This window comes from Desulfovirgula thermocuniculi DSM 16036, from assembly GCF_000429345.1.
Lineage (GTDB): Bacteria > Bacillota > Desulfotomaculia > Desulfotomaculales > Desulfovirgulaceae > Desulfovirgula > Desulfovirgula thermocuniculi.
Genome location: NZ_AUBR01000012.1, coordinates 1 through 57,331, shown reverse-complemented (window position 1 = coordinate 57,331; position 57,331 = coordinate 1). Strand labels below are relative to the sequence as shown.

At 65.0% G+C, this 57,331-nt stretch carries 56 protein-coding genes (1 of these 56 cut by a window edge); 12 read left to right on the top strand and 44 right to left on the bottom strand.

Going from position 1 to position 57,331, the window contains the following annotated elements; all coding sequences use genetic code 11:
• The 8 genes from G454_RS0104880 to G454_RS0104845 all read left to right on the top strand — a co-directional run.
• On the top strand, positions 1-690 hold the 3' portion of the coding sequence (locus G454_RS0104880; RefSeq protein WP_027717698.1) for a branched-chain amino acid ABC transporter permease. Its footprint begins 171 nt before the window's first position; the window shows 690 of its 861 coding nt (coding positions 172-861); the start codon falls outside the window, past its left edge; its stop codon occupies positions 688-690.
• A 19-nt stretch (positions 691-709) separates the two neighbouring features.
• Positions 710-1,573: a branched-chain amino acid ABC transporter permease gene (locus tag G454_RS0104875; RefSeq protein WP_027717697.1), complete on the top strand. Its 864-nt coding sequence runs from the start codon at positions 710-712 to the stop codon at positions 1,571-1,573.
• A gap of 69 nt (positions 1,574-1,642) precedes the next feature.
• Positions 1,643-2,362 carry an ATP-binding cassette domain-containing protein gene (locus G454_RS17805; protein WP_051275907.1) on the top strand — a complete coding sequence of 240 codons (720 nt, stop codon included), beginning with the start codon at positions 1,643-1,645 and terminating at the stop codon, positions 2,360-2,362.
• Between the two features lies 1 nt (position 2,363).
• Positions 2,364-3,068, top strand: coding sequence for an ABC transporter ATP-binding protein (locus tag G454_RS0104865; protein ID WP_027717696.1), 705 nt, complete (start codon positions 2,364-2,366; stop codon positions 3,066-3,068).
• A gap of 78 nt (positions 3,069-3,146) precedes the next feature.
• Positions 3,147-4,835: an acetate--CoA ligase gene (locus G454_RS0104860; RefSeq protein ID WP_211229959.1), complete on the top strand. Its 1,689-nt coding sequence runs from the start codon at positions 3,147-3,149 to the stop codon at positions 4,833-4,835.
• Positions 4,836-4,899: 64 nt separating this feature from the next.
• Complete coding sequence (locus G454_RS0104855) at positions 4,900-5,751, top strand: peptidase U32 family protein (RefSeq protein ID WP_027717694.1); 852 nt, start codon at positions 4,900-4,902, stop codon at positions 5,749-5,751.
• Complete coding sequence (locus G454_RS0104850) at positions 5,733-6,656, top strand: peptidase U32 family protein (protein ID WP_051275903.1); 924 nt, start codon at positions 5,733-5,735, stop codon at positions 6,654-6,656. Before G454_RS0104855 ends, G454_RS0104850 begins: the two co-directional genes overlap by 19 nt.
• Before the next feature lie 15 nt (positions 6,657-6,671).
• Positions 6,672-7,616 carry a peptidase U32 family protein gene (locus tag G454_RS0104845; protein WP_027717692.1) on the top strand — a complete coding sequence of 315 codons (945 nt, stop codon included), beginning with the start codon at positions 6,672-6,674 and terminating at the stop codon, positions 7,614-7,616.
• 58 nt (positions 7,617-7,674) lie between these two features.
• Here the strand turns inward: G454_RS0104845 and G454_RS0104840 are convergent, their stop codons facing one another.
• The 24 genes from G454_RS0104840 to G454_RS17775 all read right to left on the bottom strand — a co-directional run bounded on the left by G454_RS0104840 (position 7,675) and on the right by G454_RS17775 (position 35,291).
• A complete protein-coding gene (locus G454_RS0104840; RefSeq protein WP_027717691.1) occupies positions 7,675-8,226 on the bottom strand; it encodes an HD domain-containing protein in 552 nt (183 codons plus the stop codon).
• A gap of 3 nt (positions 8,227-8,229) precedes the next feature.
• A complete protein-coding gene (locus G454_RS0104835) occupies positions 8,230-8,625 on the bottom strand; it encodes a PaaI family thioesterase (RefSeq protein WP_027717690.1) in 396 nt (131 codons plus the stop codon).
• A gap of 58 nt (positions 8,626-8,683) precedes the next feature.
• Positions 8,684-9,415, bottom strand: coding sequence for a 4Fe-4S binding protein (locus tag G454_RS0104830; protein WP_084413270.1), 732 nt, complete (start codon positions 9,413-9,415; stop codon positions 8,684-8,686).
• Positions 9,416-9,582: 167 nt separating this feature from the next.
• Positions 9,583-11,601, bottom strand: coding sequence for a sodium-translocating pyrophosphatase (locus G454_RS0104825; protein WP_027717688.1), 2,019 nt, complete (start codon positions 11,599-11,601; stop codon positions 9,583-9,585).
• Between the two features lie 144 nt (positions 11,602-11,745).
• Positions 11,746-11,973: a preprotein translocase subunit SecG gene (secG, locus tag G454_RS0104820; protein WP_027717687.1), complete on the bottom strand. Its 228-nt coding sequence runs from the start codon at positions 11,971-11,973 to the stop codon at positions 11,746-11,748.
• 89 nt (positions 11,974-12,062) lie between these two features.
• Positions 12,063-13,358 carry a phosphopyruvate hydratase gene (gene eno, locus G454_RS0104815; protein WP_027717686.1) on the bottom strand — a complete coding sequence of 432 codons (1,296 nt, stop codon included), beginning with the start codon at positions 13,356-13,358 and terminating at the stop codon, positions 12,063-12,065.
• Between the two features lie 20 nt (positions 13,359-13,378).
• On the bottom strand, positions 13,379-14,134 hold the full coding sequence (gene tpiA / locus G454_RS0104810; protein WP_027717685.1) for a triose-phosphate isomerase: 756 nt from the start codon (positions 14,132-14,134) through the stop codon (positions 13,379-13,381).
• Positions 14,135-14,145: 11 nt separating this feature from the next.
• A complete protein-coding gene (locus G454_RS0104805; RefSeq protein WP_027717684.1) occupies positions 14,146-15,330 on the bottom strand; it encodes a phosphoglycerate kinase in 1,185 nt (394 codons plus the stop codon).
• A 29-nt stretch (positions 15,331-15,359) separates the two neighbouring features.
• Positions 15,360-16,391, bottom strand: coding sequence for a type I glyceraldehyde-3-phosphate dehydrogenase (gap, locus tag G454_RS0104800; RefSeq protein ID WP_027717683.1), 1,032 nt, complete (start codon positions 16,389-16,391; stop codon positions 15,360-15,362).
• Between the two features lie 255 nt (positions 16,392-16,646).
• The gene (gene rpoN / locus G454_RS0104795) at positions 16,647-18,056 is read right to left on the bottom strand and encodes an RNA polymerase factor sigma-54 (RefSeq protein ID WP_027717682.1); all 1,410 of its coding nucleotides are present in this window, start codon (positions 18,054-18,056) and stop codon (positions 16,647-16,649) included.
• 99 nt (positions 18,057-18,155) lie between these two features.
• On the bottom strand, positions 18,156-18,791 hold the full coding sequence (locus G454_RS17800) for a DUF1405 domain-containing protein (RefSeq protein ID WP_084413269.1): 636 nt from the start codon (positions 18,789-18,791) through the stop codon (positions 18,156-18,158).
• Complete coding sequence (locus G454_RS22565; RefSeq protein ID WP_027717681.1) at positions 18,772-19,275, bottom strand: acyltransferase; 504 nt, start codon at positions 19,273-19,275, stop codon at positions 18,772-18,774. Before G454_RS22565 ends, G454_RS17800 begins: the two co-directional genes overlap by 20 nt.
• Positions 19,235-20,239, bottom strand: a complete 1,005-nt coding sequence (gene whiA, locus G454_RS17795) for a DNA-binding protein WhiA (protein WP_051275901.1) — start codon at positions 20,237-20,239, stop codon at positions 19,235-19,237. The genes G454_RS22565 and whiA overlap by 41 nt, the downstream gene beginning before the upstream one ends.
• Positions 20,240-20,296: 57 nt before the next feature.
• On the bottom strand, positions 20,297-21,604 hold the full coding sequence (locus G454_RS17790; protein WP_035106963.1) for a gluconeogenesis factor YvcK family protein: 1,308 nt from the start codon (positions 21,602-21,604) through the stop codon (positions 20,297-20,299).
• Positions 21,605-21,617: 13 nt separating this feature from the next.
• The gene (gene rapZ, locus G454_RS0104770; RefSeq protein ID WP_035106982.1) at positions 21,618-22,475 is read right to left on the bottom strand and encodes an RNase adapter RapZ; all 858 of its coding nucleotides are present in this window, start codon (positions 22,473-22,475) and stop codon (positions 21,618-21,620) included.
• 5 nt (positions 22,476-22,480) lie between these two features.
• Positions 22,481-23,548, bottom strand: coding sequence for a bifunctional phosphoglucose/phosphomannose isomerase (locus G454_RS0104765; protein WP_245574316.1), 1,068 nt, complete (start codon positions 23,546-23,548; stop codon positions 22,481-22,483).
• Between the two features lie 17 nt (positions 23,549-23,565).
• Positions 23,566-25,638 carry an amylo-alpha-1,6-glucosidase gene (locus G454_RS0104760; protein ID WP_245574315.1) on the bottom strand — a complete coding sequence of 691 codons (2,073 nt, stop codon included), beginning with the start codon at positions 25,636-25,638 and terminating at the stop codon, positions 23,566-23,568.
• A 60-nt stretch (positions 25,639-25,698) separates the two neighbouring features.
• Positions 25,699-26,688 carry an ROK family protein gene (locus tag G454_RS17785; protein WP_245574314.1) on the bottom strand — a complete coding sequence of 330 codons (990 nt, stop codon included), beginning with the start codon at positions 26,686-26,688 and terminating at the stop codon, positions 25,699-25,701.
• A gap of 1 nt (position 26,689) precedes the next feature.
• Positions 26,690-27,511 carry a Cof-type HAD-IIB family hydrolase gene (locus G454_RS0104750; protein WP_035106961.1) on the bottom strand — a complete coding sequence of 274 codons (822 nt, stop codon included), beginning with the start codon at positions 27,509-27,511 and terminating at the stop codon, positions 26,690-26,692.
• Positions 27,462-29,378 (bottom strand): excinuclease ABC subunit UvrC, encoded by a 1,917-nt coding sequence (gene uvrC / locus G454_RS17780; protein ID WP_051275899.1) that lies wholly within the window; start codon positions 29,376-29,378, stop codon positions 27,462-27,464. The genes G454_RS0104750 and uvrC overlap by 50 nt, the downstream gene beginning before the upstream one ends.
• A gap of 6 nt (positions 29,379-29,384) precedes the next feature.
• On the bottom strand, positions 29,385-32,276 hold the full coding sequence (uvrA, locus tag G454_RS0104740) for an excinuclease ABC subunit UvrA (protein ID WP_027717676.1): 2,892 nt from the start codon (positions 32,274-32,276) through the stop codon (positions 29,385-29,387).
• Positions 32,277-32,286: 10 nt separating this feature from the next.
• Entirely contained in the window at positions 32,287-34,320 is a 2,034-nt protein-coding gene (uvrB, locus tag G454_RS0104735; RefSeq protein WP_027717675.1) for an excinuclease ABC subunit UvrB, read from the bottom strand.
• A gap of 69 nt (positions 34,321-34,389) precedes the next feature.
• Positions 34,390-35,088, bottom strand: coding sequence for a YkgJ family cysteine cluster protein (locus G454_RS0104730; protein ID WP_027717674.1), 699 nt, complete (start codon positions 35,086-35,088; stop codon positions 34,390-34,392).
• Between the two features lie 2 nt (positions 35,089-35,090).
• A complete protein-coding gene (locus G454_RS17775) occupies positions 35,091-35,291 on the bottom strand; it encodes a nucleotidyltransferase domain-containing protein (protein WP_211229958.1) in 201 nt (66 codons plus the stop codon).
• A gap of 236 nt (positions 35,292-35,527) precedes the next feature.
• On the opposite strand from G454_RS17775, the gene G454_RS0104720 reads away from it, so the two are divergent.
• Complete coding sequence (locus tag G454_RS0104720; protein WP_035106959.1) at positions 35,528-36,310, top strand: DUF169 domain-containing protein; 783 nt, start codon at positions 35,528-35,530, stop codon at positions 36,308-36,310.
• A 44-nt stretch (positions 36,311-36,354) separates the two neighbouring features.
• Here G454_RS0104720 and G454_RS0104715 read toward each other — a convergent pair whose 3' ends face one another.
• On the bottom strand, positions 36,355-36,909 hold the full coding sequence (locus G454_RS0104715; protein ID WP_027717672.1) for a Uma2 family endonuclease: 555 nt from the start codon (positions 36,907-36,909) through the stop codon (positions 36,355-36,357).
• Between the two features lie 291 nt (positions 36,910-37,200).
• On the opposite strand from G454_RS0104715, the gene G454_RS0104705 reads away from it, so the two are divergent.
• Positions 37,201-37,446, top strand: coding sequence for a hypothetical protein (locus G454_RS0104705; protein WP_027717671.1), 246 nt, complete (start codon positions 37,201-37,203; stop codon positions 37,444-37,446).
• Positions 37,439-37,792, top strand: coding sequence for a type II toxin-antitoxin system HicB family antitoxin (locus tag G454_RS0104700; RefSeq protein ID WP_027717670.1), 354 nt, complete (start codon positions 37,439-37,441; stop codon positions 37,790-37,792). Before G454_RS0104705 ends, G454_RS0104700 begins: the two co-directional genes overlap by 8 nt.
• 83 nt (positions 37,793-37,875) lie before the next feature.
• Here G454_RS0104700 and G454_RS0104695 read toward each other — a convergent pair whose 3' ends face one another.
• Positions 37,876-39,171, bottom strand: coding sequence for a sugar ABC transporter substrate-binding protein (locus G454_RS0104695; protein WP_027717669.1), 1,296 nt, complete (start codon positions 39,169-39,171; stop codon positions 37,876-37,878).
• Positions 39,172-39,300: 129 nt separating this feature from the next.
• On the opposite strand from G454_RS0104695, the gene G454_RS17770 reads away from it, so the two are divergent.
• The gene (locus G454_RS17770; RefSeq protein WP_035106955.1) at positions 39,301-39,546 is read left to right on the top strand and encodes a DUF2508 family protein; all 246 of its coding nucleotides are present in this window, start codon (positions 39,301-39,303) and stop codon (positions 39,544-39,546) included.
• A gap of 126 nt (positions 39,547-39,672) precedes the next feature.
• Here the strand turns inward: G454_RS17770 and G454_RS0104685 are convergent, their stop codons facing one another.
• The 18 genes from G454_RS0104685 to G454_RS0104605 all read right to left on the bottom strand — a co-directional run.
• Positions 39,673-40,311: a uracil-DNA glycosylase gene (locus G454_RS0104685; protein WP_084413266.1), complete on the bottom strand. Its 639-nt coding sequence runs from the start codon at positions 40,309-40,311 to the stop codon at positions 39,673-39,675.
• A gap of 54 nt (positions 40,312-40,365) precedes the next feature.
• Positions 40,366-40,557 carry a CooT family nickel-binding protein gene (locus G454_RS0104680; protein WP_027717667.1) on the bottom strand — a complete coding sequence of 64 codons (192 nt, stop codon included), beginning with the start codon at positions 40,555-40,557 and terminating at the stop codon, positions 40,366-40,368.
• 80 nt (positions 40,558-40,637) lie between these two features.
• The gene (locus G454_RS0104675; protein ID WP_027717666.1) at positions 40,638-41,885 is read right to left on the bottom strand and encodes a PDZ domain-containing protein; all 1,248 of its coding nucleotides are present in this window, start codon (positions 41,883-41,885) and stop codon (positions 40,638-40,640) included.
• 10 nt (positions 41,886-41,895) lie between these two features.
• Entirely contained in the window at positions 41,896-43,038 is a 1,143-nt protein-coding gene (locus G454_RS0104670) for a S41 family peptidase (RefSeq protein ID WP_035106953.1), read from the bottom strand.
• A gap of 40 nt (positions 43,039-43,078) precedes the next feature.
• Entirely contained in the window at positions 43,079-44,194 is a 1,116-nt protein-coding gene (locus G454_RS0104665; protein ID WP_027717664.1) for a murein hydrolase activator EnvC family protein, read from the bottom strand.
• An 18-nt stretch (positions 44,195-44,212) separates the two neighbouring features.
• Positions 44,213-45,094, bottom strand: coding sequence for a permease-like cell division protein FtsX (gene ftsX, locus G454_RS0104660; RefSeq protein WP_027717663.1), 882 nt, complete (start codon positions 45,092-45,094; stop codon positions 44,213-44,215).
• Positions 45,095-45,101: 7 nt separating this feature from the next.
• Complete coding sequence (ftsE, locus tag G454_RS17765; protein ID WP_051275895.1) at positions 45,102-45,827, bottom strand: cell division ATP-binding protein FtsE; 726 nt, start codon at positions 45,825-45,827, stop codon at positions 45,102-45,104.
• Positions 45,828-45,900: 73 nt separating this feature from the next.
• On the bottom strand, positions 45,901-46,845 hold the full coding sequence (locus G454_RS0104650) for a transketolase family protein (RefSeq protein ID WP_027717662.1): 945 nt from the start codon (positions 46,843-46,845) through the stop codon (positions 45,901-45,903).
• A 21-nt stretch (positions 46,846-46,866) separates the two neighbouring features.
• The gene (locus tag G454_RS0104645; protein WP_027717661.1) at positions 46,867-47,685 is read right to left on the bottom strand and encodes a transketolase; all 819 of its coding nucleotides are present in this window, start codon (positions 47,683-47,685) and stop codon (positions 46,867-46,869) included.
• Positions 47,686-47,711: 26 nt separating this feature from the next.
• Positions 47,712-48,578 carry a YitT family protein gene (locus G454_RS0104640; RefSeq protein WP_027717660.1) on the bottom strand — a complete coding sequence of 289 codons (867 nt, stop codon included), beginning with the start codon at positions 48,576-48,578 and terminating at the stop codon, positions 47,712-47,714.
• 107 nt (positions 48,579-48,685) lie between these two features.
• A protein-coding gene (gene prfB / locus G454_RS0104635) for a peptide chain release factor 2 (protein WP_425387435.1) occupies positions 48,686-49,805 on the bottom strand; the annotation gives its coding sequence in 2 pieces (ribosomal slippage) (positions 48,686-49,735 and positions 49,737-49,805; 1,119 coding nt in all).
• Positions 49,806-49,821: 16 nt separating this feature from the next.
• A complete protein-coding gene (gene secA, locus G454_RS0104630; RefSeq protein WP_027717658.1) occupies positions 49,822-52,443 on the bottom strand; it encodes a preprotein translocase subunit SecA in 2,622 nt (873 codons plus the stop codon).
• Between the two features lie 133 nt (positions 52,444-52,576).
• The gene (hpf, locus tag G454_RS0104625) at positions 52,577-53,098 is read right to left on the bottom strand and encodes a ribosome hibernation-promoting factor, HPF/YfiA family (RefSeq protein ID WP_027717657.1); all 522 of its coding nucleotides are present in this window, start codon (positions 53,096-53,098) and stop codon (positions 52,577-52,579) included.
• A 102-nt stretch (positions 53,099-53,200) separates the two neighbouring features.
• A complete protein-coding gene (locus G454_RS21365; RefSeq protein ID WP_156896666.1) occupies positions 53,201-53,422 on the bottom strand; it encodes a hypothetical protein in 222 nt (73 codons plus the stop codon).
• A 43-nt stretch (positions 53,423-53,465) separates the two neighbouring features.
• A complete protein-coding gene (locus G454_RS17760) occupies positions 53,466-53,897 on the bottom strand; it encodes a putative toxin-antitoxin system toxin component, PIN family (protein ID WP_211229957.1) in 432 nt (143 codons plus the stop codon).
• An 8-nt stretch (positions 53,898-53,905) separates the two neighbouring features.
• Positions 53,906-54,196, bottom strand: coding sequence for a type II toxin-antitoxin system Phd/YefM family antitoxin (locus G454_RS0104615; RefSeq protein WP_027717656.1), 291 nt, complete (start codon positions 54,194-54,196; stop codon positions 53,906-53,908).
• A gap of 121 nt (positions 54,197-54,317) precedes the next feature.
• Positions 54,318-56,690: a copper amine oxidase N-terminal domain-containing protein gene (locus tag G454_RS20810; RefSeq protein WP_084413265.1), complete on the bottom strand. Its 2,373-nt coding sequence runs from the start codon at positions 56,688-56,690 to the stop codon at positions 54,318-54,320.
• Positions 56,691-57,082: 392 nt separating this feature from the next.
• The coding region (locus G454_RS0104605) for an S-layer homology domain-containing protein (protein ID WP_027717654.1) at positions 57,083-57,331 on the bottom strand (249 nt) is incomplete at its 5' end.

Here is a 57,331-nt window from a genome sequence, read left to right as displayed (position 1 = left end):
GGTAAAAGCCCCCTGCTGGCCCCGGCGGTGGCCGCGCCGGCGGCCTTTGCCCTGGGGGTAATCTTCGACCGCCTCTGCCTGGCCCCCGTAAGGCAACACCACGCCACGGTGGCCCTCGTCACCCTGGCGGCAAGCATCGTTTGCGAGCAGGTCTTCCAGCTCCTGTGGGGGCCGCAATATCTGAGCATGCCCAAGCCGCTGCCGGCGGTAGAGGCGGGCGGGGTGGTGGTGGATTTGCAGCAACTGGTGGCAGGCCTGGCAGCCGTGGCCCTTACCGCCGCCCTTTTCCTGGGCCTGCGCACCGGGTGGGGGACGGCAGTCAGGATGGTCGCGCAGGACCCGGAAGGAGCCCAGCTGCTGGGCATTAACGTGGAGGCCATCCAGACGCTCATCTTCGGCCTGGCCAGCGCCCTGGCCGCCGTGGCGGGAAGCCTGACCGCGCCTTTGCACACCATCCACCCCACCATGGGCCGCGCGCCCATGATCCTCTCCCTGGCGGTGGTGGTGGTGGGCGGGCTGGGCAACGTGCAGGCCGCCCTGGTGGCCGGCCTGGTGGTGGGGACCTGCGCCCAGGCGGTGAGCTTCTACCTGGCCGCCCAGTGGTCCTACGTGTTTGCCCTGGCCGCCATCGTGCTGGTCCTTCTCACCAGGCCGCACGGCCTGCTGGGAAAAACCATCAAGCGAGACTGAGCTTTCTGGAGGAAGGCCCATGCGCAGCCTGTTTCTCTTTGCCGCCGCAGCCGCCCTTTACCTCATCCCCCCGCTTGCGCGCGACCCCTTTCTCCTCAACATCCTCACCCTCGCCCACCTGCAGGCGCTCTTCGTGCTGGGGTGGGACCTCACGGCGGGGATAGGCGGCCAGCTCAGCGGCGGTCACGCCCTGGCCTTCGGGGGGGCCGGCTACCTGATGGCCCTGCTGACCTTAGAGGGCCTTCCTCCCCTGGCGGCCCTGCCCTTAGCCCTGGGGGGAGCCCTGCTGCTGGGCCTTACGGTGGGCCTGGCCACCTCGCGGCTGACGGGCGCTTTTGTCACCCTGGTTTCCCTGGCCCTGGCCGAGATTGCCCACGAGATTGCCCTCTGCACCGGCATAACCACCCCCGCCGGCTACAGCCTGGGCGGTGAGAGCGGCATCCCCGTGGCGGCCATCGTGGCCCGCGAGGTAGAAGCCTTTTACGCCTTCAACTACTACCTCTCCCTGACGCTCTTGCTGGCCGCCGCCGGGGGCCTGCTGGCGCTGAAAAAATCCGTGCCGGGGCTAAAGCTCCTGGCCGTGGGGCAGGACGAGATGGCCGCGCAGGCCATCGGCCTCTCGCCCCCCGCGCTGAAAACCCTGGCCTTTGGCCTCGGCTTTCTCCTGGGCGGCACAGCAGGCGCCCTGCACGCCCAGTACCTGGGGCTGGCCGCCCCTTCATCGCTGTCCCTGGAGCTGAGCTTTGCGGCCCTGGTGCTGGCCATCCTGGGAGGGAGGGGTACGGTGGCCGGCCCGGCCCTGGCCGCCTACCTCGCCGGCGCTTTTTTTCCTGGCTGTGGGTACCGCCGCCGGTGCGCCTGCTGGCCTACGGCCTGGCGTTGATCCTGGCCGCGCGGTTCTTCCCCAAGGGAATCGGGCCTCACCTGGCCGAACTCTGGCGGAGGTATCGAGATGCCGGCAGGCCAAAATGAGCTCCTGCGGGCCGCCGGCCTGACCCGCTCCTTTTACGGGTACCCGGCGGTAAAGGGGGTGAGTTTTGCCGTCCGGGAAGGGGAAGTCGTGGCCCTCACGGGCCCCAACGGCTCCGGCAAGACCACCCTGCTCAACCTCCTCGGCGGCCTCCTGCGGCCCCAGGAGGGGAAAATTTACTGGGGGAGCCGGGAAATCACCCGCTTAGACGCCCACCGGCGGGCCAGGCTGGGCATTGCCCGCACCTTCCAGCTGACCAGGCCCTTCTGCCACCTCACCGTCTACGAGAACGTGCTGGTGGCCCTCACCGCCCGGCGCTGGCACCAGACGCGCGCCGACCGCGAGCGGGCCAGGATGATCCTCGAGGAAACCGGCCTGCTGGACCGCCGGCACATGCCGGCCAACCAACTCTCTTCCGGGGCGCTGAAGCGGCTGGAGCTGGCCCGCGCCCTGGCCACCTCGCCGCGGCTCCTGCTCCTGGATGAGCCCTTTGCCGCCCTGAGCATCAAGGAAGAGGCCGGGCTGCTGGAACTCCTGCGCCGCGTCAACGAGCGCGGCGTGGCCATCCTCCTGGTCTCCCACAACCCGCGCATTTTAAGCAACCTGGCCCACCGCATCCTTTACATGGAAAGGGGCAGGCTCAAGGGGGAGTTCGACCGCGGCCAGGTACCCCAAATCCTCCGTGAAGGGATGGAGCTTTAGGATGGCCCTCCTCGACGTGCGGGAACTCTGGGTGAGCTACGGGGGCGTGCGCGCCCTCAAGGGAGTAAGCCTGGCGGTGGAAGAGCGGGAGGTGGTGGCGGTGGTGGGGCCCAACGGCTCCGGCAAGACCACCCTGCTGCGGGCCACCGCCGGCATCACCCCTCACCAGAGGGGCAGCATTTGCTTTGCCTCCCGGGAGCTCACCGGGCTCCCGGCCTACCGGCGCGCCCGCCTGGGCCTCATCTACACCCCCGAGCGGGCCAGGGTGGCCCCCGAGCTGACGGTGCTGGAAAACCTTCGGGTGGGGGCCCTCCTCCTGCGGGACGCCCAAAAGGCCCGGGCCACCTTGGAGGAGGTGTTTGCCCTTTTCCCCTGCCTGGCGCAAAAGAAGCATTACCCGGCAGGCGTTTTGAGCGGCGGGGAAAAGCAGATGCTGCTCATCGGGCGGGCGCTGATGGCCCAGCCCAGGATGCTGCTTTTAGACGAGCCCTTTTTCGGCCTGAGCACGGGCATGAAGCAGGTGCTCTCCCAGGTCATCCGCACTTTGCCCCAGAAAGGGGTCACCGTGCTCTTCTCCGAGCATGATCTTAAAGCGGCCACCAGCTTGGCCGGGCGCATTTACGGCTTCTGCCAGGGGCGCATCATCTTTGCCGGCAGCAGCGCGGAATTCCTGCGGAGCAACGCCGCCCAGCGCATATACGCCTAGATGAAGGGGGTGAGCGGGCAAAGCACGGGGTTGCCGCCACCATAAATGGCTAAATATTTAAAAAATATTTGCGAAGGGGTGAAAAAACTTATGGGTTGCCTTCCCGAGAATTACCTGCCGCCCAGGGAGCTCTGGCCGCAAAAAATTTACACTCTGCCCGAATTCCAGGAATACCCCGATCTTTTAAACGCCACGGAAGAGCTGATTGACAAGAACGTGCTGGAAAAGGGCATGGGCAACCACGTGGCCATCTTTTACGAGGACCAGAAAATCACCTACCGAGAGCTGATGTACGCCGTCAACCGGCTGGGCAACGCCTTAAAGGACCTCGGCCTCGGAGAGTGCGACCGCGTAATCATCCGCTCGCCCAACGTCCCGGAAGCCCTTATTGCCAACTTTGCCATCATCAAGATCGGGGGCATCTGCGTGCCCACCTCCCCCCTTTTCTCCCGGGTAGAGCTGGCCCACGTGGCCAACAACGCCGAGGCCAAGGCCATCTTCTGCCACGTGGGGCTCATGGGTGAGCTGGAAGCGGCCAAGGACAACTTCAAGACGGTGGAGCACATCATCGTCATCGGCGGCAACCCTGCCGAAGTCAAGGCCAAGGGCTACATCCCCTACGGCGAGCTGGCCAGCCACCCCAACAAGCACCTGGAGCCCGTGCGCCGGGAGCGCCTGGCGGTGGCCCTGCTCCTCTACACCTCCGGCACCACCGGCCTGCCCAAGGGCACGGTGCACTTCATGGAGGACCTCCTCATCATTGCCGACAGCTTCGGCAAATATTGCTGGCGCGTACGGCCCGACGACGTCATCGGCGGCCCGGCGCCCATGGCCTTTGCCGCCGGCTACGGCGTAACGGCGGTCATACCCTTCCGCTTTGGCGCCGCCGTGTTCCTCCTGCCGAAGTTCACGCCGGAGGATATGTTCGAGGCCATCCAGAAGTACAACGCCACCATCATTTCCGTGCTGCCCACGGCCTACCGCAAGATGCTCCAGGTCCCCGACGCGGAGAAGAAGTACGACTTAAGCTCCTTACGCATCTGCACCGGCGGCGGCGAGGCGCTGGGCACCAAGGCCTTCTTTGCCTGGCGGGAGCGCTTCGGCATGGACATTTACGAGGGGCTGGGCTCCTCGGAAATGGGCTTTGTCTTCGTCTCCAACACGGTAAACATGAGGGCCAAGCCCGGCTCCGCCGGCCAGGCCGTCCCCGGCTACGAAATCAAGGTGGTAGACGAGGACGGTCGCGAGCTGCCGCCCGGCGAGATCGGCAGGTTCATCGCCCGCGGGCCCACCTGCACCGTCTACTGGCGGCCCTACGAGGACAACGGCGCCCTGCTCAAAAAGCAGAAAGAGGTCAACTTCAACGGCTGGAACCAGGTGGGCGACTACGTGTACCTGGATGAGGAAGGCTACCTCTTCTTTGTCTCCCGGGAGGACGACCTCATCAAGAGCTCCGGCTACCGCATCGGCCCCGAGGAAATCGAAGACGCCCTGGCCAAGCACCCGGCGGTGAGGGACGTGGGCGTGATCGGTGTGCCCGACGAGGTCCGCGGGCAAAACGTCAAGGCCTACATTGCCCTCAACGAGGGTTACACGCCCGGCCCCGAGCTGGAAAAGGAGCTCATCGAGTTCTGCAAGGATAAAATCTCCGTCTACAAGCTGCCGCGGGAGTTTGCCTTTGTCAGCGAGATACCGCGCACGCCCACGGGCAAAATCCTGCGCCGCATCCTGCGCGAGTGGGAGAAAAAGGCCCGCGGCGAGGCGTAGCCACAAGCGGCGGGGGCCTCATGGCGGCCCCCGCCGGACATTCCAAAGGGGGTTTTTTGCGCTCATGGCCCTCCTACTGGCCCCGGCAGGAAGCTTGAAGGCCGCTCAGGCCGCTTTTAAAGCCGGCGCCGATGCCGTGTACGCGGGGCTGGCCGGTTTTTCGCGGGGCAAAAACGGCATGAGCCTGGAAGAGCTGAAAAGCTGCCTCTCCGTCGCCCGCAACCTGGGGCGCCGGGCCCACGTGGCCTTAAACGTCATCCCCCGGCACGCCGACAAAGAAGAGCTCCTGAGGGCGGTCAACCTGCTGGCCCACGCCGGGGCGGGCGGCTTCATCCTCAACGACGTGGGCCTAATTGCCCACCTCGCCCGCGCCTTCCCCGCCATACCGCTTTACGCCAGCGTGGGCTGCGGGGCCGTAAACGCCGAGGACGTGCTCTTTTTAGAGGAGCTGGGCGCCAGGGGCGTCATCCTGCCGCCCGGCATTTCTCCCGCAGAGGTGGCTTACATCCGCTCCAGAACCTCCGTAGAGCTGGAGGTCTTCCTGCTGGCCGCCGTGGAGCCCCTCAGGCCGGGCACCTGCATTCTGGGCGGCTACCTCCACCGGGGCTCGCCGGCCCTGGGCAGCGCGCGGCGCGGCAGGTACTGCGGGCGGGCCTGCGGCGCGCCGTGGCGGCTAAAGGCGGGCGCCGGCCAGGCGAGGAGCTGCCGCCTGTCTTTTAGCGAGCTGGACATGGCCGGGGAGGTGCTTTCCTACCTCAAAAGCGGGGTCACCGTCTTCAAGCTGCAGGGCCGCCACCTGTCCCCCGAGGCAACCGGCCTCACGGTGCAGCGGTACCGGCGGGTCCTGGACCAGGCGCTGGCGGCCTTCGGCCAGCAAAAAGAGGGGGAGGTGAGAGCGTGGGGCAACTCGAGATAGAGCTGAACACCCAGGTTTCCACCCTGGAAGAGGTAAACGCGCGGGATTTAGCGCCTTACCAGGCCGTTTACCTGGGGAACCCCTACTGCCCAAAGCACGCCGGTAACCTGCTGGAAAACCACCGCGAGCTGGCAGAAGCCATCACGCGCCTCAAGGGGATGGGCAAGAAGGCCTACGTGGCCACGCCGGCCGCCCCCCGCACCGGCGAGCTGGGCGGCGTGGAAAAGCTGGTGGAAACCGCCGCCCGCGCGGGGGCCGACGCCGTGGAGGCCCACAACCTGGGGGTAGTGAGGCTGGTCCACCGCCGCTTCCCGGGGCTGCCCGTGCACACGGGCTGTTTTGCCAACGTCTACACCGATCTGGGGGCGGCCAAATTAAAGGAATACGGAGTGCGGAGGGTCACGCCAAACTACGAGGTGAGCCTGGAGGAAATCCACCTCATCCGCGAGGCCGGCGGCCTGGAGGTGGAGATACTCCTGCACGGCAAGATGCCCCTGGGGCTCACCAACAGCTGCTTTTTGCTCAACTTCCCGGACCACCCCTGCCCCCAGGCCTGCCGCGAGGATTTCTGGCTCACCACCCGGGACTGGGTGCTCAAAATCACCGGTACGGTGGTGTGGAGCGGCAAGGACGTGTGCATGCTGGAGCACCTGCCGTACCTGCTGGAAAGCGGCTACCGGGCTTTTCGCCTGGAAACCCTTTACGAGCCGCCGGAATACCGCCGCGAGGTGGGCCTCATCTACCGGGAAGCCCTGGAGCACATGGCCGAAGGCCGGGAGCTGCTCTGGCCGGCCTGGCTGGAGATGCTCAAAAACTGGTCCCGCCACGGCTTCTGCAACGGCTACTACTTCGGCCAGGCCGGGAGGATGTACATCAACCAGTACGGCGAGCCGGTAAGCATCTGAGGAGGTGGTATTAAGATGGTAGAACTCCTGGCGCCGGGCGGGAGCCCGGAGATGGTGCGGGAAGTAATGGAGGCCGGGGCCGATGCCGTCTACGTGGGGCCCCGGGGCTGGAGCAGGCGGGCGGCGGCCTTTGAGCTGGGCGACGAGGAGCTAAAAGAGTGCGCCTCCCTGGTCCACTCTTACGGCAAAAAAATCCGCGTGGCCATCAACACCCTCCCCCATTCCCGGGAGATCCCCTTGCTTTTAAAGAAGCTCGAGCGCTTCCTCTCCTGGGGCATCGACGCGGTCATCCTCACCGACGTGGGCTGCATCCACGCCGTGCACCGCGCCTTCCCGGAGCTGCCCATTCACGCCAGCGTGGGCTGCAATATGACCAACGCCCAGGACTACGCCTTCTTCCGGGAGCTGGGGGTAAGGCAGGTGGTGGCCGACTGCAAGCTCCCCTGGGAGGAGTTGTCGGCCATACGCCGGGCCGGGCTGGGGGTGGAGGTGCTCATCCACGCCAGCACGTGCTTTACCTACATCGGCCAGTGCTGGATGAGCAGCTACGCCCGGCAGGTCTGGCACCTTGATGCCGAGGGCAAGAACCACTTCCTGGGAAGCCCCAACCGCGGCGGGCTGTGCCACCGCCTCTGCCTCGCCCCCTGGGACGTGAGCTGCCGGCACGGCACCGCCGCCTGGGGCGTAAAGCTGCGCAACGAGGCCTTCTTCCTCTTAGAGGACATCCCCCGCTGCCTGGAGCTGGGCGTCTCCACGCTGAAGATCCAGGGGAGGGAGTACACGCCCGCCCTTATGGGAGCGGCGGTAAGGCTCTACCGGCAGCTAATTGACAGCTGCCTCGCCTCCCCGCGCAGCTTTGACCCCGCACCCTGGTACGCCCGCCTGGAGGAAATAAAACGCCTGCGGGACGAGCAGCGCGCCCGCAGGACGGCAGAGCTCTTAAGAGAAAGCATTGCCTAAAAGGGGCCCCCCACGCTCTAAAAACGGGGCCTTTATGGCGGCCCCATCCGCGAAAAATTTAAAGGCCCAGCTGGGAGGCAATCCCCTGCATGGCCGCCAGCCCTATGCCCATGAACTCTTCCAGGGTAAGGCCCATCTCCTCGCAGCTTTTTATTTGCTGCCGGTTGGCCCCCCGCGCAAAGGACTTTTCGTGGAAGCGGTTCATGAGGAAGGGCACGTCAATGGCGGCCAGCTTTTTCTCCGGCTTGATGAGCGCGCCGGCCACAATGAGCCCCGTCAACGGGTCGCTGGCATAAAGGGCCCGGTCCAGGAGGCTCTTGCGGGGCAGGCCGTGCACCTCGTTGTGCGCCTTCACGGCGTAAACCACTTCCTCCGGCAGGCCTTCCCTGGCCAGGAGGTCCCCTCCCTCCAGGCTGTGGCGGTGCGGCTCGTCCTTGGTCCACTCGTAGTCGATGTCGTGCAGCAGCCCGGCCAGGCCCCACAGCTCCTCGTCCTGGCCGAAACGGCGGGCCAGGCCGCGCATCACCGCCTCCACGGCCAGGGAGTGCTTGAGCAGGTGCGGGGTCTTAAGGTAGCGGGTGAGAAGGTCGTAAGCTTCCTGTCTGGTCACTTTTTATCTCCTCTCCAGAAATTTTCCCTTCGCTCGGGCGGCCACCCTGCCGCCGGGAAGGATGACGCGGGCGGTTAGTTCCCACAGGCGGCCCTTATGGGCCACCAGCTCCGCCTCCACGGTTACCCTGACCCCCACGGGCACCGGGTAACTGAAGCGGGAGAGCATCTCGGCGGTCATGGCCCCCACCCCCCGCCGCCAGAGCCACTGGGCCATGGCCTCATCCAGGAGGGTGGCAATCAGGCCGCCGTGCAGGTAACCGGTCCAGCCCTGGTGCTCCTCTCCGGGGGTAAAAAAAGCCCGGCAGACACCGCCCTCATCGGTAAACTCCAGGTGGAGGCCGATGGGGTTGTGCGGGCTGCAGGCAAAGCACATGCTATCGTTCCAGCTCTCGCCCATGACTTAAACCCCCAGGAGATATTTTACCAGAAAAAGCTCATTTTTTACCATGTTTTTGCTAGGCGGCCTGCTTTTTGGCGCCCCGCTCAAAGCGCAGGGCGCGGCGCGGACAGGCGGCCACGCAGGTACCGCATTTAAGGCAGTCGTTGTCCCCCATGGTGCCCTCCTCTTTATACGCGTAGGGCTTTAGCTGCATGGGGCAGACCCGGGTACAGGCCCGGCAGGCGGTACATTCCTGACCGATGAAAAGGGGTTCTTTGCCGCCGGAAAGCCAGCAGCTTAAGGTCCCCATGGGGCAGATGTGGCACCACGCCCTAGGGTGGAGGAAGAGGCCCAGGATGATGCCGGCCACCGTGGTCACGGCGAGCACGCGCACCAGGGCCAGGCCCATGGCCGCCGCGTCTCCCCAGGCCAGGTACCACTGCACGCCGATGACGGCAAAGATGAGGGCGAGCATGAAGGCCCTCACAGGGGTGGCGCGCAGGACGCCGGGTATGCCCCTTTTGAGGGAAACGGGCGCCACGAAGAGGTCGTAAAATGCCCCCCGCGGGCACATCCAGTCGCACCAGGCCCGCCCCCTAAATAGAGCCACGCCCACGGCGCCGGCCATACACCCCAGGAGCAGGAAACCCAGCCAGGGGTAAAACCAGCCCAGCACGGCCACCAGGAGCAGGACCGGCCAGGTCAGGTACTGGCGCACCCGGCGCTTCCTCTGCACTTCCCGCAGCCTCTCTCCTTGCGCGCCCTCACGAAATGCTCCCGCCGGGCGCTGCCGTGCGTCTTGCAACATGCTCATCCGCCTCCTTACATATACCCGTATGGGTATCTAAGAAAAAATATAAAACCTTTTCCCCGCCCTGTCAACAGTAAAGGTAAAAACCTCCTGCCTTTGCAAAGTAAAAGCCCCTGCCCCGGCAGGTACCGGGCAGGGGCTTGCTCTGCCGCCATGATTTGCCTTTAGCGCACGATGTTGGCCACCAGCGGCGTGATCAATAGGGCCACGATGTTGACGATCTTGATCATGGGGTTGATGGCCGGGCCCGCGGTGTCCTTGAGCGGGTCGCCTACCGTGTCCCCGGTCACCGCTGCGGCGTGGGTGGGCGTGCCCTTGCCGCCGTAGGCGCCTTCCTCGATGTACTTCTTGGCGTTGTCCCAGGCGCCGCCGCCGGCAGTCTGGAAGATGGCCAGGAAGAGCCCGCTGATGATGGTGCCCATGAGCATGCCGCCCAGGGCGTCCCGCCCGAGGATCAGGCCCACCAGCACCGGGGAGAGGACCGGGATGAGACCGGGAACGATCATTTCCTTCAACGCCCGGCGGGTGACGATGTCCACGCAGCGCCCGTACTCGGGCTTGGCCGTCCCCTCCATGAGGCCCTTAATTTCGCGGAACTGGCGGCGCACCTCGTTGACCACCTCGTAGGCCGCCCGGCCTACGGCGCCGATGGCCAGGGAGGAGAAGAGGAAGGGCAGCGCCGCGCCGATGAACAGGCCGGCCAGCACCCACGGGTTGTGGATGGAGAAGGTCAGCAGCTTGGGATCCACGTAGTCCGCTAGGTGGTGGGTGTAGTCGGCAAAGAGCACGATGGCCGCCAGGCCCGCCGAGCCGATGGCGTAGCCCTTGGTCACCGCCTTGGTGGTGTTGCCCACCGCGTCCAGCGGGTCGGTGATGTTGCGGATCTCGTCCGGCAGTTCGGCCATCTCGGCAATGCCGCCGGCGTTATCGGTAATGGGGCCGTAGGAGTCGATGGCCACGATGATGCCGGTCATGGAGAGCATGGCCATGGAGGCAATGCCCACGGCATAAAGCCCGCCGGAACCGCCGCCGCCCACCAGGTAGGAAATAATAATGCCCGCCACGATGACCAGCGCGGGGAGCACCCCGGCTTCCATGGCCACGGAGATGCCGGTGATGATGTTGGTGGCGTGGCCGGACTGGGAAGCCTCAGCAATGGAGCGCACCGGGCGGAAGCTTTTGGAGGTGTAGTAGTCGGTGATGTACACAATAGCCACCGTGATGACGACGCCCAGCAGGGCCGGCCAGAAGTACAGGGACGAACCCAGCATGGAGGTGGTTACGAACCAGAAGCCGATGAGGGATAAGACCGCCGAGGCCCAGAGGCCCTTGTAGAGGGCGCCCATGATGTTGGTGCTCTGGTCGCTCATGCGCACAAAGAAGGTGCCGATGATGGAAGCAATGATGGCCACCGCGCCCAGGACCATGGGGTAGATGACGTACTGCGGCTGGCCCTTGAAGAGCAGGAAGCCGAGCAGCATGGCGCCCACGGCGGTAACCGCGTAGGTTTCAAAGAGGTCCGCGGCCATGCCGGCGCAGTCGCCCACGTTGTCGCCCACGTTGTCGGCAATCACCGCCGGGTTGCGCGGGTCGTCCTCGGGAATGCCGGCTTCCACCTTACCCACCAGGTCGGCGCCCACGTCGGCGCTCTTGGTGTAAATGCCGCCGCCCAGACGGGCAAAGACGCTGATGAGCGAGCCGCCAAAGCCCAGGCCCACCAGGGCCACCGGGTCCTTGAAGATGACGTACATGGCCGACACGCCCAAAAGGGCCAGGCTCACGCACATCATCCCCGTCACGGCCCCGCCCTTAAAGGCCACCTGCAGGGCGTGGTTGATGCCGGACTTGGCCGCCTCGGCCACCCGGGTGTTGCCCCGCGTGGTCACGTACATGCCGATGTAGCCGCACAGGCCGGAAAAGACCGCACCAATGACAAAGCCGATGGCCGTCCAGTAATTGAGGCCGAAGAGAATGATGAGAGCAACGATGATGCCCACCACGGCAATGGTGCGGTACTGCCGGTTGAGGTAGGCCATGGCCCCCTCTTGGATGGCCGCCGAGATCTCCTGCATGCGCGGGGTACCGGCGGGACGGCTCAAAACCCAGGAGGCTAGGTATCCCGCGTAGAGGATGCCGATGACGGCGGCAATGATCCCCGCATAGCTAACCCAGGATTGTCCCAAGAAGGCTCCCTCCCTGCATCACAGTTTGTTTACAGGCTCATCTCTCCTCAAAAAGCACGCCAAAACCTCCTTCCTCCCCGCTTCACCTCCCCCTTCCCCTACAAAATAGCAGGCAGCCGGCAAAGACACCGGCAGCCCTTAACTCTAGTAGCGGAAACCTAAAACCAGAGATGTGATGGCAAAAAGAACGGCCACCACGGTGGTCACCCGGCCCAGGAACTCGTCCAGTCCCTTCTTTTTGCCGAAAAGCACTTCCGCGCCGCCCGCAATGGCTCCCAGCCCCGCGCTCCTGCCCGACTGCAGGAGGACCACCGCAATGAGCACCAGGGAAACCAGCACGTGAAGGCCGATGAGGGCTCCCTTTAAAAACATCCCCGCACCTCTTTTCCATTTGTTCCTATTATAACATAGCCTGCTGTTAATGGCAATTAGACACGCGGGGGCATTTTCCTCCTGCAAAATTACCCCTGAGCGGGGCGAAAAAGGCAGTAGAGGGCCTCCCTCCCCGGGTACAGGGCCGCCTTACCCAGCTCTTCCTCAATGCGCAGGAGGCGGTTGTACTTGGCCACGCGCTCGGTGCGGGAGGGGGCGCCGGTCTTGATCAGGCCCGTGCCGCAGGCCACCACCAGGTCGGCAATGGTGGTGTCCTCCGTTTCCCCCGAGCGGTGGCTGACCACCGCCGTGAACCCGGCCCGCCGGGCCATCTCAATGGCCTCCAGGGTCTCGGTGAGGGTGCCTATCTGGTTCACCTTTATTAAGATGGAGTTGCTGGCCCCAAGCTCTATGCCCTTCCGCAGCCGCGCGGTATTGGTCACGTAGAGGTCGTCCCCCACTATCTGCACGCGAGTACCCAGGCGGGCGGTAAGCTTGGGCCAGTTCTCCCAGTCGTCCTCGGCCAGACCGTCCTCCAGGGAGAGGATGGGGTAGCGCTCCGCCAGGGAGGCGTAGAAAGCGATGAGCTCCTCCGCCGTGTAGTCCCTGCCCTCCAGCCGGTAAACGCCGTCCTTGTAAAATTCGGTGGCCGCCGCGTCAAGAGCCAGGGCCACGTCCTCGCCGGGGCGGTAGCCGGCGGCAAGAATGGCTTCCATGATGACGGCCAGGGCTTCCTCGTTGGAGCCCAGGTTTGGCGCAAAGCCGCCCTCGTCCCCCACGGCGGTGGCAAGGCCCCTATCTTTCAACACCCTCTTTAAGTGGTGGAAGACCTCCGCGCCCATGCGTAAGGCCTCGGCAAAGCTGGGGGCGCCCACGGGCATGATCATGAATTCCTGGATGTCCACGTTGTTGTCGGCGTGCTTGCCGCCGTTTAAAATGTTCATCATGGGCACGGGCAGCCGCCGGGCGTTTACCCCGCCCAGGTAGCGGTAGAGGGGCAGGCCCAGGGAGCGGGCCGCCGCCTTGGCCGCCGCCAGGGAAACGCCCAGGATGGCGTTGGCCCCGAGGTTGCTCTTGTTGGGCGTGCCGTCCAGCTCGATGAGCGCCGCATCGAGGGCCGCCTGGTCGGTGACCTCAAAGCCGATGATTTCCGGCGCAATCTTTTCCACCACGTTCTTGACGGCCTTCTGCACCCCTTTGCCCAGGTAGCGCCTGGGGTCGCCGTCCCGCAGCTCCACGGCTTCATGGGCGCCGGTGGAGGCCCCGGAAGGCACCGCCGCCCGGCCCAGGGTGCCGTCCTCTAGGATAACGTCCACTTCCAGGGTGGGGTTTCCCCGGGAGTCCAGGATCTCCCTGGCACGGACATCGACAATGGCCAGTGACATTTGCTTACCTCCCCGTCATCCTATTTTGCCGCCGCCCGGGCAATGGCCAGGAAGCTTTCCACCTGCAGGCTGGCGCCGCCCACCAGCGCCCCGTCAATGTCGGGCTGGCGCAGGATCCCGGCGGCGTTCTCCGGCTTCACGCTGCCGCCGTACTGGATGCGCACCTTCCCGGCCACTTCGCGCCCGAACATTTCCGCCAGCAGGGCGCGGATGAAGGCGCTCATCTCCTGGGCATCCTCCGGCAGGGCGGTGCGCCCCGTGCCGATGGCCCACACGGGCTCGTAGGCCACGACCACGTTCCCGGCTTCTTGTGCCGCAAGGCCGGCCAGGGAGCCGCGGAGCTGCCCGGCCACCACCTCCCGCGCCCGCCCCGCCTCCCTCTCGGCCAGGGTTTCCCCCACGCAGACGATGGGCACCAAGCCGTGCCGCAAGGCCGCCTTTACCTTGGCGTTGACCGCCTCATCACTCTCCCCGAAGTGCTGGCGGCGCTCCGAGTGCCCCAGGATCACGTAGCGGCAGCCCAGCTCTTTGAGCATGAGGGGGGATACTTCCCCCGTGTAGGCCCCTTCCTCCGCCCAGTGCATGTCCTGGGCCCCCAGGCCCACTTGACTGCCGGCAAGCTCCCGGCCCACGGCCAAAAGCGCGGTAAAGGGGGGGCAGACGGCCAGCTCCACGCCGGCGGGGCTGCCGGACGATTTTAGCCGGCGCGCGTAATCCACCGCCTCGGCCACCGTCTTGTACATCTTCCAGTTGCCCGCCACCAGAGGCACGCGCACGGCCATCACCCCTACCCCGCCTTTTCCATGAGCACCGCCACCCCCGGCAGCACCTTGCCCTCCAGGAACTCTAAAGAAGCGCCGCCGCCGGTGGAAACGTGGTACATCTTGTCGGCCACCCCGGCCTTTTCCACCGCCGCCGCCGTGTCCCCGCCGCCCACCACGGCGGTGGCCCCGCTCTCCGCCAGCGCGCGGGCAACACCCAGGGTGCCTGCCGCATAGGGCTCCATCTCAAAAACCCCCATGGGCCCGTTCCAGAGCACCGTGCCCGCGCGGGCAAGCTCCCGGGCAAAGAGCGCCACCGTTTGCGGGCCGATGTCCAGGGCCATCCACTCCTCCGGCACGCCGTCTGCCGGCACCACCATGGACTCCGCCCCCGGCTCGGCGGCCCTGGCCACCACCAGGTCCACGGGCAGGAGCACCTTCACGTTTTTCTCCCCGGCCTTTTCCATGATCTCCCGGGCCAGCTCCAGGCGGTCCGGCTCCAGCAGGGACTTGCCCATCTTGCAGCCGCGTGCGGCCAGGAAGGTATTGGCCATGCCCCCGCCGATGAGCAGGGCGTCCACCCTGCCCAGCAGGTTTTCCACCACGCCGATCTTATCGGAAACCTTGGCTCCGCCCAAAAGGGCCACAAAGGGGCGGACCGGGCGCTCGAGGACCTGGCTGAGGACGCTTATCTCCTTTTCCATTAAAAAGCCGGCCACCGCCGGGAGGAAGCGGGCCACCCCTTCCGTGGAAGCGTGGGCCCGGTGAGCGGTGCCAAAGGCGTCGTTAACGTAAAGGTCGGCCAGCTCGGCCAGCTGCCGGGCAAACTCCCGGTCGTTCTTTTCCTCCTCCGGGTAAAAGCGCACGTTCTCCAGCAGCACCACGTCCCCCGGCTCCATGGCCTCCACGGCCGCCCGGGGAGCTTCCCCGATGCAGTCGTCCACCTTGACGACGCGCTTCCCCAGCAACTCCTCTAAGCGGGCGGCCACCGGGTCGAGCCGGTAGCGCTCGTCCACCTTGCCCTTTGGCCTCCCCAGGTGGGAAACCAGGATGACCCTGGCCTGCCTTTCCACCAGGTAGCGAATGGTGGGGAGCGCCGCGCGGATGCGGGTGTCGTCGGCCACTTTGCCCTCTTTCAGGGGCACGTTAAAGTCCACGCGCACCAGCACCCGCTTGCCGGCCACCTCCACATCGCGCAGGGTTTTCAGCACGCAAGGGATACCTCCTTAAGACCTTAGTTTTACTGCCACCCCTTCCGGGCCATGTAGAGGATGAGGTCCACCACCCGGTTGGAGTAGCCCCACTCGTTGTCGTACCAGGCCACCACCTTCACCATGTTCCCGACGACCATGGTGGAGGGTCCGTCCACAATGGCCGAGTGGGGGTCCCCCACGTAGTCCACCGAGACCAGGGGAAGCTCGCTGTACGCCAGGATGCCCGCCAGCTCCCCCCGGGCGGCCTCTTTAAAGGCCTCGTTTACCTCCTCCACGGTAACCGGGCGGGACAGCTCGGCCACCAGGTCCACCACGCTCACGTTGGGTGTGGGAACCCGCATGGCAAAGCCGTTCAGCCTGCCCTGCAGGTGCGGCAGGACCAGCCCCACGGCCTTGGCCGCCCCGGTGGTGGTGGGGATAATGCTCATGCCGGCGGCCCGGCCCCGCCGGAGGTCGCGGTGGGGCATATCCAGGATCTGCTGGTCGTTGGTGTAGGCGTGTACGGTGGTCATGAGGCCCTTGACGAGGCCGAAGCGCTCGTCCAGCACCTTGGCCACCGGAGCCAGGCAGTTGGTGGTGCAGGAGGCGTTGGAAACCACGTGGTGCACCGCCGGATCGTAGGTGTGCTCGTTCACCCCCATGACCACCGTGAGCACGTCTCCCTTGGCGGGGGCGGTAATGATCACCTTCTTCGCCCCGGCAGAGAGGTGCCGGGAGGCGTCCTCCACGCTCTTCAGCTTGCCCGTGGACTCCACCACCACGTCCACGCCCAGCTCGCCCCAGGGCAGCCTGGCCGGGTCGCCTTCCGCCAGCACGGCAATTTCCCGCCCGTTGACCACCAGGGTCTTATTCCTCCCTAAAACCTCCGCTTCCAGTTTACCGTGCACGGAGTCGTATTTCAAGGCGTAGGCCAGGGCCTGGGCGTAGTCCTCGCCCGCGGGGAGGCGCCGCGACTTGTGATTTACCGCCACCACCTGGATCTCCGGGCGCGCGAGGGCCGCCCTCAGGACCATCCTGCCGATACGGCCAAACCCGTTGATGCCCACCCTTACCGTCATTATTCCCCTTCACTCCTTTCAATAGTATATCTGAATTGGGCATAATCACGGGATTTATGATATTCTTATTCGCCAAATAGATAAATAGTTCCTCCTTTTTCTGGCTAACTGTCTGGACATTTTAGGCAAAAAGAAGAAGCCGGGTGAGGGGCGCAGGCCGGATTCTTGCCGCCCCGCCCGATACTTCAAGCAAAAAAGAAGGCACCGCCTCTAACAGCGGTGCGCTGCCGGTTTCCTCTCCGGGGGCGCCGCTTTTCAGTACCTTTTGCGCTGGCGCACGGAGGGTATGCCCAGCTCGTCCCGGTACTTGGCCACCGTGCGCCTGGAGATGCGTATGCCCCGGCGGTGGAAAATTTCCGCAATCTTCTGGTCATTGAGGGGGTCTTTAGGGTCCTCGGCGGCCACAATCTCCTGCAGCATTTTCTTGATGCTCTCGGCGGAAGCCTGCACCCCCCCGTCGCCGCTGATGCCGGAGGAAAAGAAGTATTTCATCTCAAACACGCCCTGGGGGGTCTGCATGTACTTGTTGGCAATGGCCCTGCTGACCGTCGATTCGTGCAAGCCGACCATTTCCGCCACCTGCTTGAGGTTCAGCGGCTTGAGGTACTTCACGCCGTGGTCCAGGAACTCCCGCTGCAGCTGCACGAGGCAGTTGGCCACGCGGTAAAGGGTGAGCCGGCGCTGCTCCACGCTCTTAATCAGCCAGGCCGCGGCGTTGAGCTTGCGCTCCACAAAGCGGCGCGTCTGCGCGTCGTACTTTTCCTGCTGGCTGATTACCGCGCGGTAGGTGGGGCTGATGGTCAGCCGGGGCAGCAGGCTGTCGTTGATGAGCACCACGTAGTCCCCGTCCACCTTCTCCACCACCACGTCGGGTACGATGTAGCGCACCTCGTTGGGGGTGGAGAAGTTGCGCCCCGGCTTGGGGTCCAGGGTTTTCAGGACGTCCGCCGCCTGCTGCACCTGCTGCACGTCCACGCCCAGCTGCTGGGCCAGGCGGCTGTAACGGCCCCTGGCCAGGTCCTCCAGATGGCCGCAGATGATCTTTTCCAGCAGGGGATTTTTAATACCCAGCTGGTTAACCTGGATCAGCAGGCACTCCTGCAAGTTTCTTGCCCCCACGCCCGGGGGGTCGAAGGACTGGATGAGGCGCAGGGCCTCCTCCACGAGCGGCACCTCCACCCCCAGCCTCCTGGCGGCCTCCTCTACGGTAATCTGGAGGTAGCCGTGATCGTCGAGGTTGCCGATGAGGTACTCGCCGACGGCCCGCACCTCCTGGCTGCACCTGGAGAGGTACAGCTGGAACATCAGGTGCTCCACCAGGGTGGGCGCCTGGCTGAGGAAGTGCTCGTAGTTGTACTCCGGGGGCTCCGGGTCGCGCTCTGCCCGGGGCAGGCCCAGGTCGCTGGAGTCCAGGAAATATTCCTCCCAGTCCGGATCGAACTTGCCCTCGTCCTCTTCCTCGCGCATCCCTTCCCCTTCCACTTCCCCTTCGCCTTCCCCTTCCTCCCTCACTACTTCCAGGAAGGGGTTTTCCGCCAACTGCTGCTCCAGGTAAGTGGAAAGCTCCAGGGAGGAAAGCTGCAGGATGGTAATGGCCTGCCGCAACTCGGGGGTCATCACCAGCTTTTGCGTCTGCTCAACGTTTAAGGTGTATCCCAGGCGCATTTCTTATCTCCTCCACGAAGCCCGCCGCTTCCCTTAAAAGAATATTTTCGCCCGCCGGCGACCTTTTTCCTGCCGCCCCTGCCTTTATACCAAACATATTCAGCCGGCAGCCGCGCCATCACCGCCCGGCGACCTGCCCCGACTCTTGAGCGCGCCGCGCCCGCGGTGCCGCCGCAAGAAAAGCACAAATACAACCGCCAGGCTTAAGGCCCAGGCCGCCGCGGCGGCCGCGCGCTCCTGGCCGGGGGCAAAAAGGTAGGGGTGCAGGCCCCAGAGGTAATCGGCCAGGTCGTTGGCCAGCATCCAGCCTGCCGCCGCCCAAACCGCGGGCAGGGAGTAAGAAAGGGGCCGCCAGAAAAGAACCCCTTGCGCGGCCATGCCCAGGTGGGAGAGCCAGAGCATGACCTCCACCGGGGCAATATCTCCCCCCAGCCACCAGTAGTGGCCGATGACGGCCACCGCCCACAGGCCGTACTTGACGTTGGCCGCGCAGGCCACCACGGCCAGGGCGGTAAACCTCGCCCCTGCCAGGCAGGCCGCCAGGGCCGCGGCAAAAAGGGTGGTGGAAAAGGGGCTGTCGGGAACCAGCGGCCAGGCAAGCAGGGGGGTTTCCGCCAGCTGCCGGTGGTACCACCAGTACCCGTAGGCGGAGCCGGCCAGGTTGACGAACAGGAGGGGCACGGCGTAACGCCTCTGCCAGGGGCGGGAGATGAAATCAGCGAGCAGCTTCCTCATCCAGGACCCTCACCACCCTGGCCGGCACGCCGGCGGCCAGAACACCGGGCGGTATGTCCCGGTTCACCAGGGAGCCGGCGCCGATAACGGCGCCGTCGCCGATGACCACGCCCGGCAGGATGGTTGTGTTGGCCCCCACCATGACGTTGGCGCCAATGACCACCGGCCCCACGCGGTACTCATCCACGAGAAATTCGTGGCAGAGGATGGTGGTATTATATCCTATGACGCTGTTCTCGCCGATGGAGATGAGGTGGGGGAAGAAAATATCCACCATGGCCATGAGCCCCACCGAAACGCCGCTCCCCACCTTCATGCCCAGGCAGGACCTGTAGAGAAGGTTCTTTAAGTCCAGCCAGGGCAGGTACCGGCAGAGCACGATGACGAGAAAATTAAAAGCCACCCGCAGGGGGTGCACCAGCTGCCAGCAGTAGCGCATGGCGTTACGGCCCGGGGGCACCCGGTGCCGCGTTATGCGCCGCATCCTCTTTTCTTCCATCCCTTAGCTCACCCGCCGTCTCCCGGAGTTTTCTGGCCAGCTCGTCCAGCCTGCGCAGGCGGTGGTTTACGGCCGACTTGCTGGCGCGGGGCTCCAGCATCTCCCCCAGCTCCCGCAGGCTGGCATCGGGGTGGCGCAGGCGCGCCTCGGCCACCTGGCGCAGGGCCGGGGGGAGCCTGTCCAGCCCCAGCGCGGCGGCCAGGAAGCGGATGTTCTCCAATTGCCGCAGGGCGGCGTTGACCGTCTTATTCAGGTTGGCCGTCTCGCAGTTCACCAGGCGGTTGACCCGGTTGCGCATGTCCTTGTACACGCGCCGGTTCTCAAACTCCAGCAGGGCCCCGTGGGCCCCCGTGATGCGGAGCAGGTCGGCAATGCTGCCGCCGTCCTTTAAGTAGACCACGTGGCGGCCTTTGCGCCGGCTGATGCCCGCCTTCAGGCCGAAGCGCCGCATGAGGCGGCAGACGCCCCGCGCGTGCGTAAGGTCCCCGGCCACCACTTCCAGGTGGTAGGCCCCGCCGGGATCGCTCACCGAGCCCCCTCCCAGAAAGGCACCCCGGAGGTACGCCCGCCGGCAGCAGTCTCGACGCACCAGCCCCCGGGGGACGCCCTCCGTGAGGTTGCCCCGCCCGTCCACCAGGCCCAGCAGGCTGAGGATTTCCTTTACGCCGCGCGGCGACCGGACCTGGACCTGGTAGCGGTTGTTCTTGCGCAGCGTGCGGTGGCGCAGCACCGCCACCTCGCCGTGCAGCCCGCAGCAATCCTTGAAGAGGGAGAAAAGCTTGCGGGCTACGGCGGCGCTTTCCGTTTCCACCAGGAGCTTTCCCTGCCCGGCCTCCAGGTGCAGGCTGCCGCCGATGCGCACCAGCGCCGCCAGCTCGGCCAGGCGGCAGCACCTCTCTTTTCCCGCCACCCGGGCAAGCTCGTTTTTGGTCAGGGAAGAAAAAGACATGCCGCTCACCGCCCTTAAAACAGCGCCAGCCGCCGGGCACTTCACCCGGCGCGGCGCCTAGAGTCCCCTGCTCGCCTGTGGCAGGGGCAGCGAGTTACCGGAACGCAGGGCCAGCTCCAGCACGAGCCGGGCGAGCCTGTCGGGGTGGTGGCGGACAACGTTCCCCTCGTGGTGCACGAGATCCGCGCCCACCACCTCCACGCCGAGCTGGCGCAGCCTGGGCACGTCCGCCACCACGGGCACCGCCCCCTCCCGGCGGTAGCGGGCCTTTAAGCGGGGCGGGACCTCCCCCTGGTTGACGACGACGATGTCCACCAGCGGACCGGCGTGCGCGAAGATGGCCTGCAGGTGGTCGGCGGCGGTGTAGCCGTCGGTTTCCCCCGGCTGGGTCATGATGTTGCACACGTACACGCGCACCGCGCGGCAGCGGGCCAGCGCCTCGGCAATGCCCCTCACCAGGAGGTTGGGCAGCACGCTGGTGTAGAGGCTGCCCGGCCCCAGCACCACCGCGTCGGCCTCGGCAATGGCCCGCAGCGCTTCAGGCAGGGGGGAGCAGTCGCCGGGGATGAGGAAGACCCTCTTGATCCCCTTCTTGTACCGGGGTATGGCCGACTCCCCGCACACCAGGGTGCCGTCGGCAAGCTCCGCCCCCAGCACCACGTTGTCCAGGGTCACCGGCAGCACCTGGCCCCGCACGGCCAGCACCCTGCTCAGGGCCTGCACGGCCTCCCGGAAGCCCCCCACCATGTCGTTTAAGGCGGCCAGGAGGAGGTTGCCCAGGTTGTGCCCGGCCAGGTCCCCGGCCTTAAAGCGGTACTGCAAAAGCTCCTCCATGAGCGATTCCTTGTCCGCCAGGGCCACCAGGCAGTTGCGGATATCCCCGGGGGGCAGCATCCCCAGCTCTCCCCGCAGCCTCCCGGAACTCCCCCCGTCGTCCGCCACGGTGACAATGGCCGTGATGTTGCTGGTGTAGCGCTTCAGCCCCTTCAAGAGCACCGCCAGGCCCGTCCCCCCGCCGATGACCACAATGCGCGGCCCGCGGCGCAAATACCCCCGGGCGTAGAGGATGTCGGCCAGGTTGCAGGACTTTTCCGGCACCAGCGCGTCCACCACCGAGCGGAAGGCCCGCAGGATGCCGTACACCAGGGCGGGCAGGCCCAGCAGGAGGAAGAGGGTGCCGCCCAGGAAGGCCCGCCCGGGCCCGAAAAGCTCGCGGCACCAGACGCGCAAGACCACCTGGTACTCGAAGGGGAGGAGCTGGCTCAAGAGCCCGATGCCGGCGGCGGCCAGGAGCAGGCCGGCAAAGGCCAGGAGCAGCCAGCGCTTGAAGTTTAACCCGGGGTAGAGCCACTTCAGCCAGCGCACTACCTCTCACCCCTCATTTCCGGCTGATGTCCCGGTGGCGCACGGCCACCCGGTACCCCTGGGCGGCCAGGTGCTCCCCGAGAAGATTGGCCAGCACCACGGAGCGGTGCTGCCCCCCGGTGCAGCCGATGGCAATGGTGAGGGTGGCCTTTCCCTCACGCACGTAGTGGGGGATGAGGTAATCGATGAAGTCCAGGAAGCGCCCCACAAATTCCCGCCCCAGAGGGGCCTGGCAGACGTACTCCTGCACCTGGGGGTCGTTGCCCGTTAAGGGGCGCAAGGCCGGGTCGTAGTGGGGGTTGGGCAAAAAGCGCACGTCAAATACCAGGTCGCTGTCCAGGGGGATGCCGTACTTGTAGCCGAAGGAAACCACGGTCACCCTGAGCGGCGCCCCCACCGCCTGCTCGCCGAACAGGCCAGTTAGTTCTTCTTTTAGCTGTTGAGGGGTCATCTCGGAGGTATCGATGATCTTGTGCGCCCGCCCTTTCAGCTCCCTGAGCCTTTCCCTCTCCCGCTGGATGCTCTGCAGGATCTCGCCGTCCACGCTCAAAGGGTGGGCGCGCCGGGACTCCTTGTACCGGCGCACCAGCGTGGCATCGGACGTCTCCAGAAAGAGGATCTCGTAGCGCAGCCCCTCCTGCTCCAGGTCGGCCAGCACCTCAAAGAGGGCGTCGAAAAACTCCCCTCCCCGGATATCCACCACCACTGCTATTTTATTAATCTCCCGGGAGGACTGTGAACAGAGCTCCAGGAACTTGGGAATGAGCGTGGGGGGGAGGTTGTCCACGCAAAAGAAACCCAGGTCCTCTAAGATGCGCAGGGCCTGGGTTTTACCGGCCCCCGAGAGGCCGGTAACGATAACCAGGCGCATGTTTTTCACTCCCGGGCCAGGCGGGCTTTCAGCTGGTCGATGACCTTCACCGGGCCGGGGTCCACGCCGTAAAGCAGGGCCAGGTAAACGCTGGCATAGTCCCCCACGTAGACCAGGGAGTACATGCGCGCCAGCAGCCCCTGCCCACGCGCCTCCACCTCGGCCATGCCGGCCACCGCCTTTTCCACGATCTCGCGCGTGAGGGCAAACCTCTTCTGCACCCGCGGGTGGTCCTGCGGGTCCCGCAGCATGACCACGTAGAGCTGCGCGAGCAGCTCCGCCGGGTGCTCAAAGCCGACCAGCTCGTTGTGGTTTAGCTCGGGGAAAACGTTCCAGTAAGCCGGGGCCTTGGCATTCTCGTTGATCTGCCCCTTCCACCTCTGGGCCGCCACCTCCGAAGTCCCGCTGGCGCCCCAGATGACGGGGATGCGCCCGTGCATGTTTGCCGCCAGCCTCTTGGCCGGGTTCTCCTCCCGGGGGACCTGCGGCCCCAGCTCCTCCCGCAGGGCGCGCAGCACCTCCACCAGCTCGGCCACCTCGCCCCCCGCGTCCGGCACCAGGCCCATGCGCTGCATCACGGCCAGGGTGGGGAGGAAAAGGTAACCGGTGGCCGCGCGCGGCGCCAGCCCGCCGGGCACCCTGATGAGCGGCACGTTCTCCTGGGAAGCCACCTCCGCCAGCCTGCCGCCGCTGGTCACGGCAACAACGGTGGCCCCCTTCTGCCGCGCCTCGCGGTAGGCGCTCAAGGTCTCCTCGGTATTGCCCGAGTAGCTCACCGCAAAGACGAGGGTGTGCGGGCCGGTAAACGCGGGCAGCACGTAGTCCCGGTTCACCACCACCGGCACAAAAGACGCCTTCGCGGCGTAAACCCGCAGGAAGTCCCCGCCGATGGCCGAGCCGCCCAGGCCGGTGACCAGCACGTGGCGCACCTCCCCCATAAAGGGAACGCCTGCCGCCAGGCCCAGCTCCCAGGCGCGCGCGCACTGCTCGGGCAGCTCCCAGAGGGCCTCCAACATGCCCGTGGTGTCGGCCTCGCGCATGGCCTGCGGGTTATCGAGTATATTCTTTTCCAAGGGTCCCCATCCTCCCTTCACGGCCTCTTTTCCAGCACTTCTTCCACGTAGGCGCGCAGCACTTCCGCCACCCCCCAGGCCTGGGCAATGCACCCCCGAGGGAAAAGTGGCTCGTCGCCGTCAAAGATCTCCCCGATGTAGCCTACCCCGTACTCCCGCAGGTGGTCCGTAAAGGGGGAGAGCAGGCGGGCCGCCTGCAGGCGGCTGGCCGGGGAGTAGTTGTGCACCCGGCGCCAGGCGGTGACAAAAGGCCCGATGAGCCAGCTCCACACCGTCCCCTGGTGGTAGGCGCCGTCCCGCTGCCGGCGGTCGCCGCCGTAAACGCCCCGGTAGGCGGGGTGCGCCGGGGAAAGGGTGCGCAGGCCGTAGGTGGCGTAGAGCTCCTGCCAGACGCGGCGCAGCGCCCGGCGCCCCCTCCACGCGTCCACCATGGAGTAGGGCAGGGAGAGGGCGATGACCTGGTTGGGGCGTAAAGCGCTATCCTTGCCCTGGGGGCCGACGACGTCGTAAAAATAGCCGCCCTCTTCGTACCAGAATTCCCGCAAAAAGCTCTCCTTCTGCCTGGCCATGAGTTCCCCGTAGGGAAATTTTTTGCCGAAGCGCCCGGCCAGCTCCCCCAGCACCCCCAGGGCGTTGTACCACAGGGCGTTCACCTCCACCGCCTTGCCGTGGCGCGGCGTGACCACCCAGCCGTCCACCTTGGCGTCCATCCAGGTAAGCTGCGTCTCGCCGGAGCCGGCGGAGAGCAGGCCGTCCCCGTCCACCTTAATGTCAAAGTGGGTGCCTTCTATGTACCGCCCGGCGATTTCCTCCATCACGGGGAAAAGCTCGCGGCGCACGAACTCCTCGTCCCCGGTGTACCGCAGGTACTTCCACGCCGCCCAGAAAAACCAGAGGGAAGCGTCCACCGTGTTATAGAGTATTTCTTCCCCGTCGGTAAACATATTGGGCAAAAGCCCGTCCTTGGCGTGGCGCGCAAAGGTCAACAGCACGGCGCGGGCGTCGTCAAAGCGGCGGGTGACCAGGGTAAGGCCGGGCAGGGCAATCATGGCGTCGCGGCCCCAGTCGTTGAACCAGTGGTACCCGGCAATAACGGTCTTGCCCCCGGTGGAGCGACGCGCGGCAATGAAGGCGTCGGCCGCCAGCACCAGCCGGCGGGCAAGGGGGCTCTTGTACCCCGCCCGCTCCAGCAGCTCCTGCTGCCGCCGCAGTTCGCACTGCAGGAGGGCCTCTCCCTCCAGGGAAAAGACTTCCTCCACGGTGGCCAGGAAGGTAACGGCCAGCTCTTCCTCCGGCCCGGCCTCCACCACGAAGTCCCCGGGGAGGAAGTGGTCCTCGGCGGCCTCAAAGCCCCGGCGGGCTTCTTCCGCGTAGTAGAGCCCGTAGTACCAGTCGCCGCGCACGGCAAACCTCCCGGCGCTGCAGGCCAGGCGCAGGGGAGGCTCCTCCCCGGAGGGCCTCACCTCCACCACCCCGCGTCCGGCGGGCCGCACGTGAAAGTCCACCTGGCCGCGGCGGGTGGTCCAGTGAAAGTCCCGGCAGTTGACCAGGGGCGTTAAGCGGAGAACTGCCGGGGCGGCCCCGTTGTGCAGGCGGTATAAAACCACCGTGGTGTTTTCCCCGTAAATCATGAACACGGTCTTTCTAAGGGTGATGTCCCCAAAGGAATAGATAAAAGTGGGGAACGGGTTAAAGCGCACCTGCTGCAGGTGGATGTAGCCGCCCTCCGCCGGACCGCCCACCGTCTGGTTGGCCGCCAGGATGTAGGTGCGCTCCGGCGTTTCCACCCTCTCGTCCAGCTTGGCCAGGTACAGGGTGCGCCGCACCGGCGGCAAGAGCGCGGCCACCAGGAGGCCGTGGTACCTGCGGGTATTGGCGCCGATGAGGGTGGAGGAGGCGTAGCCCCCCAGGCCGTTGGTCACCAGCCACTCCCTTTCCGTGCCCCGGGCAAAATCCCGCCAGTAGGCCTTCCCAAAGCGCAAAGGGTACCCCTCCCCCTCGACCGCCCAACGGCAAAGAATCTCGCGCTGCGGGCCGCCTGCCGCCGCACCGCCGGGCGCCGCCACCGCCGCCCCGCGCGCCTGCGGCACGCAAAGGCGCCCCGCGAACGTCCACCCCCAAAGGTGGGCCGTGCATTAGGATAAACGGCATTACGGCTCACTATACGGCGGCTCGCCCCGCGCGCCGCCTGCGGCCAGGGCCAGCGCCCCCAGCACCCCGGAGCGCTCCCCCAGGGCGGCGGGCACGATGCGCGCCGCCCGGCGGCTGGCCTCCAGGGCCCGCCGGGCCAACTCCTCCTCCATGGCCTCCCAGAAGAGCGTGCCCGCCCGCATGGCTCCGCCTCCCAGCACCACCACCGCGGGGTTGAGGAGGTTTAAGATACCGGCCATGCCGATGCCCAAGGCGCGCCCCGCGGCGGCAATGATGGCGCGGGCCTCCTCGTCCCCCGCCGCCGCGGCCCGGGCCACCGCCTCCGAGGTGATGGACGCGGGGTCCCCGCCGGCCGCCTCCAGGATGGCCCGGCCCCGCCCTGCGGCCACCAGCCGGCGGGCCTCCCGGGCCATGGCCGTGCCGGAGGCCAGGGCCTCCAGGCAGCCGTAGCTGCCGCAGCCGCACCGGGGCCCGCGGGGGTCCACCACCAGGTGGCCGACTTCCCCCGCCCCGCCGGTCGCCCCGCGATACAGCCGACCGCCCAGCACCAGCCCGCCGCCCACTCCCGTGCTGACGGTAATGTAGACCATGTGCGCCGCACCGCGCCCGGCGCCGTAGCGGTGCTCCCCCAGGGCGGCCAGGTTGGCGTCGTTGTCCAGGTAAACGGGCACGCCCAGCAGGCGCTCGAGATCTGCTTTTAAGGGGACGTCGCGCCAGCCCAGGTTCGGCGCCTGGTAGACCACGCCGGCGGCCGGGTCAAGGGGCCCTGGGGCGCCCACGCCCAGGGCCAGCGGGGGACCGGGCAGGCCCGCCTCTTCCTGCAGTTGGCCCACGGCGGCGGCCAGGCGGCGGATGACGGCCTCATACCCTTCGCGGGCCGGGGTGGGCACCTTCAGCTCGTTGATGACCCGCCCCTCGAGGTCGGCCAGGGCGGCGTAAATCTTGGTTCCTCCCAGGTCGATGCCGGCCACGTAACCTCCCACCGGCACCTCACCTCACCCCCTCACGGCCCAGGATGAACTTTTCCACCACCCGCGCCACGCCGTCCTCCTCGTGGGAAGCGGTGACGTAATCGGCCGCCGCGCGCACCTGCGGGCGGGCGTTGGCCACGGCCACCCCCAGGCCTGCCCAGGCAATCATCTCCAGGTCGTTTTCGGCATCCCCCACGGCAATGACTTCCTGGGGCGCAAAGCCGTAGTACGCCGCCACGGCGGCCAGGGCCCGGCCCTTGTTGGCCAGGGGGTGGGAAAACTCCAGGAAAAAAGGCTTGGACTTGGTGATGTGCAGGCTGTCCCCGTAAAGCGCCCGCATCTCATGCGCCAGCCGGTCCAGGTCCTCCTCCCGCCCCACGGCCAGCACCTTGGTGGGGTCCTGCCCCCGCGCCCGCAAAAAGGGCACCAGCTCGCCCACCGCCACGGCGCTCACGCGGGAGATGGACTCGTACAGCGCGCTCTCCGGCCCGGTCTTCTCCACGTAAAGGCAGTCGTCCAGGTAGACGTTGACGTGAAACCCCTTCCCTGCCAGCCGCTCCACCACGTCTAAGGCAATTTCCAGGGGCACGGGCCGGTGGACCACCACCTCGCCGGTAACGGCGTGCTTCACCAGGGCCCCCTGGTAGACGATGAGGGGGGCCTCTATGCCCAGCTCCCGCGCAAAGGGCAGGGTGGCCCTGAACATGCGCCCCGTGGCCAGGGTCACCACCACGCCGGCCTCTTTGGCCAGCCAAAGCGCCCGCCGGTTGCCCTCGCTCACGCGCAGGTTTTTATCCAGGAGGGTGTCGTCGAGGTCCACCGCCAGGAGCCTGTAAGCCATCCTCTCCCTCCGCAGGGTGAAAGTACCTGTAAACTTCCTCTGCCGCGCGGCGGTTCATGCCCGGCACGGCGGCCAGCTCTTCCGGCGTGGCCCTGCCGATGGCCTCCAGGGAAGGGAAGGCCTTCAAGAGGGCGCGGCGGCGCGCGGGCCCGATCCCCGGGACCTCCTCCAGCACGGAGCGCAGGGTGCGCTTTTGGCGCAGCTTGCGGTGGTAGGTCACGGCAAAGCGGTGGGCCTCGTCCCTTAGCCGCTGGAGCAGCTTTAAGGCTTCCGAGTCCCGGGGAAGGGAGAGGGGCTCCGCGGCATCCGCCGTGTAAACCAGCTCCTCCCCCTTGGCCAGGGCTACAGCCGGTATGTGCCCGAAGCCCAGCTCTTCCATGGCTTTGCGCGCGCAGGCCAGCTGGCCCCTGCCGCCGTCCACCACCACCAGATCGGGCAGGCGGTAAAACCCGGCTTCCCGGGTGGAGAGCCTGCCGGAGTTGATCAGCTCCCGCTCCTCCAAAAAGCGGGTGAAGCGGCGGGAAACGGCCTCTTCAATGGCCGCGTAATCGTCGTTTTGGGCCGTGCGGATCTTAAACCTCCGGTACTGGTGCGGCGCGGGGCGGCCGTCCTCAAAAACGGCCAGGGAGGCCACCGTCTCCGCGCCCTGGATGTGGGAAACGTCAAAGCACTCCAGGCGGCGCGGCACTCCGGGCAGGCCCAGCTCTTTGGCCAGCTCCTGCAGGGCTTCATCGCTGCGGCGCGAAATTTCCGCCCCGGCGCGGGCCTCCTCCAGGGCCAGGCGGGCGTTCTCGGCGGCCATCTCCACCAGCTCTTTTTTCTTCCCCCGGCGCGGCAGGGATATTTTCACCCGCGAGCCTTTGAGGCGCGAGAGCCACTCCTCCACGGCGGGCAGCTCTTCGGCCTCGGCGTCCGGCAAAAGGATCTCCGCGGGGATGTAGTCGGCCCGCGCGTAGTGCTGCTTGAGGAAGGCCGTGAGGATCTCCGCCTCCCCCGCCCCTTCGGTCCTCTCCAGGAAGAACTGGTCCTTTCCCAGGAGCTTGCCGTGGCGCACGAAGAGGACCAGCACCAGGGAAAGCCCTTCCCCCCGGGCGCAGGCCAGAACGTCCAGGTCGCCGGCGTCGGTAAAGAGCACCTTCTGGCCTTCCAGCACCCTCTTGACGGCGGCAATCTGGTCCCGCAACTCTGCCGCCCGCTCAAACTCCAGCTTCCGGGAGGCTTCCTTCATGCGCCGGGTAAGCTCCTTTACCAGATCCTCCTGCCTGCCCTCTAAAAAGAGGCACACCTGGTGGATGACGGCGCGGTACTCCTCCCTGCTTATCAGCCCGGCGCAGGGCGCCGGGCAGCGCTTAATGTGGTAGTTGAGGCAGGGGCGGCCCTTGGCCGGCCTGCCCTCCTCCAGCTTCTGCCCGCAGGTGCGAAAGGGAAAAAGCCGGCGCAGCACGTCCAGGGTCTCCCGCACGGCCCCCGCCTCGGTGTAGGGGCCGAAGTAGCGGGAGCCGTCCCTTACCACGCGGCGGGTGATGAAAACCCGGGGGAAGTCCTCGGCCAGGGTTACCTTCAAGTAGGGGTAGCTCTTGTCGTCCCGCAGGTAGACGTTGTAGCGCGGGCGGTGCTCCTTGATGAGGTTTGACTCCAGGAGCAGGGCCTCCACCTCGTTGTCGGTGACGATGTACTCCAAATCCGCCGCCCGGCGGACCAGCGCCCGCACCTTGGGGTTTGCGCCGGCGCTGGCCTGGAAATAGGAGCGCACGCGGTTCTTTAAGGAAGAGGCCTTGCCCACGTAAATTACTTCTCCGTTTTCGTCCCGGAAGATGTAGACGCCCGGCCTGTCGGGCAGGGAGGAAAGCTTATCACCAACCCCCACGCGCCCTCACCTCGCCAGAACACCCCCCGCGGCCCGGGAGAGCCCCGCCTCCTCCGGCACTTCCGTGAAGCGCTCGCAGCGCGGTGCGTTGGCCAGCACCCGCGCCAGAAACTGGCCGGTGTAGGAGGCGTGTACTGCGGCCACTTCCTCGGGGGTGCCGCAGGCTACCACCTGCCCGCCGCCGTCACCCCCTTCGGGGCCGAGGTCGATGATGTAGTCGGCGGTTTTGATGACGTCCAGGTTGTGCTCGATGACCACCACCGTGTTGCCGCCGTCCACCAGGCGGTGGAGCACGAGAAGGAGCCGGTGCACGTCGGCCATGTGCAGGCCGGTGGTGGGCTCGTCCAGGATGTAAAGGGTGCGCCCGTTGGAGCGGCGGGAAAGCTCGGTGGCCAGCTTGACCCGCTGGGCCTCACCGCCGGAGAGCTCCGGGGCGGGCTGGCCCAGGCGAATGTAGCCCAGACCCACGTCCTGCAGGGTTTTCAGCCGCCGGTATATCCTGGGTATGTGGCGGAAAAACTCCACCGCCTGGTCCACGGTCATGTCCAGCACGTCGGCAATGCTCTTGCCCTTGTACTTGACCTCCAGGGTTTCCCGGTTGTAGCGCCGCCCCTTGCACACCTCGCAGGGCACGTAGACGTCCGGCAGGAAGTGCATCTCGATCTTGATGATGCCGTCCCCCGCGCAGGCCTCGCAGCGCCCGCCTTTGACGTTAAAGCTGAAGCGCCCGGGGCGGTAGCCCCGCACGCGGGACTCGGGCAGGGAGGCAAAGAGGTCCCGGATGTCGTCAAAAACCCCCGTGTAGGTGGCCGGGTTGGAGCGGGGGGTGCGGCCGATGGGCGACTGGTCCACGTTGATGACCTTGTCCAGGTGCTCGAGGCCCCGGATCTCCCGGCAGGCCCCCGGCTGCACGCGGCTGCCGTGCAGCTCCCGCGCCAGGTACTTGTAGAGGATCTCGTTGACCAGCGTGCTCTTGCCCGAACCGGAAACGCCCGTCACGCAGACGAACACGCCCAGCGGGAAGGCCACGTCGATGTTCTTCAAATTGTGCTCTGAAGCCCCCAGCACCTCTAGAAATTTGCCCTGCGGGCGGCGGCGCACCGCCGGCACGGGGATAAATTTTTGGCCGCTCAGGTACTGCCCGGTAACGGACTCCGGGCAGCGGACGATGTCCTCCAGCCTACCCTGGGCCACCACCCTGCCGCCGTGCTCCCCGGCCCCCGGGCCGATGTCGATGATGTGGTCGGCCGTGCGGATGGTTTCCTCGTCGTGCTCCACCACGATGACCGTGTTGCCCAGGTCCCTTAAGCGCAGCAGGGTATCCAGGAGGCGCCGGTTGTCCCGCTGGTGCAGGCCGATGCTGGGCTCGTCCAGGATGTAGAGCACGCCGGTGAGCCCGCTGCCGATCTGGGTGGCCAGGCGGATGCGCTGGGCCTCCCCGCCGGAAAGGGTGCTGGCCGGGCGGTCCAGGGTGAGGTAATCGAGGCCCACGTTGGCTAAAAAGCCCAGCCGGGCGTTGATCTCTTTGAGGACCTGCCGGGCGATGAGCTCCTCCCGCGGGGTAAGCTCGAGGCGCGCGAAAAACTCCTGCGCCTTTTTCACCGTCAGGCGGGTGACCTCGACGATGGAAAGCCCCCCCACCTTCACCGCCAGGGCCTCCGGCCTGAGCCGCGCCCCGCCGCAGGCCGGGCAGGGCCGGTCGCTCATGACACGCTCGATCTCCTCCTTGATGTACGGCGAAGAGGTTTCCCGGTAGCGGCGGGCCAGGTTGTTGATGACCCCTTCAAAGGTGGCCAGGTACTGGTGGCGGCGCCCCAGGGCGTCCCGGTAAACCACGCGGATCTTCTCCGTGCCCGTGCCGTAGAGGATCTTGTCCAGCTGCTCCTTGCTCAGCTCGGCCACCGGCGTGTCCAGGGAAAAGCCGTACCTCTCGGCCAGCCCCTCAAGGCAGGCGTAGGCGTTGGTGCCCTTGAACCACCCCTCGATGGCCCCTTGGGCCAGGGACTTCCGCTTGTCGGGGATGACCAGGTCGGGGTCGATCTCCCTCTTTACCCCCAGGCCGGTACAGGCCGGGCAGGCGCCAAAGGGGCTGTTAAAGGAAAACAGCCGGGGGGCAATTTCCGGCAGGCTCACGCCGCAGTCGGGGCAGGCAAGGTTCTCGTTGAAGAGCAGCTCGCCGCCCCCGTCCACCACCACCATGGCCACCCCGGCGGCCAGGGCCAGGGCCGTCTCCAGGGAGTCGGCCAGGCGCCCCTCAATGCCGGGGCGCATGACGATGCGGTCCACCACCACCTCGATGCTGTGCTTCTTGTTCTTGTCCAGCCTGATCCCCTCGGCGAGGTCCCTCACCTCGCCGTTCACCCGCACGCGGCTGAAACCGTTTCTCTTTATTTCCTCCAGCAGCTTCTGGTGCTCGCCCTTTTTGCCCCGCACCACGGGGGCCAGGATCTGGATGCGCGTGCCTTCGGCAAGGGTCACCAGCTGGTCCACCATTTGCTCCACCGTCTGGCGGGATATCGGCCGGCCGCAGGAAGGGCAGTGGGGCCGCCCCACGCGGGCAAAAAGCAGGCGGAGGTAGTCGTAGATCTCCGTCACCGTGCCCACGGTGGAGCGGGGGTTGTGGCTGGTGGTCTTCTGGTCGATGGAAATGGCCGGGGAAAGCCCCTCAATGTAGTCCACGTCGGGCTTATCCATCTGCCCCAGGAACTGCCTGGCGTAGGCCGAAAGGGACTCCACGTAGCGGCGCTGCCCTTCGGCGTAAATGGTGTCAAAGGCCAGGGAGGACTTGCCCGACCCGGAAAGGCCGGTCAGCACCACCAGCTTGCCGCGGGGTATCTCCACGTCGATGTTTTTTAAGTTGTGCACGCGGGCGCCTTTAACGACGATCTTATCGGCCATGAGGGGAACCTCACTCCCCGACAACTTCCCCCAGGGGCACCAGGCGGCGGTCCAGGCCCCGTAATTCCAGGCGCAGCTCGATGATCAGGTCCCGCAGCTCCGCCGCCCTTTCGAACTCCAGGTGTCGCGCCGCCTCGCGCATCTCCTTCTCCAGGCGGGCAATGGTCTGGCGGAGCTCTTTTTTGCTCATGCGGCGGCGCTCCCTGCCTTGAGCCCGGTAGACCGCCCTGGCCTCCGCCGCCTTGGTGGCCTCGATGACGTCCCGGATGCCCTTTTCCACCGTGCGCGGCACGATGCCGTGCTTTGCGTTGTACTCCATCTGTATTTTGCGCCGCCGCTCCGTTTCCGCAATGGCCCTGGCCATGGACTCGGTGATGCGGTCGGCGTACAAAATGACCTTGCCCTCCACGTTGCGGGCGGCCCGCCCGATGGTCTGGATGAGTGAGCGCTCGGAGCGCAGGTAGCCCTCCTTGTCCGCATCCAGGATGGCCACCAGGCTCACCTCGGGCAGGTCCAAGCCCTCCCGCAGGAGGTTGATGCCTACCAGCACGTCGAAAACGCCCAGGCGCAGGTCGCGCAGGATCTCCATGCGCTCTAAGGCGTTGATTTCCGCGTGCATGTAGCGCACCCTCACGCCGAACTCCCGCAGGTAGTCGGTGAGGTCCTCGGCCATCTTCTTGGTGAGGGTGGTGATGAGCACCCGCTGGTTCTTGGCCACCCTCTGGCGGATTTCCGCCAGCAGGTCGTCCATCTGCCCGCGGGTGGGGCGCACGACAACTTCCGGGTCCACCAGGCCCGTGGGCCGGATGATCTGCTCCACCACTTGGGAGCTGTGGGCCAGCTCAAAGGGCCCCGGGGTGGCGGAGACGAAGATTACCTGGTTTATCTTGCTCAAAAACTCCTCGAACTTCAGCGGGCGGTTGTCAAAGGCCGAGGGCAGGCGGAAGCCGTACTCCACCAGGGCCGTTTTGCGCGAGCGGTCCCCCTCGTACATCCCCCGGATCTGGGGAATGGCCACGTGGGACTCGTCAATGAAGAGGAGGAAATCCTCGGGAAAGTAGTCCAGCAGGGTGTAGGGCGGCTCGCCGGGGGCGCGCCCGGTGAGGTGGCGGGAGTAGTTCTCGATGCCCTTGCAGTAGCCCACCTCCCGCATCATCTCGATGTCGTACCGCGTGCGCTGCTCCAGGCGCTGGGCCTCCAGGAGCTTCCCCTGGGCCAAAAGTTCCGCCAGCCTCTGCTCCAGCTCGGCCTCGATGGAGGCAATGGCCCTCTCCAGCCGGGGCCTCGACACGGCGTAGTGGCTGGCGGGAAAGATGGACACGTGCCGCCGCTCGCCCAGCACCTCCCCGGTGAGCACGTCAAACTCCACAATGCGCTCGATCTCGTCCCCGCAAAACTCGATGCGGACGGCCCTTTCGGTAAAGGAAGCGGGGTAGACCTCCACCACGTCCCCCCGCACCCGGAACTTGCCGCGGGTGAAGTTGATGTCGTTGCGCTCGTACTGAATGGCCACCAGCCGGCGCAGCACCTCGTCCCGGTCGTAAACGCCTCCCCGGCGCAGGGAGACCACCTGGGTGCGGTACTCCTCCGGGTCCCCCAGGCCGTAGATGCAGGAAACGCTGGCCACGATGATCACGTCCCGCCGCTCGAGGAGCGCGCAGGTGGCCGAGTGGCGCAGCTTGTCGATCTCGTCGTTAATGGAGGAGTCCTTTTCAATGTAGGTGTCCGTCTCCGGGATGTAGGCCTCGGGCTGGTAGTAGTCGTAGTAGCTGATAAAATATTCCACGGCGTTTTCCGGGAAAAACTCCCGGAACTCGCTGCAGAGCTGCGCGGCCAGGGCCTTGTTGGGCGCAATGACCAGGGTGGGCCGCTGCACCGCCTGGATGACCTGGGCCATGGTATAGGTTTTCCCGGAGCCGGTCACCCCCAGCAGGGTCTGCATGCGGTAGCCCTTTTGGAGACCTTCCACCAGCTGGGCAATGGCCTTGGGCTGGTCGCCCCGGGGTTCAAAGTCGGATTTCAGCTTGAATGCTCCTGCCTTCAACGCTGCCTCCCCTCCTCCCCGTCCGGCCACGGCTGCCCCTGGTAAGGAGACCTCGCTTCCTTTTAGATTCTATTTCCCTTTGCGGCGACTGTCAATTAAATCGCGCCACAGGCCCGGGGGCAGGAGGTCCCTTAAAAGGACCTCGCCGAAGCGCTCCCGGCCCCGGAAAGGCCCGGGGTCGTAGTCCTCGGGGCGCGGGCAGGGGCGGCGGGACTCGTGCATCACCGGCAGGCGGCCCAGGCGGCGGCTTTCCAGGAGCATACGGCGCACCAGCTCGTCCATGCCGGCGTTAACCACCCGGCTACGCACCCTTGCCGCCCGGCGGGAGGGCCGCCGGCACAGGTAGGTCTGGCAGACCAGGGGCCGGCGGGCGTAAAGGGCGCAGCGGCCCCTCCCGGCGTCCAGGAAAAGGCAGGAGCCGTCGTGTTTACGGGCCAGGCTCACGTCCACCACCGGGCCGTCCACCACCACATGGGCAAACCTCTCCAGGAAGGCCAGCAGCGGGGAGGGGGCACCGGCCAGTTGCTCCCTGATGCTCTCTTCCGCCAGGTAGGCCGCCACGTCGGGGTAGGTGAGGGGGACGCGCTCCCAGCAGCAGGCGGTGCAGGGGCGGCCCGGCCCGCCGGAGCAGAGGCGACCCCCGTACTCCTCGGCAATAAAGCGGTTGACGGCTTCCAGGTAGTCCTGCACGGTGGCCTCCGGAGCCAGGACCTCCAGGTCGTAGCCCGGCCTGCCGCCGACCGCGCAGGGAAAGGCGCGCACCTTCACGTTCAGCCACCCAGGTAAATTTTTTCCCTAATCTTCTCCTCGAGATGCCAATCTGCCGAATTCTTCACCAGAACCAGCAAGTCGTAGTCGGAATGGGGATCGGCGTCGTCCCGCGCCCTCGAACCGTATAGAATTACTTTGGCCTCAGGAACAACTTCCCTGATCAAGTCTCGGCATCGCTGTAAAATATTACCTTCGAACACCTTTCCAGTCATCTCATCACCTTCTAAAACAGAGAGTTCTCAACATCAATTGATACCACGTATTTTATACCAACTTGATATGCAAGTTAATCATCTTGCCGAAGAATTTTTTCTCGCGTTTATGAGCTTCTCCATCTTTCCTTTTACCAATAAATCTTGCCGCCGCGGGAGGAATGCCCGCGGGAGAAGAGAACTTTATATAAAATTCACAAATTTCTCGCGGGAGGGAAAAGAGTATGGCCCTTGACCCCCAGACCGCATCGGCCAGGCTGGAGGAGTACCTGCGGCCCGCCACCTTCCCGGTGGCCGTTAAGCTTTCCGGCGAGGAGGACCTGCCGCCCAAGGCGCGGCGCCCCGTCGCCGCCCTGGGCCACCCCCTGTGCATCTGCCAGGGCATCTCCCTTGCCCGCTACCTGGGCTGGACGATGGGCTTTTTAAAGGAAGACCACGCCTGCGCCCCCTCGCTGGTGGTGCTGGGGCTGGCGGAGGAGCCGCCGGATCTGAAAATGAGCGCGGTGGTCCAGCCGCTCTACGGCGAGACGGCAGAGGCCTGCGAACTCACCCACCGGCACATGGCCCGCCTGCCCCTGGGCAAAATAAAAAGCGTCTGGCTGGCGCCGCTGGGCCGCGCCGCCTTTGAGCCTGACGTGGTGCTCGTTTACGGCAGCCCGGCCCAGGTGGCCCGCCTCATCCACAGCGCCCTCTATAAAAAAGGCGGGGCCATCACCTCCACCTTCATCGGGCGCAACTCCTGCGCCGCCGCGCTGGCCGCCCCGTACCTGCAGCAGCAGTGCCAGGTGGTGGTCCCCGGCTCCGGGGAGAGGATTTTTGCCCATACCCAGGATCACGAAATGTGCTTTGCCTTTCCCTGGAGCCTGGCGGAAGAGGTGCTCTACGGCCTGGAGGCCACCCACCGGGCAGGCGCCATGCGCTTCCCCACGCCTTTCCTGGGAATGCGCCAAAGGCCCCTCTTCCCGCCCTCCTACCACCCCCTGGAGGAGCGCTTCGGCCTGCGGTAAAAAAGCGAGGGGGCCCCCTCCCCCCTCGCTTTTTGAGCGGTTCCTTAAAAGACCTCGTCCAGGCTAACCTCCAGGCCGGGCAGGACCCCGGATAAAAGCTTCCTTCCCTCACCCCTGGCATACACCGCAGGGGACGCGTCCTCGCACGCCTCCAGGTCGAACACCTCCACCACCTGGGCCGCCACGTCCACCAGCCAGAGTTCCCGCACCCCGCTCTTGGCATAAAGTTTCTTTTTGAGGGTGCGGTCCCTTTCGGCCGTGGGAGGGGAAAGCACCTCCACCACCAGGTCGGGCGGCCCCTTAATGTTCTCTTCATCTATCAGGTGAAGGCGTTCCCGGGAAATGAACATTATATCGGGCTGCACCACGTCGTGAGGGGAGAGCACCACATCCAGGGGGGCCAAAAACACCTCTCCCAGCTTCCGCTCCTTTACAAAGCGCCGCAGGATGTCCTCGATATTGGCGGCCACCCGCTGGTGAAAGACGCTGGGCGAAGGTACCAAATAGAAGTCCCCCCCGATCAGCTCCACCCTTTTTTCCTCCGGAAGCAGGCAGTAGTCCTCGTAGGTAAACTTAATCTGCGGCCTGGCCCAAGCCATTTCCTGCACCCCTGGCTAGATTATACGCCGCAGGCACGGCACCAATCAACTGCCGCCGCACCCACAAGCCCCTATATACCGTACCGCGGCTCTAACCCCCGTCCGTGCGGGCGCCGCCCGCCCCGGCGGCCCCTCCCTCCGTGGTGCTCCCGATCCTCTCGATCTCGCCGGGCACCTCCACCTCCGGCACCCTGCCTTCCCGGGTGGTAATGCGCAGGATGGTGCGGGCAATTTCATTTGACGCGGCACTATCGTATGTGCTATCATAACAGCGGTAGGATGTGGTGTCTTTTGGGCAGCCTGAAGAAGCTCCTGGAGAAAATCAAGCGCAACCCGAAAACGGTAAGGTTTGACGAGCTGGACCTGGTGCTCCGCAGGGCAGGCTTTGAACGCAGCCAGCCGGGAGGCGGGTCCAGCCATTACGTTTACCGGAAAGGCAAGTTCAAGCTGGTGGTCCCTTACCGCCAGCCGTATGTCCTACTCGCCTACGTCAAGAGGGCGATCAAGCTTTTGGAGGAGGTGCAGGAAGATGAATAAGGGCCTGGAATACTACCTTCGCCTGCCTTACAGGGTAGTAATCTACCCCTCGCCCGAGGGCGGCTATGTTGCGGAAGTTCCGGATCTACCCGGCTGCCTTACCCAGAGTGAAACCCTGGAGGAACTCATGGAGATGGTTGAAGACGCCAAGCGCTGCTGGATAGCGGATGCCCTGGAAAGGGGTGAAGAAGTCCCCGAACCGGTGGACGAAAGCTACAGCGGGCGCATCCTGGTGCGCGCCCCGAAGTCCCTGCACCGTGCGCTGGCCGAAAAGGCGCGGGAGGAGGGGGTCAGCCTCAACCAGTACATTGTGTATCAGCTCTCCAGGGCGGTGGGCCTGCGGTAGGCGGAGAAGCTGCGGCCAGCCGCAGGCACGGCACCAATCAACTGCCGCCGCACCCACAAGCTCCTATATACCGTACCGCGGCTCTAACCCCCGTCCGTGCGGGCGCCGCCCGCCCCGGCGGCCCCTCCCCCCGTGGTGCTCTCGATTCTCTCGATCTCGCCGGGCACCTCCACCTCCAGCACCCTGCCTTCCCGGGTGGTAATGCGCAGGATGGTGCGGGGCTTTTCTTCTTCTTTGCGGCCCTCGTCGTGACCCTCATCCCGGCCCTCGCCCCCCTGCCGGCCCGCCGGCTCCGGCTGCCGGGCGCCCTGCGCGCCGCCACCTTCACCCCAGCGCCCGGCCAAAAGGTAGGCGTTTTCCCGGCGGATGAGGCGCACGGGCACGATGCGGGCCGGCACGCTGTAGCTGCCGCTGGGCACACGGGCATCGTGCGGCCAGTAGCCGCCCCTGGCCAGCTCCAGGGCCGCCTCCAGGGCGTAACTGCCCAGAAGGTCCGGACGCGTGTCCACCTCGCCGTCGTGCTCCCCGGCCACCAGCGCCTCCCAGGCCTCCCTCCCCGCCCCGACCCCCACGGTCACCACGCGCTCCTGCGCCCCCGCTTCCTTCACCGCCGCGAGCGCCCCCGCCGCCGCCCGGCTGCCGACGGCCAGCACGCCGCCCAGGCGCGCGCCGTACTTTTCCAGGGCCTGCCGCACGGCAGCCTCCGCCGCCCCGGCCTCATCCTTCTCCAGGATCACTTCCTCCAGGAGGCGCAAGCCCCCCAGGGCTTTCCTGGCCGCCGCCAGCACCTCGCGGCAGGCGCCGCCCTTCGGGCCAAGGAAGAGTACGCCGCCGCCCTTTTCTCCCGCCTGCTGCAGCAGGGAAGCGGCCAGGCGCCCCGCCGCGTCGCGGTCAAAGGAGACAAAGGCGTCCACCGGGGCATCGGCGGGAAGCTGCTCCAGGGCCACCACCTTCACGTTTTCCCCGGCCAGCCGCTTTAAGGCCTCCTTAATCCCCGCAGGGTCCACCGGCTGGACGACCACGGCGGCCACCTTCCCCGCCAGCTCTCTGAGCTGCCGCTCCTGCACCGCGGCGTCGCCCCCGGCATCCAGCCAGGTGACGCTCAATTTCTCCTGCCGGGCGCGGGACTCCATGGCCTGCCGCATTATGCGGTTTGCGTCTTCCTGCGCGCCGGCCAGGCTGACGGCCACCCTCACCTGGGGGGACACCTGCTGCTCCCCTGCTTTCTCCCGCTCGGGGCACCCGGGGAGGAGCAGCAGCACCGCCACCAGCAGGGCCAGGAGCACGGGCCGGCGCCCCGCCGCCCCCGGCAGGCGCCGGGGGCCGACAGGAGCAGGCTTAAAGCGGCGGGCAATGCGGGCCAAAACGCTTGCCGGCACGGCTTCTTCACCCCAAAAGCGCGCAATTTACTTGTATTTATCTTCCCCCGCCGGGACAAAAAATTTAGCCCTTCTAGAAAGGGCCCGCAGGGGCATATCTATGAATCAAAGGAGGTGGGGTAAAAAAGCGTGCGCGAAGTTCTTGCCAGGCTCGCCCCGCGCCTTCGGCCCCGCAGGGCACCCGGTCTGCTGGAGATCATCGATGAAGCGCGCCGCGAGCTAAAGGAAGCCTGGGAGGAGTTTCACCTGGCCGGCAGCGACCTGGTCGATTACACCATTTTTAAGATAAATGCGGCGGAAAGGAGGCTAACGGGGCTTTTGCGGCAGGCGCGCCGCCAGGGGCTCACCGCCTGGCCGCCGCTCGACCGGCAGTAAGGGAAATTCGCGCGCGGGGGGTGTAAAAGCGGGCGGCCACCGGCACGCGGGACCGCCCGCCCCCGGGGCAAAGAAACCGGCAGCCGCCGGAAGAAAGGAGCCGGCCGCCCCAATGCCGCCAATTAACTAGCAGTAAGGGGCCACGTGACCCGGGTCGATGAGTTCCCGGTACTTGGCCACCACCTGCTTGAAGTCCTCCCAGGCCTCCCGCTTCAGGTTGGGGTTGCGCAGGAGCGCCGCCGGGTGGTAGGTGGGCATGTACCAGACGCCGTCCCTTTCCACCCAGCGCCCCCGGTCCCGGGAAATGCGCCCCCGGGGGTCAAGCAGCACCTGCAGGGCGGTGGCGCCCAGCAGGACGATGATCCTGGGCCTGAGGATGCGTAGCTGGGCCTCCAGGTTGGGCCGGCAGGCGGCCCGCTCTTCCTCCGTGGGGATGCGGTTTCCCGGCGGGCGGCACTTGACGGCGTTGAGGATGTACACGTGGGTGAAGCGCTCAAAACCGCAGGCGGCCAGGATCTTGTCCAGCAGCTGGCCCGCCCGCCCCACAAAGGGGCGGCCCAGGCGGTCTTCGTCTTCCCCGGGGCCCTCCCCGCAGAGGACCAGCTTGGCCCTGGGGTTGCCCTCGCCGAAAACCACCCCGCGGCAGCCGCTGCGCAGGCCGCAGCGCCGGCAGGTCTTCACCTTTTCCTCCAGGGCGGCCAGGTCGTTGATGTGGGTGAGATCCCACCCGGGATCGCCGAAAAGGCTCTGCTGCGACCAGAGCATACCCTCACCCCGCAGTGAGGGGGCAGGCTAAGCCTGCCCCCTTTTTTTCTCGCCCTATTCCAGCTTCTCCAGGATAATGCGGTGGTCCACCAGGGCCAGCTCCACGATCCTGGCCTTAACGATCTTGCGGCGGCCGAAGATGTCCTCCAAGAGAAGGCCGTCCTCGTGGGGGATGACCCGGTCCACGTTTTCAAAGAAAAGCTCCTCCTGGCCGTTTTTGCGCAGGTAGGCGTTGGCTTCGCACACGGCATTTCACCTTCCCATTTTGCGCGCTTTAAGCAAAATTTTATCCCCGTCTCTTTTGCGGTGTCAACTTTTATTTGACCCTAGCTCCCCTTAAGGCGGCGCCAGAAGCCGCTCCACCAGCGCCACAAGGGGCCGGCGGTGCTCACGTCCATGACCTCCTCCTCGTACCCCTCCGGAACCGGGAGGAGCCCAAAAGGCTGCCCCTTGTGGCGCCAGGATACCACTTCCCGGCGGTACGCCCGGCCCGACCCGTGCAGGAACTCCACCTCCACCGGCCCCCAGGCCCAGGCCAGCGCCTCCTCCAGCTCCCGGCGGGAATTCACCGGTTGCTGGTTTACGGCCAGGAGGACGTCCCCCGGGCGCAGGCCCGCCCGGTAGGCCGGGGCCTCGGGGATGACGTCCAGCACCCCCACCCCCCGCTCCGGCGGGACGTAGAGGGGGCTCCGGCGGAACTCCCCTCTCTTGCCGGCGTAAATGACCAGCTCGTGGCCCAGGGGAGAAAAAAGGGCGGCCAGGAAGGCCAGGGCGCGGTGGTGCTGGGACCAGTAGGCCAGCAGGAGGAGCAGCAGGCTGTAGGTGCCCAGGTAGAGGGCGGAGAGGCGGCTCTTGGCCGCGGGCCGGCGGGAAACGGCCAGGTCGCCGTAGCCCAGGCCGGCCACTACCGGCACGAGGGCATAGGTCAGCTCGGCGGGATTGCCGGGAACGTCCGGCTTAAACAGCGGCCACCACTCGGGCATGGCCACCCCGTGCTGCACGGCCACCGGGCCCACCACCGCCAAGGCGGCAATGGGGATGGGCCAGAAGCGCTGCAGGGTGAAACCGCCCACCACGCGCCCGCCCGGCGCCCGGAAGTAGGCCGGCACGGCCCCCAGGTGGCCGCCGGCCAGGATGAGGAGGCTCTCCACCATGTGCAAGACGGCCACCAGGGCCAGCACCTGGGCAATGTTGACCTCCGGGAAGCCAAAAAAAAGATTGGCCAGCGCCAGCACGCCGCCCGCGTAGGCAAAGCACAGGAAGCGGGCGTTGATGAGCATCAGCAAGATGGCCACCGGCCAGAGGTAAATCAATCCCGAACCGGAAAGGGTGAGCCCCACCAGCACGATGACCAGGCTCCCCAAAAAGCCGCCGCCCAGGCCGTAGGCCGAGGCCAGGGCGGTCTCGCGCCACACGCCGCCCAGCGCCGCCTCGCCGAAAAAGACCCTCCTCACGGCGGCCATGCGCCGGTACTGCAGGGCCACCAGCATCACCACCACCCAGAAGAGAGGGTCGGCGAGGGCGCCGGCGAGGGTGGCCAGGATCATGGGTATGACCTGCTGGAAGGGAAACACTCTTTCACCCCTATGCCGCCCTGGCCAGCCTGCTCCCCAAGATAGCCACGGCCTTTTCCAGCTGGTAATCCTTTTCCGCGTGGGGGTCCTGCTCCACAACCACGTGCGGCTCGACGCCCTTCCTGTGGATGTCCTGCCGCGAGGGGGTCAGGTAGCGGGCAATGGTCAGCTTCAGCCCGGCACCGTTGTCCAGGTCGAAGATGGTCTGCACCACGCCCTTGCCGAAGGTCTTCTCGCCCACCAGCGTGCCGGCCCCGGTGTCTTTAATGGCGCCGGCCAGGATCTCCGCCGCGCTGGCCGTGCCCCCGTTGACCAACACCACCAGGGGCAAATTTAAAGTGTGCCCCTCGGAGGTGTAGGTTTCTTCCTTGCCGTCGCGGTACTGTATGTAAACCACCGGCCCCTTGGGGACAAAGTAACCGGCCACCTTAACTGCCGCGCGCAGCTCTCCCCCCGGGTTGTTGCGCAGGTCCAGGATAAGGGCCCGCATCCCCTCGGCCTTCAGGCGGGAGAGGGTGGCCTCCAGCTCGGCGGGCGTCTTCTCCGTAAACTGGGAGAGAGCCACATAGCCGATGCCGCCGCCCGGCAATATTCTGCCCTCCACGGTGGGCACGTTAATCTCTTCCCGCACCAGCTCCACGTCCCAGGGCTGCTGGCCCTTGCGCACGATGGTCAGCTTCACCTTCGTGCCCACGGGGCCCCGCAGCATGCTCACCGCCGTATCCAGGTCCAGGCCGCGGGCATCCTGGTCGTTGATGCGGGTGATGATGTCCCCCTGCCGCAGGCCCGCCCTCTGGGCCGGCGTCCCCTGGTAGGCGCGCACCACCGTGAGGTACTCGTCTTTAATGCCCACCAGTATCCCCAGGCCGCCAAAGCTGCCCCGGATCTGCTCCTGCAGGTGCACGTACTCCCTGGGCTCCAGGTACACGGAGTAAGGGTCGTTTAAGGCCTTGACCATGCCCTTGATGGCGCCGTCCACCAGGGTGGCGGCGGGCACCGGCTCCAGGTACTGGGTCCTGATGAGGGCCAGCACTTTTAAAAAGGTGCCCAGGTGCTGGTAGTTGGTGGCCAGGAGGCCGCCGAGGGAGAAGGCGCAGAAAAAAAGGGCCATACCCGCCACCACGGCCAGCCAGCGCAGTCCCCTGCCCCGCATCACCCTCACCTGCCTTGAGAAGAACTACTCTGGTATTATACTACAGGTAGGCCATGGGATCTACTTCCTGACCGTTAACCATGACCGTAAAGTGCAGGTGGGGCCCGGTGGACAGCCCCGTGCTGCCTACCCGGCCGATGACCTGGCCCTGGCTCACTTCCTGGCCCTGGTAAACTTCCTGGCTGGAGAGGTGGGCGTAGAGGGTGGTCACCCCGCCCCCGTGGTCCAGCATGATCACCCTGCCGTAGCCCTGCATGTAGCCCACGTAAATGACCGTGCCCCCGCGGGCGGCCACCACCGGCGTGCCCGTGGGCGCGGGAATGTCGATGCCGTTGTGCAGGCGCACGTAGCCCAGGATGGGGTGGCGGCGGTAGCCGAAGCCCGAAGAGAGGGAGTAGTAGCCGGGCACAGGCCAGGCAAAGCGGCCTCCCTGCTGGGAGGAGGGCTGTCGTCCGGCCCGCTGCAGGGCAATCTGCCGCAGGATTTCCTGCTCCTGCGCTTTTAGCCGCTCTGCGGCCTCTTCGTGGCGGCTCAGCTCCTGCTGCGCCTGGGCCAGCAGCACCCGCTGCTCTTCCTTCCTGGCGGCCAGCTGCTGCCGCAGCTCCTCCTGCTGGCGTATGAGCCCGGCCAGGCGCGCCTTTTGCTCCTCCAGACCGGCCTTCTTTTGCTCCAGGTCCTTCTTTAGGGCCAGGAACTCCCTGACCGTGGCGGCGTCTTTCGCCAGCACCCTCTTTAAAAGCTCAAAGCGATTAAGGAAGTCCCCGAAGTCCCGGGCGGCCAGCAGCACCTCCAGGTAGCCCACTTCCTTTTGCTTGTAGGCTTCCCGCAGGCGCCGCTTCATCTGCCGGCGGCTTTCCTCCAGCCTGGCCCCCGTCTCTTTGATGTCCTGCTCGGTGCGCGCGATTTCCGCCTGCACCGCGCTTAAGCTTCCTTCCAGCTGCTTCAGCTTCCCCTCGATTTCCGCCACGGCCCGCTCCATGGCGGCCACCCGGTCCTGGTAGGCGCGCACCGCCCGCTGGTACTGGCGCACCTGCTGCTGCTCGTAGTTGAGCTTCTCCCTGGTATCCTGCAGTTGCTCTTCCAGCGTGGCCCCCAGGGCCGGCCACAGGTTCGTGAGGAGGAAGAGCCAAAAGAGCAGCACTGCCGCGAGCCGCAAGGTAAGCCACCCTCTCGCCTAGACGTTTAAGAAGCGCCGGATAGAAATGAGGCTGCCCGCGGCCCCCACCAGGAGGCCGAGGGCGACCAGCGACCCCAGGAGGGCAAAAAAGGCCTGGTCCTGCCCCACCACGGGGATGAAGGGCATGGCCCCGGTCACCGACCTGACCACCGCCGCATATCCCGCGTGCACCAGCAGGGCGGCCAGGGCGGAGCCCGCCAGGCCCAGCATCATGCCCTCCAGGAGGAAGGGGAAGCGCACGAACCAGTTGGTGGCCCCCAGGTACTTCATGATGCCGATCTCCCGCTGCCGGGAAAACACCGAGAGGCGGATGGTGGTGGAGATGAGGAAGACCGCCGCGGCGCCGATCAGGGCCATGGACGCCAGCCCCGCCAGGCGCACCCAGCGGGTGACCGCCACCAGCCTCTCCACCACCCCCTGCCCGTAGCGCACGTCCTCCACCCCGGGCAGGGAGGCCGCTTCTTTAGCCACTGCCGCCACCTGGTCGGCCCGCTGCGTCCGCACGCGGAATGCGTCGGGGAGGGGGTTGTCCTCCTCCAGCCCCTCCAAAAGGCCGCGGTTGGGCCCCAGGTTCTTCTTCATCTCCTCCAGGGCCTGCTTTTTGGAAATGAACTGCACCTCCACCACGCCGGGCAGGGCGCGGATGCGATTCTGGAGGTCCTGTAATTGCTGGCCGGTGAGCCCGTCCTTTAAGAAGATGCTTACCTCCACGCTGGACTCCAAATAGTCGGCCAGCCGGTTGACGTTCATGACCACCAGCAGGGAAAAGCCCAGGATGAAAAGGGAAACGGTCACCGTCCCCACGGCGGCCAGCGAAAGCCAGCTGTTGCGGGCAATGGAGAGCAGCGCTTCCCGGAAGTAATATTTTAGCGCCCTCACGGCACCATCACCCGCCCGTCTCCTGCTGCCGCCGCCCGGCGGGGCCGCCGGTGTGGGGCAGGGCCACCCGCCCGTAGTCGTCCCTGGTGATCCGCCCGCCCTCCAGCACCACCACGCGCTTGTCCATGGCCCCCACCATGTCCCAGGCGTGGGTGGCCACGATGACCGTGGTGCCGGCGGCGTTGATGCGGCAAAACAAGTCCATGATTTCCCAGGAAGTGTTGGGGTCCAGGTTGCCGGTGGGCTCGTCGGCCACCAGCAGGGGGGGGTTATTGACAATGGCGCGGGCGATGCCCACGCGCTGCTGCTCCCCGCCGGAGAGCTGGGCGGGGAAGGCGTGCATTTTCTCCTCCAGGCCCACCAGGCGCAGCACCTCCGGCACGCGCCTCCTTATCTCCCTCCCGGAGGTGCCGGTGACCTCCAGGGCAAAGGCCACGTTCTCGTAAACGGTCTTGGTGGGCAGCAGCCGGAAGTCCTGGAAGACGATGCCTATGCGGCGGCGCAAATAAGGCACCTCGCGGGGCCTGAGGCGGGCTATGTTGCGCCCGTTAAAGATGACCTGCCCCCGCGTGGGCAGTTCCTCGCGGAAGATGAGCTTTAAAAGGGTGGTCTTTCCGGCCCCGGTGGGGCCCACCAAAAAGACGAACTCCCCTTTCCTGACGTGCAGGTTGATGTCCTCTAAAGCCTTGGCCCCGTTGGGGTACTCCTTGCAGACGCCGTAAAAGCGGAGCAACTTCCTGCCCCCCAGCAAACCCGCAAAAGGTTCACGGGGTAAAATAATTCGACGTTTTCTCTTCCTTTTCCTCTCATTTCCCCTTCAACTTTACGGCGGTCCGCACCTTGGCGGCAATGTTTTGCGCCGTCAGGCCGTATTTTTGCAGGAGTTCCTCCGGCGTGCCCGACTCCCCGAAGACGTCCGGCAGCCCCACGCGCAGCACCGGCACGGGGTGGTGCTCGCACACCACCTCGGCCACCGCGCCGCCCAGCCCGCCGATCACCGAGTGCTCCTCGGCGGTGACAATGGCCCCCGTCTCGCGGGCGGCCGCCAGCACGGCCTCCACGTCCAGGGGCTTGATGGTGTGCATGTTGAGCACGCGCACGGAAAGCCCCTCCGCGGCCAGCTCCCCGGCGGCCTCCAGGGCCGCGGCCACCATGATGCCGCAGGCAATAACGGTGGCGTCGCGGCCTTCGCGCATGAGCATGGCGCGCCCGGGCACGAAATCCGCGCAGCCGCCCTCGTGCAGCACGGGCACCTTGGGGCGGCCCAGGCGTATGTATACGGGGCCGGCGATCTCCGCCGCCGCCCGCACCGCCGCCCGGGTCTCCCAGGCGTCGGCGGGGACGAACACGGTCATGTTGGGCAGCACCCGCATGAGGGCGATGTCCTCCACCGCCTGGTGGGAGCCGCCGTCCTCCCCCACGGTGATCCCGGCGTGGGTGGCGGCAATCTTCACGTTCAGGCGGGAATAGGCCACGCTGTTGCGCACCTGCTCGAAGGCCCGCCCGGCGGCAAAGACGGCAAAGGTGCTGCAGAAGGGGATCTTCCCGGCGGCGGCCAGGCCGGCCGCCGTGCCCACCAGGTTCTGCTCGGCAATGCCCAGGTTGAAAAAGCGCTCCGGGAAGCGTTTCTTGAACTCCACCGTCTTGGTGGACTTGGAAAGGTCGGCGTCCAGGACCACCACGCGGGGGTTTTCTTTGCCCAGCTCCACCAGGGCCTCCCCGTAGGCGTCCCGGGTGGCAATCATCTTCATCGCCGCAAAACCTCCTTGTTGCTACGCCAGGTCCGCCAGCGCGCGCGCCACTTCCTCCGGCTTCGGCGCCGTGCCGTGCCAGTCCACCTGGTTTTCCATGAAGGAAACTCCCTTGCCCTTAACCGTGCGGGCAATGATCATCTGGGGCCTGCCCTTTACGGCGCGGGCGCGCTCCACGGCGGCCAGGATCTCCGCCATGCTGTGGCCGTCGATAACCTGCACGTCCCAGCCGAAGGCCCGCCACTTGTCGGGCAGGGGCTCCACGCCCATCACCTCGGCCACCGGGCCGTCGATCTGCAGGCCGTTGTAGTCCAGGAAGGCGGTGAGGTTGTCCAGGCGGTAGTGGGCCGCCGCCATGGCCGCCTCCCAGACCATCCCCTCTTGCACCTCCCCGTCGCCCAGGAGCACGTACACCCGGTAATCCTTCCCGTCCAGTCGGGCGGCCAGGGCCATGCCGTTGGCCGCCGCCAGCCCCTGCCCCAGCGACCCGGTGGAAAACTCCACCCCGGGGAGGCGCTTCATGTCCGGGTGCCCCTGCAGGGGGCTGCCCAGGCGCCGCAGGGTGAGCAGCTCCTCCACGGGGAAAAAGCCCCGCTCGGCCAGGGCCGCGTACAGCACCGGCGCGGCGTGGCCCTTGGAAAGCACGAAGCGGTCGCGGTCCTCCCAGTCGGGCCTTTGGGGGTCAATGCGCAGCACCTCAAAGTACAGCGCGGCCACGATGTCGGCGCAAGAGAGTGATCCCCCCGGGTGGCCCGAGCCGGCCTTCCCGGTCATGGTGATCACGTGGCGGCGCAGCGCGCGCGCCTTTTCTTCCAGCCGCCTGATCCTGCCTTCATCCATGAAAAAGCACCCCTTGTAAAGTAAAGTCAGCGCCGGTAGTACTCCCGCCAGTCCTTGAAACCTTCCCCCAGCACCTCGTGCACGTCGGCCAGGATGACGAAGGCCCGGGGGTCCTCCCGGTAGACCAGGTCCTTTAACCGCGTGACCTCCGCGCGGTTGACCACCACCAGTAGCACCTCCCGCTCCTCGCCGGTGTACATGCCCCGTCCTTTTATGGCCGTGGCGCCCCGGTTGAGCTCGAGGAGCACGGCCCGGGCAATTGCTTCCGCGCGGGGCGAGATGATGAAGAAGGCCTTGGTGTAGCTGATACCCTCCTGCACCTGGTCGATGAGCCAGGAGGTAACGAAAATGGTGATGAGGGCGTACATGGCCAGCTCCCAGGAGCGAAAAGAGAAACCCGCCGCGAGCACGATGGCCCCGTCCACCAGGAAGAGGAGCTGGCCCACGTTGGCCCCCGTGTAGGTGCGCAGGACCGCCGCCGCCAGGTCGGTGCCGCCGGTGGTCCCCCGGTAGCGGAAAACCAGGCCCAGCCCCAGCCCGCTCAGCACCCCCCCGTAAATGCTGGCCAGGAGGGGATCGTGCGTGGGCACGGGCAAGAAGGGCGCCAGGGCGTCCACCACCAGGGAAAGGCTCACCGTGCCGTAAAGGGAGCGAAAGCCGAACCTCAGCCCCAGGCGGTAGACGGCCAAAAGAAATAGAGGCACGTTCAGGGCCAGCATGGTCATGCCCACGGGGGCGCCGGTGAGGTGGTAGATGACCGTGGCCAGGCCGCTCACGCCGCCGGCGGCAATCTTGTTGGGCACCAGGAAGAGGTCCAGGCCGAGGGCCACCAGCAGCACCCCCAGCGAAACGCCCAGGATCTCGCTCAGCACGCGCGCCACCTCACCTCTCACCCTCTCACCCCCGCGCCAAACGCCCCCTGCAAACAGAGCATTATTATTCTCACCACCCGGAGCAAAATCCTGCAGGAAACGACACGGGAATTAAAGAGGGCCCCTTTTTAAGAGGCCCTCTTGGCCTGCTCCCTGGCCTTTTCCCGTAAGAACGCGGCAATGAACTCGTCGATCTCCCCGTCCATGACTGATTGCACGTTGCCCACCTCCACCCCGGTGCGGTGGTCCTTGACCAGGCTGTAGGGGTGAAAGACGTAGGAGCGGATCTGGTTGCCCCAGGCAATTTCCGTCTGCTCCCCCCGCAGCTGGGCCAGCTCGGCCTCGCGCTTCTTCATCTCCAGGTCCAGGAGCTTGGCCTTTAACAACTTCATGGCCGCGTTGCGGTTGGCCAGCTGGGAGCGTTCGCTCTGGCAGGAGACCACGATGCCCGTGGGCAGGTGGGTGATGCGCACGGCGGACTCGGTCTTGTTCACGTGCTGGCCGCCGGCCCCGCTGGCCCGGAAGGTGTCGATGCGCAGGTCCTCCGGGCGGATCTCCACCTCCACGTCCTCGTCCAAGTCCGGCAGCACGTCCACGGAGGCAAAGGAGGTGTGCCGCCTCCCGGCGGCGTCAAAGGGGGAGATGCGCACCAGCCGGTGCACGCCCTTTTCCGCACGCAGGTAGCCGTAGGCGTTGGGCCCGGCCACCTGGAAGGTGACGCTTTTCAAGCCCGCCTCGTCCCCGGGCAGCATGTCCAGGACGGTGACGGTGTAGCCCTTCTCTTCCGCCCAGCGGGTGTACATGCGGAAGAGCATCTGCACCCAGTCCTGGGCCTCGGTGCCCCCGGCCCCGGCGTGCAGGGAGACGATGGCGTTGCCGCGGTCGTACGGCCCGGAAAGCAGTATTTCCAGCTCCATCTCCTCCACCCGGCGGGCGAGCTTTTTCAGCTCTTCCGCCGCCTCCTGCAGCGCGTCGGCGTCCTCTTCCTCTTTCAGGAGTTCTACGAGCACCTGCAGGTCCTCGTAGGCCTTTTCCAGCGCCGCAAAGTCCTCCAGGCGCTCCTTTAAGCCGGCCAGCTCCTGGACCACGGCCTGCGCCCGGCGCGGGTCGTCCCAGAAGCCCGGCTCCAGCATGGCCTCCTCCAGCTTCTCGACCCTGTCTTTTGCGGCGGCGAGGTCAAAGAGAGACCCTCAAATCCGCCATGCGCTTGCCCAGCTCTTCCAGCTGCCTGTTCAGCTCGTAAAGCAAGTCCCATCCCCTCCTCTTAGCTGACTCTGCCGCAGCACTTCTTGTATTTCTTGCCGCTGCCGCAGGGGCAGGGCTCGTTGCGCCCCACCTTTTGACTGCGCACGGGCTGCCGCGCGCCCTCCTCGCCGCGGTTCTCGTACATCTCCCGCTGCCGCAGGGCCGGGGCCACATTGACGCGGTAAATGTAGCGCACCATGTCCTCCTGGATGCTCTCCACCATGTTCCGGAACATCTCAAAGGCCTCGAACTTGTACTCCACCAGGGGGTCCTTCTGGCCGTAGGCCCTCAAGCCTATGCCCTCCCGCAGCTGGTCCATGGCGTCGAGGTGGTCCATCCACTTCTCGTCCACGATGCGCAGCAGCAGCAGCCGCTCCAGCTCGCGCATGACCTCCGGCCCCAGCTCCCTTTCCCGCGCCTCGTAGCATGATAGCGCCCGCTCTTTTAGCTGCGCGGCAATCTCTTTGCGGCCCGCCTCCCCGAAGTCCTCCGGGGCCACCTTTTGCCCGGGGAGGAAGAGGCTTTCGGCGTGGCGGCAGAGGCCGTCTAAGTCCCACTCCTCCGGGGGAACCCCTTCCGGGCAGTAGCGATCCACCGCCCGCTCTACCGTCTCCTCCACCATCTTTAAGACGACCTCTTTGAGGTTCTCCCCCATGAGGACCTGGCGCCGCTGGCGGTAGATGATCTCCCGCTGCTGGTTGATCACGTCGTCGTACTGCAAAATGTGCTTTCTGATCTCGAAGTTGCGGTTCTCCAGGCGCTTCTGGGCCGTCTCGATGGACCTGGTGACCAGGGGGTGCTCGATGGGCGTGTCCTCGTCGATGCCCAGGCGGTCCATGAGCCCGGCAATGTTCTCCGAGCCGAAGAGGCGCATGAGGTCGTCCTCTAAGGAGAGGAAGAACTGGCTGGAGCCCGGGTCCCCCTGGCGCCCGGCCCGGCCCCGCAGCTGGTTGTCGATGCGCCGGCTCTCGTGGCGCTCGGTGCCGATGATGTGCAGGCCCCCCAGGGCCACCACCTTCTCGTGCTCCTCGGCGGTAATGCGGCGGTACTTCTCCAGGGCCGCCCGGTAGAGCTCCTGCACGGCGGGATCACTGGAGTGGGGGTCGTAGCCCTGCTGGCGAAGCTCGGCCTGGGCCAGGAACTCCGGGTTGCCCCCCAGCAGGATGTCCGTGCCCCGCCCGGCCATGTTGGTGGCAATGGTCACCGCGCCCAGCCGCCCGGCTTGGGCCACGATCTCCGCCTCTTTCTCGTGGTACTTGGCGTTTAAGACCTGGTGCGGTATGCCTCGCTTTTTGAGCATCTGGCTCAAAAGCTCGGACTTCTCAATGGAAATGGTGCCCACCAGCACCGGCTGGCCGGTGGCGTGGCGGCGGGCGATCTCCTCCACCACGGCCTTGAACTTGGCCCTCTCCGTCTTGTAGACCACGTCGGGGAGGTCCTTTCTGATCATGGGCTTGTGGGTGGGAATGACCACCACGTCCAGCCCGTAGATCTTGCGGAACTCCTCCTCCTCCGTGGCCGCGGTGCCCGTCATGCCCGCCAGCTTCTCGTACATGCGGAAGTAGTTCTGGAAGGTGATGGTGGCCAGGGTCTGCGTCTCCCGCTCCACCCGCAGGCCCTCCTTGGCCTCGATGGCCTGGTGGAGCCCGTCGCTGTAGCGCCGGCCGAACATGAGGCGCCCGGTGAACTCGTCGACGATGATAACCTGGCCGTCCTTGACCACGTAGTCGCGGTCGCGCTTCATGAGGGTGTACGCTTTCAGGGCGTTAAGCAGGTAGTGAGTCAGCTGGTAGTTCTTCTCGTCGTAGAGGTTCTCCACCCCCAGCATCTTCTCCACCTTGGCCACGCCTTCCTCGGTGAGCACCACCGTGCGGGCCTTCTCGTCCACTTTATAGTCCACGTCGCGTTGCAACCGCGGCACCAGGCGCGCAAAGGTGTAGTAGAGGTCCGTGGACTTCTCCGCCGGGCCGGAGATGATCAAGGGCGTCCTGGCCTCGTCGATGAGGATGCTGTCCACCTCGTCCACAATGGCGTAGTACAGCTCCCGCTGCACCACCTGGTCCGGGTGCACGGCCATGTTGTCCCGCAGGTAGTCGAAGCCGAACTCGTTGTTGGTGCCGTAGGTGACGTCGGCGGCGTAGGCCTTTTTGCGCGCCGCGGTATCCAGGCCGTGCACAATCAGCCCCACGGAAAGGCCCAGGAAGCGGTAGATGGGCCCCATCCACTCGCTGTCCCGGCGGGCCAGGTAGTCGTTCACCGTCACCACGTGCACGCCCCTGCCGGTGAGCGCATTTAGGTAGACCGGCAGGGTGGCCACCAGGGTCTTGCCCTCGCCGGTCTTCATCTCCGCAATGCGGCCCTGGTGCAGGACGATGCCGCCCATGAGCTGCACGTCGAAGTGGCGCAGCCCCAGCACCCGGCGGCTCACCTCCCGCACCACGGCAAAGGCCTCGGGGAGCAGGTCGTCCAAGCTCTGGCCGCGGGCCAGCCGCTCTTTAAACTCCGGCGTCTTGGCGCGGAGATCCTCGTCCGAGAGCCGCCTGACCTCGTCCTCCAGCGCGTTAATTTGCTCCACGAGGCGCGAAAGCCTCTTTATCTCCCGCGCGTTGTCGTCCAGCAGGTTGCGCAAGAGCTTGAGCATAAATGCCACCTCAAATCCAGCAAAGCGGGGAGCATTTTTCCCGCGCGCGGATTGGGCAGGCGGCAGCAGCCTGCCGGGGAAAAGCGCTCCCCGCAAAAAATGCGGCAAACCACCTCAGCATATTTTAGCACACTTAATACTCCGGTTCAATGAGGCCGTAGTTGCCGTCGCGGCGGCGGTAGAGCACGTTCACCTCGTTGGTCTCGGCGTTGGAAAAGACGAAAAAGCTGTGCCCCAGGAGGTTCATCTGCATGATGGCCTCGTCCACGGTCATGGGCTTAATGGCAAAGCGCTTGGTGCGCACCACCCGGGGGGCCTCCTCTTCCTCCTTCTGACCGGCGGCCCTGGCCTCAGATGCTCCCTTCTCGTAGCGTCGCAGCAGCCGGCCCTTGTAGCGCTCGATCTGTTTCTCCAGCTTCTCCACCACCAGATCGATGGAGGCGTACATATCTGCGGTGACCTCCTCGCCGCGCAGGATCACGCCCCCCAGGGGGATGGTCACCTCCACGCGGTGGGAGTCCCCCTCCACCGCCAGGACCACCTGCACGTCGCTGATGACCTCCAGGTACTTTTTCAGCTTGCCCAGGCGCTTTTCCACATAGTCCCTGAGGGCATCTGTGACTTCCATATTCCTTCCCCGCACCTGCAGTCGCAACTTGCACCAGCTCCTTTCCCTCGACGAGCAATTTTGCCCCGCTAAACTTACCATAAGTGACGAGCTTATCTCGGCAAAATTGCTCGTCGTTGCTGTGGGGTGTTAAATATTATTCCCGCTGCCAGAGGCAATTCCTGCAAGGGGACTGGCAAAAAAATCTACCCCCGCCGCCAAATTAAAACCCCCTGTGGATAATGTGGATAAGTTTGTTGATAACTTGCCGCCCAACAGTTCGGCGTTATGGAAAAATTGTTGATAATGCATGATATTGTCAACATATCGTGAACCGGGCAGGTTGGCGGCGAAAAATGCCGACGGAGGCATCTTGACCCTACGGCTTCCGTAGGCAGCTCCCTTACTCCAGCTACTACCGCCCGGTATCCATCCTCCGCAATAAGCCCCGCAGCGGATCCTTTTCCCACGAAATTATTTCCGCTGGCGATATAACGGGTATCCCACCACAGCAGCTCTCCGGGAAATGCTTCTTATTGCCCGTCACGAGGGCATCGGCGTCCCCCGCTACGGCAACCTCCACGAACATTAGATCATCTGGGTCCGGCAGCGCGATATTAAGTGGCGGCGCGACGATCCCCAGGCCTTCAGAACGGATGAAGTCCAGGAGCGCTTTCACGTCCTCCGGCGCAAACCCGAAGCGTTCCCTGCACAGCACATCCTCATATTCACGCAGGATACGGTCATCGAAGATAAGAGATATCTGCCCGGTGAGGACCGCATCCAATACGCGCGCTGCTGGGCCGTAGGGGCTCAGGAGAGCCGAAACGAGCACGTTGGTGTCCAAGACAATTTTCACCATGATTGCCGCGCGCGCCTTGCCGCCTTGATTTCGGCTTCAATGTCCCTTTCGCTCATTTTGTCCAACCCCAGGGCGCGGGCGCGCTCGCGTATGCGCGAGACGGCCGCCTGGGCCCGAGCCCGCCGTATCAGGCGGACGGTTTCCTCCAGCCCACCCTCCTGTATGCCGATGAGGAGTGCTACCGGTCTCCCGTTGTAGGTGAGGACCGCTTCTTCGCCCGCGCGGAGAACATTCCAGATTTCCCTCCCGTGCAACCGCAGGTCGCGCACGGTAACAAATTTCATAGCTCTTCTACTCCTCCTCATAAAGCCTGCTGTTATATTATTATATCACAATTGTGTCACCTACTTTGCAAAAATCAAGGGCCCGGATCGTTCCATCCGGGCCCTCGCGGTGCGGCGATGGTTACAGGGTCATGCTGACGGTCTGGGTAGCCTCATCCCAGCTGACGCTGGCGCCCAGGGCTTGAGCCACCCAGCGGAACGGCAGCATGGTGCGGCCGTTGGAGATCTCGGCGGGAACGTCCATCTTGATCTCGGCGCCGTTGACCTTCAGGACGTTGCTGCCGATGGTCAGCTGCACGGCCACGCCGCCCTTGAGCAGGGTGACCACGCCGTCAGCATAGTAGATGTTCTCGGGAGCAACGCCCAGGGCCATGGCCACATACCTCACCGGCAGGTAGGTGCGGCCGTTCTTCACGTACGGCGCCACGTCCATGGTTTGCTCCACGCCGTTCACGGTGAACTTGGCTTCGCCGACCTTGAAGGTAGCGGTGGCTTTTTGCTCAACAGGAGCAGGTGTTACGCAGTTAGCTATTACTGCTTCTGCTGAATATCTGTACGGCGTAAAGATATAACCGTCATATTCATAACCGTTAGCTGCTACTCCTTCATCATAGAGAGCACTACCGCCCACATACAGTTTTAAGTCACCTTCTGGAACAGTACGGTCGATATTAAGCATGATCCCGCTAATCTTAATTGTGCTGGGTTCTGTGCTTGATGCTTTAACCGGAATCTCATAATATGTCTTATCCTTCGCAATGTAGCTTACAATGTTTCCAGCCTCAAGCTGCAGGTTGCCCTTGGTTACTTCAACTTTTGGTGCAGATGCGAACTTGACGCCATCCGGGAGGGCGATTACCAGCTTAGCTTGACCAGTTGCGCTGCTATTTGTTGTTACCAACCTGTTTGCTGCGTCAAATTCGCTTCTTGTTACTGTACCAGCAATTACACCAGCAGATATCTCCTCAATTGTAACGTCTGCAGCAGATTGATTGTTCTTACCAATAATCACGTTTGGTTTGTTATTTACTGTTACTTTAACAGGTGATACAACTTTACCTAAGGTCATTGTACCAGTAAATCCTTGGCTGCCTGCTATTTCAACTACCAGGTCTCCGGTAAAGTCGGCAGATGTGATTACCTCGGCATCTTTGAAAACAAGCTTTGCTGCAGTGCCAGTTGTGCCACCTGTTGTCCTAACCGTACCTTTTATTGTCCTGTAGTCGGAGCTGATGGATTCCCAATCAACCCTCGTCACATTGCCCCATGTAGTCGCACTGGCATCGACATTCGGCAGGCTTACCCATTTAACGTTTGCCGGGAGTGTTAAAGTAATTGTGCGGTTATTCAACAAACTTCCAGGAATAGCTTCTTCAATTGCAAAGCTACCAAGTTTTTCACCATTCTTACCGGCTATAATCTGAGGAGCATCGAGCGCCTTAATAGATGCGGAATACTCACCATACTTACCAATCGTAAGTGTTGAAGGCGATACGGTGCTTTCGCCGCTTACCTGCACTACAACATCGCCCTGACGTGCTGTTGTTTCATCGACCTTGACGTTAGCTTTGATGTTGAAGTACAGGCCGTAAGCGTTTTGGTTCAAGTCAACCAGCGCTACAATCTGTAGCTCACGATTATTATCTCCGCCTACTTGTAGCTTCAGCACTGGAGTCGTCCCGTCTTTGAGTATTTGATTGCCGCTTGCCGTGAAGTTCGCAGGCCAAAAGACCTGATCAACTATTGGATTATCCCAAGAAAAACCGGGCGGTAGCTTAAACTTAACGGTGTTGCTGTTTACACCACCTTGGAATGCACCAGCAGTACCTTCCTTAACGCCAATTACAACTGGGTTATCGGAAGTTGTTCCTTCGGAACCAAAGACAGGCTGGCTTTCATTGATGAGGTAAACTGTTGCCGTCCCAACTTTTGCAATCGTAAGTTCACCACTGCTAAATATCGAGGACGCTGATGCGGATGCCTTCATCTTAACCTCTCCTGAAGGCGTCCCCGAAGGCACGAACAGGTAGAGTCCCTTTAATACAATCAAGCCAGGCCTACCGGTATTTGATATCCTATTCAAGGTAATTTTTATAGTCCGCGCATCAAGTTGCTCTACAGATACATCGCCGTTTCCTTTTACAAGCGCATTGTCACCGCTGTAAGCATAAGCGGGAGTGTCCAAATTGGCAGACGTTACGTTGCCACCGCTAGAGCTTCCCGCAAGAACAAAACCAGAAGGTGTTGCGGGTAGTGTTAAAATTACATAGTCCTTTGCTGGATTAGCACTTAACATCGATGAAGGGTCAAAATAGATAGAAATGTCCCCAATCCACGTATAGGTTTTACCAACTACTGTCGGCGAAATATTTCTAACGGTTGAAATTCCATATGTGCAGCTTGCCGCCGCCGGGCCTACCATGGGCACCAGTAAGGTCGCCAGCAGTGCCAGAGTGGCCAGGATGGCGATCCACTTGCTGCGGAATCTCCTCATCCGGCTTTAGCCTCCTCCTTCAAAATTTTTGCTCTACGCAACTTGCTCCGCGGCCCTCGGCCGCTTCCCGAAATGGTTGGCCAACCTACTAATCCCTTCCGAGCCCTCACCCCCTCGCAAATTTCTGCCGCGGAAGGTATATTCTACGCGCCCGCCCAGATTTCCTCCTTGGGAGGATGACTCGTTCCTCGCCTGGACGGCCCTTCCTCGGCTACCTGGTTTATTAGACAACTGAAAGGGGCAAAAGGTTCCCGGGGGCGGGGAAAAATTTTTTACCCGCATCGGAGTACCACGTGACCTCTAAAAAAAGAAGCCGCCTTGTCTCTAGGCGGCTTCCCTGCAACATGTTCTTATGGCTTATCGTCTTTGGCACATCTTTCTTTGGTGCACTTTTACTTTACCTTCTCCAGCAGCCGCAGGATCATGGAGGCGGCTTCCGCCCGCGTCACGGGCTTGTCCGGCCTGAACGTCCTGTCCTCGTAGCCGGAGACTATGCCCGCCTTCGCTGCCGTCTCAACCGCGTTCTTCGCCCAGGCCGGGATGGCCGACGCGTCGGCAAAGGCCGGGGCCTGACCGCTCAGCGGCACCTTCTTGGCCTCCACCACGCGGCTGAGGATGGCCGCCAGCTCCACCCGCGTGAT

Bases quoted from the DNA above. Each gene is read 5' to 3' on its own strand.
- G454_RS22565 (WP_027717681.1), bottom strand. From the start codon at position 19,275: ATGCGGCGCATAACGCGGCACCGGGTGCCCCCGGGCCGTAACGCCATG.
- gap (WP_027717683.1), bottom strand. From the start codon at position 16,391: ATGACGGTAAGGGTGGGCATCAACGGGTTTGGCCGTATCGGCAGGATG.
- G454_RS0104615 (WP_027717656.1), bottom strand. From the start codon at position 54,196: ATGAAATTTGTTACCGTGCGCGACCTGCGGTTGCACGGGAGGGAAATC.
- G454_RS0104700 (WP_027717670.1), top strand. From the start codon at position 37,439: ATGAATAAGGGCCTGGAATACTACCTTCGCCTGCCTTACAGGGTAGTA.
- G454_RS0104830 (WP_084413270.1), bottom strand. From the start codon at position 9,415: ATGTTGCAAGACGCACGGCAGCGCCCGGCGGGAGCATTTCGTGAGGGC.
- G454_RS0104750 (WP_035106961.1), bottom strand. From the start codon at position 27,511: ATGGCTTACAGGCTCCTGGCGGTGGACCTCGACGACACCCTCCTGGAT.
- rpoN (WP_027717682.1), bottom strand. From the start codon at position 18,056: ATGCGCCTGGGATACACCTTAAACGTTGAGCAGACGCAAAAGCTGGTG.
- whiA (WP_051275901.1), bottom strand. From the start codon at position 20,239: ATGTCTTTTTCTTCCCTGACCAAAAACGAGCTTGCCCGGGTGGCGGGA.
- G454_RS0104720 (WP_035106959.1), top strand. From the start codon at position 35,528: ATGGCCCTTGACCCCCAGACCGCATCGGCCAGGCTGGAGGAGTACCTG.
- G454_RS0104650 (WP_027717662.1), bottom strand. From the start codon at position 46,845: ATGAAGATGATTGCCACCCGGGACGCCTACGGGGAGGCCCTGGTGGAG.
- secA (WP_027717658.1), bottom strand. From the start codon at position 52,443: ATGCTCAAGCTCTTGCGCAACCTGCTGGACGACAACGCGCGGGAGATA.
- rapZ (WP_035106982.1), bottom strand. From the start codon at position 22,475: ATGCGCCTGGTTATCGTTACCGGCCTCTCGGGGGCCGGTAAAACCCAG.
- G454_RS0104845 (WP_027717692.1), top strand. From the start codon at position 6,672: ATGGTAGAACTCCTGGCGCCGGGCGGGAGCCCGGAGATGGTGCGGGAA.
- eno (WP_027717686.1), bottom strand. From the start codon at position 13,358: ATGTCACTGGCCATTGTCGATGTCCGTGCCAGGGAGATCCTGGACTCC.
- G454_RS0104855 (WP_027717694.1), top strand. From the start codon at position 4,900: ATGGCCCTCCTACTGGCCCCGGCAGGAAGCTTGAAGGCCGCTCAGGCC.
- G454_RS0104670 (WP_035106953.1), bottom strand. From the start codon at position 43,038: ATGCGGGGCAGGGGACTGCGCTGGCTGGCCGTGGTGGCGGGTATGGCC.
- secG (WP_027717687.1), bottom strand. From the start codon at position 11,973: ATGTTTTTAAAGGGAGCCCTCATCGGCCTTCACGTGCTGGTTTCCCTG.
- G454_RS0104715 (WP_027717672.1), bottom strand. From the start codon at position 36,909: ATGGCTTGGGCCAGGCCGCAGATTAAGTTTACCTACGAGGACTACTGC.
- G454_RS0104645 (WP_027717661.1), bottom strand. From the start codon at position 47,685: ATGGATGAAGGCAGGATCAGGCGGCTGGAAGAAAAGGCGCGCGCGCTG.
- G454_RS0104865 (WP_027717696.1), top strand. From the start codon at position 2,364: ATGGCCCTCCTCGACGTGCGGGAACTCTGGGTGAGCTACGGGGGCGTG.
- G454_RS0104685 (WP_084413266.1), bottom strand. From the start codon at position 40,311: ATGCTCTGGTCGCAGCAGAGCCTTTTCGGCGATCCCGGGTGGGATCTC.
- G454_RS17800 (WP_084413269.1), bottom strand. From the start codon at position 18,791: ATGAGGAAGCTGCTCGCTGATTTCATCTCCCGCCCCTGGCAGAGGCGT.
- G454_RS17805 (WP_051275907.1), top strand. From the start codon at position 1,643: ATGCCGGCAGGCCAAAATGAGCTCCTGCGGGCCGCCGGCCTGACCCGC.
- G454_RS20810 (WP_084413265.1), bottom strand. From the start codon at position 56,690: ATGAGGAGATTCCGCAGCAAGTGGATCGCCATCCTGGCCACTCTGGCA.
- G454_RS0104875 (WP_027717697.1), top strand. From the start codon at position 710: ATGCGCAGCCTGTTTCTCTTTGCCGCCGCAGCCGCCCTTTACCTCATC.
- G454_RS0104835 (WP_027717690.1), bottom strand. From the start codon at position 8,625: ATGGGCGAGAGCTGGAACGATAGCATGTGCTTTGCCTGCAGCCCGCAC.
- G454_RS21365 (WP_156896666.1), bottom strand. From the start codon at position 53,422: ATGCCTCCGTCGGCATTTTTCGCCGCCAACCTGCCCGGTTCACGATAT.
- uvrA (WP_027717676.1), bottom strand. From the start codon at position 32,276: ATGGCCGATAAGATCGTCGTTAAAGGCGCCCGCGTGCACAACTTAAAA.